Annotated in this window: 42 protein-coding genes and 2 pseudogenes; 25 read left to right on the top strand and 19 right to left on the bottom strand. The window is 69.9% G+C overall.

Annotated features, from left to right (window positions below; genetic code table 11):
* Window positions 1-215 (top strand): annotated as a pseudogene (locus tag ABD331_RS11265) (hypothetical protein); the annotation flags it as partial.
* A gap of 52 nt (window positions 216-267) precedes the next feature.
* Here the strand turns inward: ABD331_RS11265 and ABD331_RS11260 are convergent.
* The 3 genes and pseudogenes from ABD331_RS11260 to ABD331_RS11250 form a co-directional block, all read right to left on the bottom strand.
* Window positions 268-1,383, bottom strand: coding sequence for a DUF7986 domain-containing protein (locus ABD331_RS11260; protein ID WP_344473385.1), 1,116 nt, complete (start codon window positions 1,381-1,383; stop codon window positions 268-270).
* A gap of 115 nt (window positions 1,384-1,498) precedes the next feature.
* Window positions 1,499-1,624: a DUF2399 domain-containing protein gene (locus ABD331_RS11255; RefSeq protein WP_344473383.1), complete on the bottom strand. Its 126-nt coding sequence runs from the start codon at window positions 1,622-1,624 to the stop codon at window positions 1,499-1,501.
* Between the two features lie 280 nt (window positions 1,625-1,904).
* Window positions 1,905-2,335 (bottom strand): annotated as a pseudogene (locus ABD331_RS11250) (TIGR02679 domain-containing protein); the annotation flags it as partial.
* A gap of 365 nt (window positions 2,336-2,700) precedes the next feature.
* Between ABD331_RS11250 and ABD331_RS11245 the strand changes: the two are divergent.
* Window positions 2,701-3,054 carry a helix-turn-helix domain-containing protein gene (locus ABD331_RS11245; protein WP_344473381.1) on the top strand — a complete coding sequence of 118 codons (354 nt, stop codon included), beginning with the start codon at window positions 2,701-2,703 and terminating at the stop codon, window positions 3,052-3,054.
* A gap of 26 nt (window positions 3,055-3,080) precedes the next feature.
* Here the strand turns inward: ABD331_RS11245 and ABD331_RS11240 are convergent, their stop codons facing one another.
* Window positions 3,081-3,671 (bottom strand): ClpP family protease, encoded by a 591-nt coding sequence (locus tag ABD331_RS11240; RefSeq protein ID WP_344473378.1) that lies wholly within the window; start codon window positions 3,669-3,671, stop codon window positions 3,081-3,083.
* On the bottom strand, window positions 3,668-4,294 hold the full coding sequence (locus ABD331_RS11235) for a ClpP family protease (protein WP_344473376.1): 627 nt from the start codon (window positions 4,292-4,294) through the stop codon (window positions 3,668-3,670). Before ABD331_RS11235 ends, ABD331_RS11240 begins: the two co-directional genes overlap by 4 nt.
* Before the next feature lie 195 nt (window positions 4,295-4,489).
* Between ABD331_RS11235 and ABD331_RS11230 the strand changes: the two genes are divergently transcribed.
* Together ABD331_RS11230 and ABD331_RS11225 are read left to right on the top strand one after the other, a co-directional pair.
* Window positions 4,490-5,311 carry a hypothetical protein gene (locus ABD331_RS11230; protein WP_344473374.1) on the top strand — a complete coding sequence of 274 codons (822 nt, stop codon included), beginning with the start codon at window positions 4,490-4,492 and terminating at the stop codon, window positions 5,309-5,311.
* A gap of 528 nt (window positions 5,312-5,839) precedes the next feature.
* Entirely contained in the window at window positions 5,840-8,224 is a 2,385-nt protein-coding gene (locus ABD331_RS11225; RefSeq protein ID WP_344473372.1) for a right-handed parallel beta-helix repeat-containing protein, read from the top strand.
* Window positions 8,225-8,277: 53 nt separating this feature from the next.
* On the opposite strand, the gene ABD331_RS11220 is transcribed toward ABD331_RS11225, so the two are convergent.
* Both ABD331_RS11220 and ABD331_RS11215 read right to left on the bottom strand, forming a co-directional pair.
* Window positions 8,278-9,660 carry an FAD-dependent oxidoreductase gene (locus tag ABD331_RS11220; protein ID WP_344473370.1) on the bottom strand — a complete coding sequence of 461 codons (1,383 nt, stop codon included), beginning with the start codon at window positions 9,658-9,660 and terminating at the stop codon, window positions 8,278-8,280.
* A 73-nt stretch (window positions 9,661-9,733) separates the two neighbouring features.
* Window positions 9,734-11,689, bottom strand: coding sequence for an FHA domain-containing protein (locus ABD331_RS11215; protein WP_344473368.1), 1,956 nt, complete (start codon window positions 11,687-11,689; stop codon window positions 9,734-9,736).
* A gap of 197 nt (window positions 11,690-11,886) precedes the next feature.
* Between ABD331_RS11215 and ABD331_RS11210 the strand changes: the two genes are divergently transcribed.
* Entirely contained in the window at window positions 11,887-12,291 is a 405-nt protein-coding gene (locus tag ABD331_RS11210) for an ATP-binding protein (RefSeq protein WP_344473366.1), read from the top strand.
* On the opposite strand, the gene ABD331_RS11205 is transcribed toward ABD331_RS11210, so the two are convergent.
* Together ABD331_RS11205 and ABD331_RS11200 are read right to left on the bottom strand one after the other, a co-directional pair.
* Window positions 12,272-13,153 (bottom strand): TIGR03854 family LLM class F420-dependent oxidoreductase, encoded by an 882-nt coding sequence (locus ABD331_RS11205; RefSeq protein ID WP_344473364.1) that lies wholly within the window; start codon window positions 13,151-13,153, stop codon window positions 12,272-12,274. The genes ABD331_RS11210 and ABD331_RS11205 overlap by 20 nt on opposite strands.
* A 57-nt stretch (window positions 13,154-13,210) precedes the next feature.
* Window positions 13,211-13,750, bottom strand: coding sequence for a DM13 domain-containing protein (locus ABD331_RS11200; RefSeq protein WP_344473412.1), 540 nt, complete (start codon window positions 13,748-13,750; stop codon window positions 13,211-13,213).
* 180 nt (window positions 13,751-13,930) lie between these two features.
* Between ABD331_RS11200 and ABD331_RS11195 the strand changes: the two genes are divergently transcribed.
* Window positions 13,931-15,244: a hypothetical protein gene (locus ABD331_RS11195; RefSeq protein WP_344473362.1), complete on the top strand. Its 1,314-nt coding sequence runs from the start codon at window positions 13,931-13,933 to the stop codon at window positions 15,242-15,244.
* Between the two features lie 43 nt (window positions 15,245-15,287).
* On the opposite strand, the gene ABD331_RS11190 is transcribed toward ABD331_RS11195, so the two are convergent.
* Window positions 15,288-16,160 (bottom strand): class I SAM-dependent methyltransferase, encoded by an 873-nt coding sequence (locus ABD331_RS11190; RefSeq protein WP_344473360.1) that lies wholly within the window; start codon window positions 16,158-16,160, stop codon window positions 15,288-15,290.
* 100 nt (window positions 16,161-16,260) lie between these two features.
* Complete coding sequence (locus ABD331_RS11185) at window positions 16,261-16,842, bottom strand: helix-turn-helix domain-containing protein (protein WP_425565986.1); 582 nt, start codon at window positions 16,840-16,842, stop codon at window positions 16,261-16,263.
* A gap of 157 nt (window positions 16,843-16,999) precedes the next feature.
* On the opposite strand from ABD331_RS11185, the gene ABD331_RS11180 reads away from it, so the two are divergent.
* From ABD331_RS11180 to ABD331_RS11170, 3 genes are all read left to right on the top strand, one after another.
* Window positions 17,000-18,574 (top strand): MFS transporter, encoded by a 1,575-nt coding sequence (locus tag ABD331_RS11180; RefSeq protein ID WP_344473356.1) that lies wholly within the window; start codon window positions 17,000-17,002, stop codon window positions 18,572-18,574.
* Window positions 18,575-18,649: 75 nt separating this feature from the next.
* Window positions 18,650-19,528 carry a bile acid:sodium symporter family protein gene (locus tag ABD331_RS11175; RefSeq protein ID WP_344473354.1) on the top strand — a complete coding sequence of 293 codons (879 nt, stop codon included), beginning with the start codon at window positions 18,650-18,652 and terminating at the stop codon, window positions 19,526-19,528.
* A gap of 122 nt (window positions 19,529-19,650) precedes the next feature.
* Entirely contained in the window at window positions 19,651-22,842 is a 3,192-nt protein-coding gene (locus tag ABD331_RS11170) for an ATP-binding protein (protein ID WP_344473352.1), read from the top strand.
* A gap of 10 nt (window positions 22,843-22,852) precedes the next feature.
* Here ABD331_RS11170 and ABD331_RS11165 read toward each other — a convergent pair whose 3' ends face one another.
* Window positions 22,853-23,068: a 2TM domain-containing protein gene (locus tag ABD331_RS11165; RefSeq protein ID WP_344473350.1), complete on the bottom strand. Its 216-nt coding sequence runs from the start codon at window positions 23,066-23,068 to the stop codon at window positions 22,853-22,855.
* A 126-nt stretch (window positions 23,069-23,194) separates the two neighbouring features.
* Between ABD331_RS11165 and ABD331_RS11160 the strand changes: the two genes are divergently transcribed.
* From ABD331_RS11160 to ABD331_RS11150, 3 genes are read left to right on the top strand one after another with little or no spacing between them, the layout of a single operon-like run.
* Window positions 23,195-23,992 carry an alpha/beta fold hydrolase gene (locus tag ABD331_RS11160; RefSeq protein ID WP_344473348.1) on the top strand — a complete coding sequence of 266 codons (798 nt, stop codon included), beginning with the start codon at window positions 23,195-23,197 and terminating at the stop codon, window positions 23,990-23,992.
* 24 nt (window positions 23,993-24,016) lie between these two features.
* Window positions 24,017-25,255 (top strand): MFS transporter, encoded by a 1,239-nt coding sequence (locus ABD331_RS11155; protein ID WP_344473346.1) that lies wholly within the window; start codon window positions 24,017-24,019, stop codon window positions 25,253-25,255.
* A 10-nt stretch (window positions 25,256-25,265) separates the two neighbouring features.
* A complete protein-coding gene (locus ABD331_RS11150) occupies window positions 25,266-25,772 on the top strand; it encodes a monooxygenase family protein (RefSeq protein ID WP_344473344.1) in 507 nt (168 codons plus the stop codon).
* Between the two features lie 72 nt (window positions 25,773-25,844).
* Here ABD331_RS11150 and ABD331_RS11145 read toward each other — a convergent pair whose 3' ends face one another.
* The 3 genes from ABD331_RS11145 to ABD331_RS11135 all read right to left on the bottom strand — a co-directional run bounded on the left by ABD331_RS11145 (window position 25,845) and on the right by ABD331_RS11135 (window position 28,099).
* The gene (locus ABD331_RS11145) at window positions 25,845-26,336 is read right to left on the bottom strand and encodes a hypothetical protein (protein ID WP_344473342.1); all 492 of its coding nucleotides are present in this window, start codon (window positions 26,334-26,336) and stop codon (window positions 25,845-25,847) included.
* A gap of 141 nt (window positions 26,337-26,477) precedes the next feature.
* On the bottom strand, window positions 26,478-27,110 hold the full coding sequence (locus ABD331_RS11140) for a hypothetical protein (RefSeq protein WP_344473340.1): 633 nt from the start codon (window positions 27,108-27,110) through the stop codon (window positions 26,478-26,480).
* Window positions 27,111-27,223: 113 nt separating this feature from the next.
* Window positions 27,224-28,099, bottom strand: a complete 876-nt coding sequence (locus tag ABD331_RS11135; protein ID WP_344473338.1) for a tryptophan 2,3-dioxygenase — start codon at window positions 28,097-28,099, stop codon at window positions 27,224-27,226.
* Between the two features lie 154 nt (window positions 28,100-28,253).
* Here ABD331_RS11135 and ABD331_RS11130 point away from each other — a divergent pair, with 154 nt between their 5' ends.
* On the top strand, window positions 28,254-28,700 hold the full coding sequence (locus ABD331_RS11130) for an Lrp/AsnC family transcriptional regulator (RefSeq protein WP_344473410.1): 447 nt from the start codon (window positions 28,254-28,256) through the stop codon (window positions 28,698-28,700).
* Here ABD331_RS11130 and ABD331_RS11125 read toward each other — a convergent pair.
* Entirely contained in the window at window positions 28,697-29,653 is a 957-nt protein-coding gene (locus ABD331_RS11125; RefSeq protein ID WP_344473336.1) for an ornithine cyclodeaminase family protein, read from the bottom strand. The genes ABD331_RS11130 and ABD331_RS11125 overlap by 4 nt on opposite strands.
* Complete coding sequence (locus ABD331_RS11120; protein WP_344473334.1) at window positions 29,646-30,410, bottom strand: IclR family transcriptional regulator; 765 nt, start codon at window positions 30,408-30,410, stop codon at window positions 29,646-29,648. Before ABD331_RS11120 ends, ABD331_RS11125 begins: the two co-directional genes overlap by 8 nt.
* A 155-nt stretch (window positions 30,411-30,565) precedes the next feature.
* Here ABD331_RS11120 and ABD331_RS11115 point away from each other — a divergent pair, with 155 nt between their 5' ends.
* The 8 genes from ABD331_RS11115 (at window position 30,566) to ABD331_RS11080 (ending at window position 43,588) form a co-directional block, all read left to right on the top strand.
* Window positions 30,566-31,921 (top strand): amidohydrolase family protein, encoded by a 1,356-nt coding sequence (locus tag ABD331_RS11115; protein WP_344473332.1) that lies wholly within the window; start codon window positions 30,566-30,568, stop codon window positions 31,919-31,921.
* Window positions 31,918-32,982, top strand: coding sequence for a dipeptidase (locus ABD331_RS11110; RefSeq protein ID WP_344473330.1), 1,065 nt, complete (start codon window positions 31,918-31,920; stop codon window positions 32,980-32,982). Before ABD331_RS11115 ends, ABD331_RS11110 begins: the two co-directional genes overlap by 4 nt.
* A 117-nt stretch (window positions 32,983-33,099) precedes the next feature.
* Window positions 33,100-35,073, top strand: a complete 1,974-nt coding sequence (locus ABD331_RS11105) for an ABC transporter substrate-binding protein (RefSeq protein WP_344473328.1) — start codon at window positions 33,100-33,102, stop codon at window positions 35,071-35,073.
* A gap of 30 nt (window positions 35,074-35,103) precedes the next feature.
* Window positions 35,104-36,051 (top strand): ABC transporter permease, encoded by a 948-nt coding sequence (locus tag ABD331_RS11100; protein WP_344473326.1) that lies wholly within the window; start codon window positions 35,104-35,106, stop codon window positions 36,049-36,051.
* Window positions 36,048-36,932 carry an ABC transporter permease gene (locus ABD331_RS11095; protein WP_344473324.1) on the top strand — a complete coding sequence of 295 codons (885 nt, stop codon included), beginning with the start codon at window positions 36,048-36,050 and terminating at the stop codon, window positions 36,930-36,932. Before ABD331_RS11100 ends, ABD331_RS11095 begins: the two co-directional genes overlap by 4 nt.
* A 28-nt stretch (window positions 36,933-36,960) precedes the next feature.
* Window positions 36,961-38,997, top strand: coding sequence for a dipeptide ABC transporter ATP-binding protein (locus tag ABD331_RS11090; RefSeq protein ID WP_344473322.1), 2,037 nt, complete (start codon window positions 36,961-36,963; stop codon window positions 38,995-38,997).
* Between the two features lie 68 nt (window positions 38,998-39,065).
* Window positions 39,066-40,313 carry a hypothetical protein gene (locus tag ABD331_RS11085; protein ID WP_344473320.1) on the top strand — a complete coding sequence of 416 codons (1,248 nt, stop codon included), beginning with the start codon at window positions 39,066-39,068 and terminating at the stop codon, window positions 40,311-40,313.
* Window positions 40,314-40,543: 230 nt separating this feature from the next.
* Complete coding sequence (locus ABD331_RS11080; RefSeq protein WP_344473318.1) at window positions 40,544-43,588, top strand: beta-L-arabinofuranosidase domain-containing protein; 3,045 nt, start codon at window positions 40,544-40,546, stop codon at window positions 43,586-43,588.
* Window positions 43,589-43,706: 118 nt separating this feature from the next.
* Here ABD331_RS11080 and ABD331_RS11075 read toward each other — a convergent pair whose 3' ends face one another.
* Window positions 43,707-44,126 (bottom strand): hypothetical protein, encoded by a 420-nt coding sequence (locus ABD331_RS11075; protein ID WP_344473316.1) that lies wholly within the window; start codon window positions 44,124-44,126, stop codon window positions 43,707-43,709.
* A gap of 687 nt (window positions 44,127-44,813) precedes the next feature.
* Here ABD331_RS11075 and ABD331_RS11070 point away from each other — a divergent pair.
* From ABD331_RS11070 to ABD331_RS11055, 4 genes are read left to right on the top strand one after another with little or no spacing between them, the layout of a single operon-like run.
* A complete protein-coding gene (locus ABD331_RS11070; RefSeq protein WP_344473315.1) occupies window positions 44,814-45,248 on the top strand; it encodes a hypothetical protein in 435 nt (144 codons plus the stop codon).
* A complete protein-coding gene (locus ABD331_RS11065; protein WP_344473313.1) occupies window positions 45,245-46,675 on the top strand; it encodes a serine/threonine-protein kinase in 1,431 nt (476 codons plus the stop codon). Before ABD331_RS11070 ends, ABD331_RS11065 begins: the two co-directional genes overlap by 4 nt.
* Complete coding sequence (locus ABD331_RS11060; protein WP_344473311.1) at window positions 46,672-49,584, top strand: DEAD/DEAH box helicase; 2,913 nt, start codon at window positions 46,672-46,674, stop codon at window positions 49,582-49,584. The genes ABD331_RS11065 and ABD331_RS11060 overlap by 4 nt, the downstream gene beginning before the upstream one ends.
* Complete coding sequence (locus ABD331_RS11055; protein ID WP_344473310.1) at window positions 49,581-50,762, top strand: hypothetical protein; 1,182 nt, start codon at window positions 49,581-49,583, stop codon at window positions 50,760-50,762. Before ABD331_RS11060 ends, ABD331_RS11055 begins: the two co-directional genes overlap by 4 nt.
* A gap of 65 nt (window positions 50,763-50,827) precedes the next feature.
* Here the strand turns inward: ABD331_RS11055 and ABD331_RS11050 are convergent, their stop codons facing one another.
* Window positions 50,828-52,093 (bottom strand): cryptochrome/photolyase family protein, encoded by a 1,266-nt coding sequence (locus tag ABD331_RS11050; RefSeq protein ID WP_344473308.1) that lies wholly within the window; start codon window positions 52,091-52,093, stop codon window positions 50,828-50,830.
* Between the last annotated feature and the right edge of the window lie 135 nt (window positions 52,094-52,228).

Here is a 52,228-nt window from a genome sequence, read left to right as displayed (position 1 = left end):
CGGCAGGGCTGAACGTTCTGCGGCGATGCGACCGCTCCCTCGACGACATCGAAGCCGTCATGCTCGCCGAGGTCGGCGGTCCGGACCGGGTGGCACTCGCGGAGACGCTCACGCTGTGCGCCCGGGCACTCCACCCGGACGCGCACGCCCTGAGCCCGGCCCAAGCCCCGGACCTCCAAGGCCCCGGACCGTCCTGTCCGTCCCGGTTACCCTGAGCGGCTTTCAGCGGTCTTCAGCTTCTCGTTCGCCGGCGGTTGTGCGCACTGATCACGGCTCCTCGCGCAGGCGCCTGGCCATCATGTCGCTGACCGGGACGGTGGTGGGCAGTTGGGGCTCGTCGAAGTAGCGGGCCTTGTACCGGCGCAGCAGTGACTCCCCGTGCTCGGGCCAGGAGAAGTGCTTCTTCTTGAGGAGTTTGCCGAAGACGACGCCGGCGTTGTCCGGGTCGGGGTCGGTCAGGAGTTTGATGGCGGCGGGGGAGATGTCGTCGCCGCGGAGGTAGGAGGTCAGGGTTTCGCGGTAGCGGCGCCGGTTGATCAGGCTGGGGTCGGCGAAGAGTTCCTGCAGGAGACCGAACTCGAGGTAGAAGCTGATGCCGGTTTCCGGGTCGAAATGGATGGCCACCGTTTCGGCGTCCAGCATGTCACCGGGAAGGGTGTAAGCGGGCAACGGGGAGGTGTTGCCGGGCTGGGCCCGATCCGTGCAGGCCCGCATGAAGGCGTCGTATCGCGAGGCCACGTCCGCTCCCGGGACGACGATGTATTCGGCGCCGTACAGGTCGATGAAGACCTCTCGCTGTTCGGTGAGCAAGCGGCGTGCGGTGGCGAGCTTGTCCGGGTTGCGGAAGACCAGCTTGGGGTTGCGCAGGCCGAGCTCCGCCGCCTGAGTGAGAAGTCGGTCGCGGGCGTCGGCGGGGAAGAGGCTGATGTTCGCGCTGACCAGCCAGTCCTCGCCGAGCGGCACCAGCCGGCAGATGAGGAACATGCCCTCTTTGACGGGACGGAAGGCGGACTCGCCCATGTTGGACCGGACGCGGTAGGTGAGCTCGTCGATGAGGTTGAACAGGATCACGGCGTCCTGGTCCTTGCCCCGGACCTCGAAGATGCCTTCGACCACGTCCCTCCAGCCGAGGATCATCTCCCGCTCCTGCGGGCTCAGGCGGGGATGGGCGCGCAGGAAGCGGTCGATGACCGTGTCGCCGGAGGCCAGCCGCCGCTGCAGGACGAAGTGGTCGATGATCATGCTCGCGGCTGCCTCGCCGTCGGCGAGACCTTCTGGGTCGCTCTGCTCGAAGGCCTCGTTGAGCTCGCGGGCGAGCCGGGGTGACAGGGCGAAGTCGATCAGCTGACCCTTGAGGGCCGCGGCCTGCTCCATGACGTCCATGACGGCGCCGTTTCTTCTCCGGGCTTGTTCGGTTACCGGCCCACGGACATTCGATTGCTTCCCCGTCCGGTAGATCGGGGAACATGCGGGCCGAGCGTCGAGACTACCTCGATGATCACAAGGAAGTCCGCGACTTCAGGTCAGCCATCAGCTCACCGAGTACGAGCTCCTCCTCGACCCGCACACCCCGTCGCGCCATCACCACGGACAGCTCCGGATCCCAGGGGGTCGGCCCGTTCATGGACCGCGAAGGCGATGGCGATCCCGCCCCAGCCGAAGTCCCCGTGGTAGGCGAACGTCGCACCACCGGCCGCGACTACCACCGGGTTCTCGCAGATCCTGACCAGGTTCGAGCGCAGTGGTGCTTCGTGGCGGAGAAGCTGGCGCAGGGTCAGCACGCATGGCTCGCCCGCCGCCCTGGCCGCGCTGAGCATGCGTCCGGTAGGGGAGTGGTCGTCACCAGCCAGCCCCAGGCAGAGCACGAGGGAGGACAGGTCGTCGAGGTGCACGCCGACCGCGGCCCAGGCCGAGCGGCGGGCGTCCGCGCCGCCTTCGCCCGCGTACGGCAGGCCGGACAGAGCGCGCGCCGCGGACAGGGCGAGGGTCGCCAGCGGGCGTCCTTCGTCCAGCGCGTGGGCGTCCGCGCAGGTCTCGGCGGCGAGCCGGACGTGGCCGCGAGCCTTCTGACCAGGCCGGTGGACTCCAGCCACGATCGCCACCCGGACAGTTCGGGCCGCTGGGAGATGAGGGCGTCGAGCTTGGCGAAGGCCCGTCTCCAGTCCGCTGCCTGTGCGGCCTTCTCCCCCGTCAGGTCCCGGATCGGGCCACGCAGCCGGATGACGGCCTCGCGCAGCCCGTCCGCGGCGATGCCGCCCACTCACCAGATGCGATCCACCTCGTCCAAGGAGACCGACAGGGAGGACCCGGCCCCCGCGCGGCGGCCGAGCAGCACCTCGGCCGCGCGGCGCTGTGCGGGGGTCGCCGTCGCGAGCGTCACCGTTCCTGTCAGCGGTTTGCCCTGTTCCAGGCGGCGGCGTGCCCGGTCGACCAGCCAGGCGGTCGCGTGGCCGCCCAGCAGCCGCCCCAGCCGCTCGCTCGCACCGCTTTCTGCCGTGGAGCCGTTCGGGAAAGAGCGCACGGCCACATCACGCAGAAGGCGTGGAGACGGTACGAACCGCCACCAGACGTACGTCACCGAGCGGTCGCCGCCGCGACGACCGCTCGGTGAGCGCGCGAATGGCCTGAGGCTGGGCAGAGACGGTTCCGCTCTGCGCGAAGCCGACAGAACTCGAACGCGCCATCGACCTATGGTGAGGTATGGCCTCATCCCTGTCGTCGCGTCCAGCGATCAACCGGACCGCCCCCGAGCCGTCCCCGGCTCGCGAGCCGCTGTGGCGGCAGGTGCTCGGTGAGTGCTTGAGAGGGCTTCGCCATGAGCGGGGCGAGAAGCTGAGCGAGACGGCAAGCCGCGCCGGAGTCTCGCCGCAATATCTCTCCGAGATCGAACGAGGCGTCAAGGAGCCGTCGAGCGAGATGATCGCCGCGGTCGCCGGGGCGCTGGATGTGACCCTGGTCGATCTGACCCTCGCCGTCGCCGAGAGTTTGCGGCCTGCTCAGCAGGGCGCGTCGAGAGGCGCCACCTGCTCGGCGGCGTACGCTCTGGCCGCGTAGCGCGGCTTGCCGGGGTCGTCCACGGGCTATGAACGCTCCTCGATGATCTGATCGATGAGCCCGTACTCCATGGCCGCGGTAGCGGTGAACACGCGATCGTGATCGGTGTCGGCGCGCAGGGTCTCGACCGTCTGGCCGGTGTGCCGTGAAAGGATGCGCTCGATGTCCGCCCGGACACGTACGACCTCGTCGGCCTGCAGGATGAGATCGGGGATCGCTCCGCGCCCCTGGGCCGCCGGCTGGTGCAGGATGATCCGTGCGTGCGGGAGAGCGGCACGCTTGCCTTCGGCGCCCGCGGCGAGAAGCACGGCGCCCACCGCGACGGCCTGTCCCACACAGGTCGTCGAGACCCGCGGGCGGATGTGGCGCATGGTGTCGTAGATCGCGAGCATCGCGCTCGGGTCTCCGCCTTCGCAGTTGATGTAGAACTGGATCTCCGCGTCGGGGTTGTCCGATTCCAGAAAGATCAGCTGCGCGATGAGAGCGTTGGCGACGCCCGCGTCGATCGCGGTGCCCAGGTAGACGATCCGCTCGGTGAGCAGGTGCGAGTAGACATCCATGATCCGCTCGCCGCGAGGGTTCGAGGCGATGACGTTCGGGATCGTGTATGAGGTCACTGGCCGACTCCTTGGGTGACGCCGAATCCGAGCCGTGCGCGGTTCTGTGGCGCGATCTCGTCGAAGTTCTGCACGATGGCGTCGATGAAGCCGTAGTCCAGCGCTTCCTGTGCCGTGTACCAGCGGTCGTGCAGAGAATCCTCGAATATGCGCTCGACAGGCTGGCCTGTGTCCTCGGCGATCAGGCCGAGCACCGTGTCGCGCGTATGCCGAAGGTCGCCGGCCTGCAGTTCGATGTCGACCGCGGTGCCACCGATCCCCGCCGAGCCTTGGTGCATCAGGACTCGCGAGTGCGGCAGAGCGCGGCGCTTCCCACGGGCCCCCGACGACAGCAGGAACTGCCCGGCGCTGTAGGCGATGCCCAGGACGAGGGTCGACACGTCACAGGGGATGAGGCGCATGATGTCGCGGATCGCCAGCATCGACGGGACCGAGCCGCCTGGGGAGTGAATCCACAGGGCGATGTCGGACGACGCGTCCTGCGTGGCGAGTGCCATCAGCTGGGTGGCCAGCAGCGTCCCGTTGTCGTCGTCGAGAGGGCCGTCGAGGACGAGAACACGCTGCTCGTAGAGCTCGCGTCTCATGCGTGGGTTGAACAGCGGAAGGTTCGATTCTTCGCTCATGCGTCCATCTTGTGAGGCGATCCGGACCGGCGTCGACACGATCTGCCTGGGGCAGATCTGCTGTGAGCAGCGAGAGCTTCTGAGCAGGGACAGCGCGATCACCGGAAAGCGCCTACCAGCTCGAACTTGACCTCCTGCCCGGCCCAGAACCCCGCAACCCGGTTCGCTCGCCGCCAGCGGGAGGTGAGCTCATGGATGGGGGAGCTCGACTGCGAGGGCGCGTGTCTGATCGACCATGACGAACGGCGGCTGCTGCTGTTCTGTCACTGCGGCGCCGATCAGAGCTACCGGCTCGCGGCCTTGGCGACGCTCGCCCGTACCTGGCCCGGCTGGCGGGTGGAGTGGGCCTATGACGGCTTTCAGCAGATCAAGGCGGCGGCCGGCCACGCCGCCGACCTCGCCGGGACAGGCCCTCGTGATCCACAGGCGGGTAAATCATGGTGCGACGTGCTGGTCACCGTGATTCACCGGGGTCAGACGCGGGCCCACCTCGTCGACTCGGCCGAGGCGGTCATCCGCAGCGGGGCGAGGAGCCTGGACGACCACCGCTCCGCCTGGCCGGCGATCACCTCCTGCCCCGGCAAGGTCGTCGCCGGCGTCCACCTCGACCTTGATGAGCAGAGCGCCGGCGTCTGGACCACCTCCACGTTGCGCGGCGCCCTGCGGAGCATGGGCCAGGGGTGGCCTGGCTGGCACTGGTCGGACTGGCAGGACCGGTCAGCCGAGCAGGCCCGCCGGGTCGCCGGGGCCCTCACCGTGCCGGAGCCGGACCTCGCGGAGGGCCTGCGTGGCCTCGCAGCGGAGTTCGACAAGCATCAGGATGTGGACTCCGCCACCGAGGCGGCCTCCCTCCTGCTCGCCTTCACCGACCTCCTGCTCGCCGGCGCCAGGGCGTCGGGCCATGAAGCCCACGTCCACAAGGACAACGCCTTCACGCACCGCCCCATGGATCTGACCGGCGAGGAGAAGGCGTTGGTCCACACCGCGATCGCCGGCCTCATGACGTCGCCCCGCTGAACGAAGCCCGCCAAGGTGCAGGAAACCGGCGATGCGGCCAGGCCGAGTTCATGGACGTCATCGAGCCGCGCCGCGTCTGCAGGCGGGCCGGGTGTGCGATGAGGGATCCGCTGGCGGGGCGAACTGTCCTGATCGACACGAGTAAATCGCCGAGTGTATAGTTCGCGCCCGATTGCAAGATCCGTTCTGCTTCCAGGCCGTCTCCGCAAGGAGCGCGTCGAGCTGCGCTCGTCTCGCCGGTCGCTGCTCGCCGATCGGTTCTCGCAGCCACAGTCGCGTACGGCGACGAAGAGACCGACGGCCTGGTCCCTTCCGCCGCAGCGTAGCGATGTCTGCGGTGGAGACTCCAAGCTTGAAAGGCAAGAAGTGAGAGCACGCCCCATCTCTGCTCGGACCGTGCTGGCGGTGCTGACGGCACTGCCGGTCGCGGGTGCGATCCTGTTATCCCCCGGCCATGCCGCCGCCGCTGCGGCGGATCCGCCATGGCCGACCTCGCCGCCCGCCATGATCTGCGGTAATGAGGACGTCTTGACCGGGCCGTCCACCCCGCCCGCGGGGGCCATCACGGTTCCGGCCGGGGACAACGAGAAATTCAGCTTCGGCCAGTCCGGTGCGACGTACTGGTTCGAGCCCGGAGTGCACACGTTCGGCAACGACAGATACGGCCACGTCAACGTGGTGGAGAACACCACTTTCATCGGCGGGCCTGGCGCGATCCTGGACGGTCGCAGGCTCAACAAGTACGCGTTCGTCGGCGACGTCCCGAACGTGACCATCAAGTACCTGACCATCAAGAACTTCGGCTCGGACGACCCTCTCGAGAACCGCAACTTCGATCAGGGAGTCGTCAACCACGACACCGCCCCGAACTGGACGATCTCGTACAACACCATCTCCAACAACGACGGCGCCGGCATCTACATCGGCAGCAACAACGTCGTGTCGTACAACTGCCTGAAGGACAACGGGCAGACCGGTTTCGGCGGTTACCGCCCGCAGGTGGAGAGCGACTCGTCCCAGAAGAACCTCGTCCTCGACCACAACGAGATCGTCGGCAACAACACCGACGACTGGGAGAGCCGGGTCCCGGGGTGCGGTTGCACCGGCGGCGGCAAGTTCTGGGACGTCAACGGCGCACGGGTCACCAACAACTACGTGCACGACAACAAGGGTCCCGGCCTGTGGGCGGACACCAACAACATCGACTTCCTCTTCGAGGGCAACTTCATCGACCACAACGACGGTGAAGGCCTCTGGTACGAGATCAGCTACAACGCCACGATGCGCAACAACACCATCACCCGCAACGCGTGGGTGAGCGGCCGGCGCAACCAGGGCTCGCCCGGCCCGGCCATCTACCTGTCGGAGTCCGGGGGCGACTCTCGCCTGGCCAGCACGGTGAGCGGCGCCGCCGCCATCCGGGTCTACGACAACCTGATCAAGGACAACTTCTCCGGCGTGTCGATATTCGAGAACGCCGACCGCTTCTGCAACTCCAACGGCAACACCAGCTCGGGTTACTGCACGCCGCTGGTCAAGCCGACGCGCATTCCGCAGCCGTACGACAAGACCCACGCCAACCCGATCAACAGCAGCCACCCCTGCTACACCGACATCAAGAACGAGCCGTACCTGACCGACTGCCGCTGGCACGCGAAGAACATCGACGTTCGGAACAACGAGTTCCGCTTCGACAAGACCGTCGTACCGTGCGCCGGCCCGTTCTGCGGCGCGCAGGCGCTGATCGCCGCCGGCGTCGACGACATTCCGTGGTCGCCCTACACCGCCGCGGGCGTGCTGAACGACGTCATGTATAGAAACAACAACAAGTTCCACGACAACGAGTACCACGGCGACTGGCGGTTCGCGAAGGGGTACGGCGACGCGGTCTCCTTCAACTCGTGGCGGGGCGCGCCGTTCAACCAGGACGCCGGCAGCACCTTCGACGGTGACGCGGGCGGAGCGCCGATCGGGTACAGCGACCTGGACGAGGACACCTCCCGGCTGTGGACGTCGCTGGGCAAGTGGCAGGACTGGTACTCGGAGAAGGCCACGCTGTCCACCGACGCGGCCCATGGCGGGAAGTACGGTCTCCGGGTCGAGGTGACCAGTGGGTCCGGGTGGGGAGTGGGGACCAGCAACCACCCGGGCTTCCGGACGACCCCGGGCCCCAAGAAGATCGGCCTGTGGGGCAAGCTCGGATCGGGCACGAATCTCCAGCCGTTCATGAGGGTCAAGTGGCTGAATCGCGCCGAGGAGATCCTGCAGACCGATGACGTCAGGCTTCCCGTGCTCACTGACACCTGGCAGGAGGCGTCCGAGCTCGTCGACGCGCCGGCCGGGACCGCCACGGCCTTGATCACGCTGCACGGCACCGGAAGCACGGGCGACTCGCTGTACCTGGACGACTTCACGGTCGGCCCGCCGTCCGACACTCCGCCCCCGGACGGACCCAACCTCGTGGACGCCGACACCGCCGGGGAGGGGCCGACGGTGGGGAACTGGAAGTCCTGGTACTCCGCCGACGTGGCCGTGTCCACCCAGGAGGCCCATTCCGGCGCCGGCAGCCTGTGCGTCACGATTTCCAGTGGTTCGGGCTGGGGGATCTCCCTGTCCAACTGGCCGGGCTTCACCGCCGAGGCCGGTGGCAAGCGCATCAGCTACTGGGGGCGGCAGGGAGCCGGCGCCGTCACGGGGGTGACCCTCCGGTTGAAGTGGTTCGACGCCGGGCAAGCGCTGTTGAGGACCGATCTGGTGCCTCTGAACGGGTTGACCGCCAGTTGGCAGCAGGCGACCGGCAACGTCACGGCTCCCGACGGGACAGCGACTGTGCAGCTTGAGTTCTACGGAAGCTCGGGCACGGCGAACGACAGCGTGTTCCTCGACGACTTGCGGATCACCAACACCGCGTGATCAGTGGTTGGCGCTGAGAGCGATCTCAGCGCCAACCGACGTGCCGAGCCGAGTCACAGCCTGTCGGCCAGCCGCCGGGCCGCGACCTGGACGATCTCCCACGCGGTGGCGAACGGCGGCGCGTAGGACAGGTCGGACCAGGCCAGGTCGTCAACGGTCGCGCCGTGCCACAAGGCGGTGGCGGCGGCGTCGATGCGTTTGCCCGCGCCGCGCCCGCCGACGATCTGCGCGCCCATCAGCCGCCGATCCGACCGCGCTGCCAGCAACTTCACCGTGATCGGATCGGCCTCGCTCATGTAGCCGCTGGCCGTGCTGCCTTCTGTGATCAGGGATTGCACCTCGATGCCGGCGGCGGCCGCCTCGTGCTCGCTCAGGCCGGTGCGGGCGATCTCCAGGTACGTCGTGCCCACGGCGAAGCGGGTGATCGCGGTGCCGAGGACGCCGCCGAAGCGCAGCACGCCTGGTGTGACGAGGTTGGTGCCGACGATCCGCCCCTGTTTGTTGGCATGGGTGCCGAGCGGCAGGTAGGTCCACGTGCCGGTGAGCCGATGCCGGGTCTCGCAGCAGTCGCCGGCGGCCCAGATGCCGTCGGCCAGGCTTCCGTCCGGCTCGGGCCGCAGGCCGCCGCCTGGGCCGCTCGGCAACTCGGCGAGATCGAGGAAAGCGGTGTTCGGGGTGACCCCCAGCGCGAGCACGACCAGGTCCGCCGGGTGGCGCTCGCCGTCCACCGTGTACGCGCCCCGCACCCGTCCGTCCGCCACGTCCAGCCGCACGACCGGTGAGCCGGTCAGGACCCGCACCCCCGCCTCGTGCAGGCCCTTCTCGATCCGAGCGGACATGTCCGGGTCCAGGGAGCTCATCACCCGCGTGCGGGTGATCACGGTGACCGTGTGGCCACGCCTCCTGGCGGCCTCGGCCATCTCGACGCCGATGTAGCCGCCGCCGGCGACGACCACCCGACCACCGCCTCCGGGCAGTCCGGCGAGCAGGTCCAGCCAGACGGCGCCGTCGGTGAGCGTCTTGACCGGCGCGACCCCGGCATACCGCTGCCCGGTGTCGGGGTCGACGGCCCAGTCAGGCACCATGGCCGACGCGCCGGTCGCGATCACCAGCTCGTCGTAGCCCAGCACCTGCTCGCCGCCGGCATCCCGGTAGGTGACGGTGCGGGCCCGCCGGTCGATCCCCGTCGCGGTGGCGCCGAGCCGCAGGTCGATCCCGGCCTTCCGGTGCTGCTCGGCGGTGCGGGCCACCAGGGAGTCGCTGCTGGACACGTCTCCGGCGACCCAGTACGGGATGCCGCAGGCGGAGTACGACGTATCGCCGGTCGCCTCCAGCGCGGTCACAGCCAGGTTGGTGCCGGCCGCCCGGATCGCCTGGTGCGCCGCGCTCATCCCTGCCGCATCGGCTCCGAGGACCAGCAGGCGGGTGGTGCTCACCGGGTCATGTCAATCGAGGCCATGGCTCGGAGCCTAGCCAGCTCTGGACGAAGGCGTAGCGCCCGGGCCACGCCTATCGGGGAGCCGGCGCCGTGGGTTGCGGCGATCGGGCCGCCGACCTGGAGATCAGTCTGGTGTGCTGTTCGCGCTCGCTGGCCAGTCGTGGAGCCCACACAGGCTCTCCAGCCGGAGCGGACGCGGGCTCCTCCCGGTAGAAGATGTCGATGTCGACCTCTTCGCCGCCCATGACCACGGTGTCCCATGCGTCGCTGATGACCAGGACGCGCAGGGTCTCGGCCGACAGCCGGGCGAGGTGGGCACGCAGGGCGGCGTCGTCGGGGAGGCCGGAGACGCGCTGCGACAGCCGGCCCCGGATGCTCGCGAGCCGGTCCATCAGGGTGTCGAGGTCCGCCGTGACCTGCGCGTCGGAACTCGGAGCGGCGGGCGTGGAAGCGCAGCCCCTGGCGATGTTGTCCTTGATGGCGTGGGTCACGCCGTCCGCGTCGGTCGTGACCATCGCCTGCCAGGCACGGCTCTTGTGCCGGTACTGGAGCATCGCCATCGCCGCCTCGTGGCGGATGAAGTCCGCGTCACGGAAGGCCCGCCCGCGCCAGGCCTGGTTGAGCGACCGGGCCAGGGAGATCGCCGAGGCCAGCCCGCTGTTGAGCCCGCGGCCCGGCCAGAAGTGGATGGCGTTGGCGGCGTCGCCGAGCAGGAAGCCGTAGGTGCCCGGAGCGCTGGACGTCGGGGCGTACAGACGAGCGGTGAACCGCGGCCGCTGCACCATGTCGAGCCGGAAGGCGGTGACGGCGCTGAGGTTGTGCTCGGCCACGCCGAACATCGCCAGCCCTTCCCGCACCCGCCGCCACAGAGCGGACCCCTTGATCAGGGCGGGCAGGAACAAGGTGCCGTGAGTGGAGCAGTGGAAGTCGCCGTCGCCGGTGCGGCCCATCATGCACGGGCTGGCGGCGACGCACTCCTCGAACACGCGACGGACGGGGTCGATGCCGACGACCTCCTCGGCCTCCTCGTCGGTGAGCCGCATGTTGAGGAAGCCCTCACCGCCCAGGGCGTTGAGCAGGTAGCGGTTCTGGGCCACGGTCAGCAGGACCGACATGGCGTCGGGCAGGTCGGACTTGACGCGTAAACCCAGCACGACATCCTGCAGGTGCTTGCCGTCCAGGGAGTAGATCGAGCTGTCGGCGGTGCCGAACTTGCCGGTGAAACGCTCCCGCGTGCGCGAACGGCCGCCCTCGCAGATGGCGAGCACATGGTCCTGTTTCGCGCTGTCGGGATCGAAGCGGGCGGGGACGAGCCTGATGCGGTCGGGCTTCTCGCCTGCCATCTCCAGGAGCGTGTCCTCGATGTAGGAGATGCGGAGGTTGCGCGGGGCGTGTCCCTTGATGGAGTCGGGGCCGGGCGGCCACATCTCCGAGTACGCCCCGGGTTCGAACAGCCGGGCCTGCACCGGGCCGGGGAGGTTCAGGTACTGGCGGCTCTGCACGGTGACGACCTGCTGGCGCCGTACATTGCCCTGATCTTGTCCCTTCCACACCACCCGGGCGCCCTCCTGGGCCCAGCGGCCGTCATAGACGGTGACGACCACCCGTGAGCCCATGAGGTGCTCCAGCAAAAGCGCGAAGCTCAGCCCGACGGGTCCGCCGCCGGAGACGGCCACCCGGAGCACCGGTTCCGGTGTCTGGGGCAGCGGGGACGCGCTGTGGATCGTCGCGGCGTCGTCGGAGGGGAGGAAGCGGAACTGCTCGTCGCCGATCGTGATCAGGTCGCCCTGCTGGAGGACGTGCGAGGTGACGCGCCTGCCGTTGACCAGCGTTCCGTTGCGGCTCCCCAGGTCGTGCAGGACGTGACGCCCTGACTCGTGACGTATCTCGGCGTGGCGGCGCGACGCTCGTTCGCTGGTGAGCACCACGGTGGAGTCCTGCCTGCGGCCGAAGGTGGTCGGCGTGTCGCCGAGCAGGAACTGCCGGTCGGTGAGGGGGCCGTCGTGCCCGACGATGGCAGGGGGCATGATGCCCTCCTTATCGTGACAAGAGACCTGGGTGCACGTCCATCATGCGCGATCAAGGGCGGCCGCGTAAGTGAGAAGTACGCGCATCAGCTCCCGACAGTGAGTAGCAAGCGAGCGGTAGGGAATCGGCAAGCGGAATCGACATCCTTGGAGGTATCAGGGCGAAACGAGCCGATGCACCTGCGGAGGCGATGGACATGACCGGCACCAAGAGGCGAGAGTTCCCGTCCCTGCTCGAAGAGCTCGGGCACGTGCGCCGGTTCGTCGGTGGCGTCGTGGCCGGTCACCCCGCTGAGGATGATGTGATCCTGGCCGTCTCCGAGCTGGCCGCCAACGCCGTCGAGCACTCCGCCGCCACGCGTGACGACAGCTTCGAGGTGCGCATCACCCACCTGGCCGACGCCGTGCGGGTCGAGGTGCACGATCACGGTGGCGCGGGCAGGCCGCGGGCTGGTGTGGCAGGGGCGGAGGCCACTCGGGGGCGCGGGCTGTTCCTCGTGGATCACCTGTCCCGAGGCTGGGGCATCACTCACAAGCCCGACCACACGGGCGTCTGGTGCGAGATCGGTTGCACCTGCACGCTCAGTTCTGCAGCGGCATGAGGTGGTCGGCGAACTCGTCGAGCCAGCGCTCGGCCGACGACACGGGCGCGGCGGGCCGTACGACGAACTTGGTGATCCCGGCCTCGACGAAGCGCTCGATCAGGTCGCGGGCGGCGGCCCAGCCGACCGGGACGATCTCGGCGGGGTCGGCGCCGGGGTTGCGCCGGGCGATGGCGTCGATCGCGGTGGCGGGGATCTCGGTCGCGGCCACCGCGAGGCTGGTGCCGTAGTGGTCGGCCTCGATCTCGCGCCCGGCCTCGGCCGCGTGCGCCGCGATCGCCGTACGGCCGGCGGCGGCCTGGCCGGGGGTGAGGAAACTGGCCAGCCAGCCGTCGGCGAGCCGCCCCGCGCGGTGCAGGGCGCGCTCCCCGCTGCCGCCGACCCAGATGTCGAGCGGCCTGGACGGCAGGGGGCCGACCCCGGCGTTCTCCACCGTGTAGAACTCGCCGTGGAAGGTCACCTTCTCCTGCCGCAGGAGCAGCCTGAGCAGTTCGAGCGACTCGTCGAACACCGCGCCGCGCGGCCCCGGAACGGGGAACACCTCCCGTTCGGCGGGCCTGGCCGGGGTCAGCCCGAAAACGGGCAGCACGCGTCTGGGGGCGAGCGCGGCCAGGGAGGCGAGTTGCTTGGCCACCCGCACCGGGTGGCGGCCCGGCAGGATCGCCACTCCCGTGCCGACCTTCAGCCTGTGGGTGGTGGCCAGCGTGTAGGCCATGCCGACGACGGGCTCGACGGACGGCCCGTGGACGATCTCCGACAGCCACAGGGAGTCGATCCCGAGGGACTCGGCCCGCTCCGCGAGCCCGGCGAGATGGGCGGGGGTGTCTCCAGGTGGCGGCGCTATCCCGATGCGTACCTTCATCGGCCCATTATCAGCCCGCCCCCCGGCTGTACTGCTTGTGCACCCGGACGGGACTGATCACAGCAGTGGCGCCGCACCGAACGAGACGCTGAACCGCTTGCACCAGATGGTCACGCTCCGCAGGACGCTCAGATCGGCCTCGGAGGGGATGGCGTAGTTGGCGTTGCCCTGGTTGCCTTTGAGGTGGCCCAGCTCAAGGTGACGTCCGTCGTCGAAGGCGAACCAGTCCCGGGTGACCGGCTGGTCGCTCAACCAGACCCGCAGGTCAGGGCCGTCCGAGGTGTTCAGGTTCACCAGACGCAGGACCCGCGATCCGTCCGGAAGCCTCAGCACTTCCGCCGTGCCCGTGGTGCTGTGCTCGTGGGAGACGAACGTGCCACGGGCGAGCTTCTCGATCCGTTCGGCGGGCGTACTCGCCGGCTGCGCGGATGGGGTGGCGGGCAGCGGGGCATCTGCCTGGTCTCGCGGGGCTGACGACACCGTGGGCGGGGGCTCGTTCACCACGACGGTCGTGAACAGTCGCCATGGCTGGAACAGGTACATGGCGACGGCCAATACCACGACGCCCACGCCGGCGACGGCCAACAGCCGCGGCATGGTCACCAGCTGTCTCATCATGCTTCCAGGGCACCACACGGGCAGCCGGTTCGCTCTTACGTGACGATTACGGCGTCTGCTTGGGGTCGCCGTGCGGTTCTCGGCTTTTCGTCGGGCACGTATCTGGGGGAGGCCGGGCACTCTCGGGAGGGGCGGTCGTACACACCCCAGGAGGCGTCCATGCCCAGGATCGGGTTCGAATGGCAGTTTCAGCGCGATGAGCTGAGGTTTCTGGCGGATTCCAAGGACGGCTGGCAGGCCGAGGACTCCCTGCCGTCCAAGGGCCGGGTTCGCTACTGGCAGGACCCCGGGGTGGCGATCGAGTCCGACAGCGGCGACGTCGAGATCATCACCGACTCGGTGACGACGTGGGCGGCTCTGCGCCGCCAACTCGTCTTCATCGGCGAACTGCTGACCCTGCTGACGGGCCGTTCGCACGACGCCGCCGCGCTTCCGCCCGCGTTCCTGCGGACCGGCGAGCAGGAGGGCGACGCGACGACCGGCCCCAGGCGGTCGAGCAGGGCCAGGACGAGCGGCAAAGTGCAGGCCGTGCGGGCGGCCGAGGGACACCTGAGGGCCCACGACGACGTCCAGGCGGCCGATGAGCTGCGCTTCGTGCCGGACACCAACGTGGGCAACATCATCACCGTCGCACTGGCGGCGCCCATCAAGAGGTGCGAGTTCGACTCCGCCGGCGATCCGGTGATGAGGACCGTCTACGCGGCGGGCGACGTACTGGCCTTGACCGCTGCCAGGGGCAACGTCCATGGCACGGTCCAGGCCACGGTGGACGTGCCGCTGTCGGAGCTGCCCGTCCGGCTGGAGGTGTTCGGCTTCGATCCGAGTGGCCGGGTGATGGCCTGGCTGGAGGGGCGCCAGAAGACGGGCAACCTCATCGGGCTCGTCACACTGATCCAGTACATGCTGTGGGTCTTCGCCCATCAGAACCTCACCTCCGGCGACGGGCCGAAGGCGGGCTTCGCGCTGCTGCCGCGGACCAACCTGCGCTCCGTCTACATGAACGTGCTGACGGAGATGGAACGGTCCGAGTTCGACGCCATGGTCAACGCCCTGCCCAGCGGCGACAAGGATGCCCGGGTGTGTCCCCGGCCGTACGGACTCGGGGGGCGGCAGACGTACGACAATCCGCTCACCCTCTTCTGGTGGCTGCGGTCGATCCAGGCCGGCGACCCCGGCCACGGCGATGAGACGCTGGCCGTTCACATGAGCGGCGACGGTCCGCGCGGCATCGCCTACGACGCGCTGTCCCCGCCTCGCGGCTACCCCGCGCACGAGCCCATCGCCGGGCGGCCGGCGGAGTGGTTCACGTACTCCATGGGGCAGAAGACGACGCCGCACGGGGCGTCGCACGTGGTCGTGGAGTACCGGGAGACCGACCTCTTCGGGCTGAAGAACGGCATGGGGACGTACGAGCAGTTCGTCACCGCGGCGATGAACGCGGCTCACAGCGCGGGTCTGGACATGCCGCACTGACGGTGAAGGGGCCTCGGCACCCGTGCGGTCCGGGCCGCCGACGTCACCCGCTGCCTCGGGCGTCGGCGGGGATGAAGTTGCGCCGGGCGGCCCAGACGGTGCGCTCGGTGCGTACGGCGAGGTCCTCGCGGCGCAGAAGGCCGTTCGGGCTGCCGGTGTCCAGGAGCTCGTCGAGTGCGGCGAGGTCCTCGGGGCTGAGGACGGGTGCGGCGACGGTGCGAATGCGCCGCAGGCTGCCGTAGGCGTAGCGGCCGATCGCTTCGCTTCGCGCGCCTTCGATGTTGACGGTGACGGTGCGCTGGTCCTCCACGGTGAAGCCGGCGGCCGTCAGCATCGGGCCCCAGTCGGCGCCGCGGTGCGGAACGTGCTCGGCGTGGAAGGCGTCGGTCGCGGCGTGCACGCGATCTTCGAGGCCGGGCCGGCTCTCGGGGGCGTGGGCGGGCAGGAAGCGGGGGAATCCCGAGAGCTCGACGACGGCGAACAGGCCATCGGGGGCGAGCAGCTCGCGGACGCTCCGCAGGGCGCGGCCGGGGTCGGCGAGGTGGTGCATCGAGGCGGAGGCCCACACCAGATCCGGCGTGCCGAGGTCGGGCCAGTGGTCGGTGTCGAGGTCGGCCTGCACGGTCCGTACGCGCCCGTCGACCCGGCGGGCGCAGGCCTTCTGGCGCAGGAGCTGGAGGTGCCCGGCCGAGGTGTCGACGGCGGTGACGTGCGCGTCGGGGAAGCGGTCGAGGAGCGCGAAGGTACCCGCGCCGGTGCCGCAGCCGAGGTCCACGATGTGGCGCGGCTCGCCTTTCAGGGGCAGCCAGGCGGTGATGGACGCCAGGTGCTCGGCGAGCACTTCGGCGTCCAGCTCAAGGATCTCCGCCTGACCGTCATGGTCGTGGTCAGAAGTGTGCTGATGCGTTGGAGGCATGGCGTCAAGGTAAGCCCGTCATGCGCATGCCGCACAATCCCTTGCCGAATGCGCAAGGAGGTGGCTCGATGTGCTGCCCGTCGCGCAATACGGTGATCCGCTATTCGGCGGCGGCGTCCTTCTGGTGGCCGCGGCGGGCATCGCGGTCGAAGATGCCCATGATCTCGCACGGCCCGCCCTCGGCGCCGATGGCGTGCGGCATCATGGTGGGGAACTCCGCGGCCTGGTTGGTCTCGATGCGGAAGCGCCGGTGGCCGAGCATGAGGACGGCGGTGCCGGACAGCACCACCAGCCATTCGCGGCCGGGGTGGGCGCGCATGCGGGCGGGGTTGTCGGGCGGCGGGTCGGTCATCCGCTGACGCACCACGCTCATGCCGGGGTCGCCCTTCACGGACCACCGCATCAGGCCGTGCGCGCCGTCGATCATCGGGCTGGTGACGACGTCGTCGGCGGCGTTCTCGACGAGCTGGTCCAAGGTGGTGTCCAGCGCGCGGGCGAGGGTGACCAGCTGGTCCAGGGCGAGGCGGCGCCGGCCGTTCTCGATGCGGCTCAGTGACGACTGGCTGAGGTTGGCGCGCGTGGCCAGTTCCTCCAGCGACAAGCCTTGTGCGACGCGCAGTGCGCGGATTCGTTTGCGTACGAGGCTGTCCAGCCGCTCATCTTCTTGCGTCATAGGCAACATGGTATGCCACAGATGCAACCACGGCCTAACGTCGCATCCAGACGGTCCCCCATCAACGCCCTGCCCGCTGCTGAAGAGCCGCGCGGTGAGCAGACCCCAACCTCACTGACCTGGGCGACAGGCCCTCATTTCGCATGCCCTTTTCGGAAGGAAATCAATGAGTACCAACCAGCCTCCTCAGCCCGCGGCCGAGCCGGACGCGCGTCAGCTGCGCACCATCCTGATCGCCGTCTCGATCGCCCTGATGGCGGTCATCGCCTCGGTGTCCGGCCTGAACGTCGCCCAGACCCACATGGCCGTCGAGTTCAACGCCTCCCAGACCACCGTCCTGTGGATCATCAACGTCTACACCCTCGCCCTGGCCGCACTGCTGCTGCCGCTCGGCGCGATCGGCGACCGTCTGGGCCGCAAGCCCATGCTGATCACCGGTCTGATCGTCTTCGGCGCCGCCAGCGCCGTCGCGGGGTTCGCCCCGTCGGCCGCGGTGATGATCGGCGCCCGCCTGGCCGCCGGGGTCAGCGCTGCGATGATCATGCCGATCACCCTGGCCGTCATCACCTCCACCTTCCCCGAGCGGGAACGCGGCAAGGCGATCGGCGTGTGGACCGGCGTCGCGGGAGGCGGCGGCATCCTGGGCATGTTCCTGTCCGCCCTGCTGGTCGACGTCGCCGACTGGCGCCGGCTGTTCGTGCTGCCCGTGGTGCTGGTCGTCATCGCGCTGGCGATGACGCTGAGATCAGTGCCTGACTCCCGCGAACGCTCCGCCCACTCCTTCGACACCGTCGGCGCGCTGGTCTCCACGATCGCCGTGACCGGTCTCATCTTCGTCCTGCAGGAAGGCCCCGAACACGGCTGGACCGCCCCCATCACGCTGATCAGCCTGGCCGCCGGGGTCGTCGCCGCGATCGCCTTCGTGGCCTGGGAGCTGCACCGCCGCGACGCTGCTCTCCTGGACGTACGCCTCTTCCGCGAGCGGGGCCTGGCCTCCGGCTCCGTCACCCTGCTGGTCGTCTTCGGCGTCCAGGCCGGCATCGCCGTCGTTCTCTTCCCGTTCTTCCAGGCCGTGCTCGGCTGGTCCGGGCTGCTGTCCACGGTGGCGATGATGCCGATGGCCGTCATGATGATGATGACCTCGGCCCTGGCCCCGAAGCTGGCCGCCAGGATCGGCGCCCGCTCCACCATGTCCGCCGGCGTCGCGCTGGCCACCCTCGGCCTGACCCTGATGGCCCTGTTCGTGTCCGTGGACGGCGGTTACCTGTCCATCCTGGCCGGCATGCTCGCCATGGGCCTCGGCATGGGGCTGTCGATGACGCCCTCCACCGAGGCGATCACCGGCTCGCTGCCCCGCGCCAAGCAGGGCGTCGCCTCCGCGCTCAACGATGTCACCCGCGAGTTCGGCACCGCACTCGGTGTCGCCATGCTCGGCGCGCTCCTGGCCGGCGGCTACCGCGGCGCCATCGACGGCAGGCTCGACGGCATCCCCGCGGAGGCCGCGCAGACCGCTCGCGAAGGCGTCGCCAACGCCATCGAGGTCGCGCCCGGAACCGGCGGTCACGCCCAGGACCTGATCCGCGCGGCACAGCAGTCCTTCGTCGAAGGCTGGCAGCAGGCCATGTGGGCCGGCGCCGCCGTCATGGCCGCTCTGCTCCTCTACGTCGCTCTGCGCGGCCCGAAGAACACCGCACCACTTCAGCCGGAGACCGGAGTCGCGGAGAACGCCGCCGTCCGCTGATCCGGCAGGAACTCCGACGCCGGGTAAAGCTCTGAACCCTATCGGTACGTGGGGAAATGCCCCAGAATGTCCGCCATGGGTTCTTCCTCGATCTTAGCCAGCCTCCCTTTCGCCATCGGCATCGTCATGCTCGGCCTGGGCCTCAGCCTGACCCTGGACGACTTCCGGCGGGTAGGCCAGTATCCGAAGGCGGCCGTGGTAGCGCTGCTGTGCCAGATCGTGCTGCTGCCGGCCATCTGCTTCGGCCTGGTGCTCGCCTTCGGCCTCCCGCCGGAGCTGGCCGTCGGGATGTTGCTGGTCGCGGCGTCGCCCGGCGGCCCCACGGCCAACCTGTTCAGCCACCTGTTCGGCGGGAACGTCGCGCTGAACGTCACGCTCACCGCGGTCAACTCCGTGCTGGCCGTGGTCGCGCTGCCGATCGTGGTGAACCTCTCGGCCGGGTACTTCTTGCCCGATGGGGCCGCCCTCGGGCTGCAGTTCGACAAGATCACGCAGGTCTTCCTGATGGTGATCGGGCCGGTCGCGATCGGGATGCTCGTGCGCGGGCGGGCGCCGGAGGTGGGGCGGCGGCTCAACCTCCCCGTCCGGGTGCTGTCGGTCGTGGTGCTGCTCGGGGTCATCTACGCCGTGCTGTACTCGGAGCGGGAGAACCTCGTCGGCTATTTCGTCTCGGTCGGGCTGGCCGCGCTGGCCTTCAACGTCGTGAGCCTGCTGATCGGCTACGGCGTGCCGCGCCTGGCCGGTGTCGACCATCGCGCGGCGACCGCGGCCGGGTTCGAGATCGGCATCCACAACACCGCTCTCGCCATCACGGTCGCGTTGAGCCCGACGCTGCTGAACAGCGCCGAGATCGCCATCCCCGGCGCGGTGTACGGCATCGTCATGTTCTTCACGGCGACCGCGTTCGGCTGGTTGATCAGCCGTGGCGCCCGGAGGCCGGTTCCCGCCGGATGACCGCTTGAACCGCAGCGCAACACCCTCCAATGACCAGGTCTTGGGCCCGTATACTCGGTGCACGCCGCGGCCCGCCGCGGGTCGCAAGCGGACCAATGTGTCCTGTCCATCCAGGAGTCGGCGTGACTGGGCCCGCTCACCCCGTTCGGCCCGGCGGCGAAGACCCGCCGACCGGCGCCGGTTCGCTGCGTCTCCAGATCCTCGGTCCGCTGCGGCTGTGGCGTGACGGCGCCGAGCTGGACGCCGGCCCACGGCAGCAGGCGCAGTTGCTGGCCCTGCTCCTGGCGCGGGTGGGCCATCCGATCAGTACGCGCGAACTGATCGACCTGATCTGGGCGGACGACGCCCCCGCCAGTGCGCTCAACCTCATCCAGAAGTACGTCGGAGCCTTGCGGCGGGTGCTCGAACCCGAGGTCGCCGCCCGGGCGGCCGGGACGTACCTGCACCGCCGCGGCAACGCGTACGTGTTCGACGCGGGCCCCGGCACGCTGGATCTTGTCACGTTCCGTGAACTTCTCCAAGCCGCGCGGGCCGCACTCGCCCAGGACGCTCACGACGTGGCGCTCGGCCACTACGTCCAGGCGATCGGCCTCTGGCGTGGCCCCGCGGGCGACGGGCTGTCCCATGGACTGACCGCGATGCCGATCCTGGCCGCCCTCGACGACGAGTTCTACGCCGCCTGCGCGGCGGCGGCCGACCTGGCCGTGTCGTCACGCCGGCCGGAGCTGGTGATCCCGCCGTTGCAACTGGCCGCGTCGATGGCGCCGTTCCACGAGCCCGTACACGCCGGTCTCATCACCGCGCTCGGCGCCGCTGGACGGCAGGCGGAGGCGCTGTCGGCGTTCCACGCGGTCCGCGACCGCCTCGCCGAGGAACTCGGCATCGACCCCGGCCCGGCGCTGCAGGCCGCGCACCTGCGGGTGCTGACACAGACCCCGGCGCCGCCCGCGGTGACGAGCGCGAGCGACCGCGCACCGGCGAGGCAGGCGCCCGGTCTGGTCGGCCGGGGCGAGGAGCTCGGCGTGCTGCGTCAGGCCGTCGAGGCGGCGCTCACCGGCCGCACCGGGCTCGCCATCGTCGAAGGCGAGCCGGGCTCGGGCAAGACCCGCCTCCTGGAAGAGGCCGTCGCCGCGGACCGGCGTGGCGCGCTCGTCGTCTGGGCCTCCTGCCTGGAAGGCGATGGAATGCCGTCGATGTGGCCATGGGAGCAGGCGCTCACCGTCGTCCTCGACAGCCTGCCCGCGCCGGCGCGCGAGAAGTGGCTGGCCGGCGAGCTCGGCCGCCTCCTCGAATCGCGGGACGACGACGCCGCGCCGCCGCTTTCCGGCGGACGCGCCCAGTTCCGCCTGTTCGAGCAGGTCGTCACGTTCATCGGCCAAGCGTCGGCGGAACGGCCGACGCTGCTCGTCATGGACGACCTGCAATGGATCGACGCCACCTCGCTCCAGCTCTTCAACCACCTGGCGCACCGGTTACCCGCCGGCACCGCGATCATCGGCGCCCTCCGCGACCGCGCACCCACCCCAGGCCCTGACCTTTCGCGGGCCCTGGCCGCCGCCAGCCGGCTGCCCAGCCACCGCAGGATCCACCTCGGCCCGCTCAGCCTGACCGACGTGGCCGAGCTCATCCGCCGCGAGACCGGCCGCGAGCCCGGCGCGGACATCGCCCGCAACATCCACGTTCGCACCGCCGGCAATCCCTTCTTCGTCCGCGAGCTGTCGCGGCTCCTCAGCGACCGCGGCGCGCTCGGCGACGGCGACGCGTCGGCCCGCGCCGGGGTGCCGTCCACCGTGCGGGACGTCGTTCGCGATCGGCTGGCGGGACTCGACGACAGCACTCGCGACCTGCTGCGGGTCGCCGCGCTGATCGGCCGTGACGTCGAGCTGGGCCTGCTCGCCCGCGCCGCCGGCATCGACGTCGCGGACTGCCTCGAACGCCTCGAACCGCTGCACGCGCTCGGCCTGCTCGAAACAGGGCCGGAGGACCCGTTCACGTGGCGATTCGCGCACGACCTGGTGCGCGAATCCGTCACCGAGACCACGGAACAGCTCCGGGCCGTCCGGCTGCACCTGCGCGTCGCGGACGCGCTCGAAGAAGGCCACGCGGACGACGAGTCCGTCACCGAACGTCTCGCCTTCCACCTGTGTGCGGCCGGTCCGCTCGCCGAGCCGGTCCGTACCGTGGAGGCGCTGAAGCGCGCCGGTCGTCGCGCGACGACCAAGCTCGCGTTCGCCGCCGCCGACCGGCACTTGGAGACGGCCGCCCAGATCGCGCGGCACGCCGGGCTCCCGGAGCTCGAACTCTCCGCCCTCTCGCTGCTGGCCATCGCCCCGCGCCGGCAGGCCGGATTCGGCGGCACCACGTTCGACCTGCTGGAACGTGCGGAACAGCTGGCCCGCCAGCTCGGCCGTGAGGTCGAGGCCGCGGGCCTGCTCTTCGCTCGCCTCTTCGGCGCCTACACCTTCCTGGAGTGGGACCGCGTCCGGCTGGTCCGCCGGCTGTACGAGCAGGGGGAGGCGTCCAGCGATCCGGTCGTCCAGGTGTACGGGCGGCAGGCCTGGGGCCTGCACCAGTGGGACACCGGCCACATCGGCGAGGCCCTGCGGTGCTTCAGCGAGAACAACCCCGGCCTGCTCGACGGCGTCGTCTCCCCGCACAGCGAGACCCCGATCCGGCGTGACGTCTCAGGCGAGTGGCCCGGCTGGCATGCCGTCGTCACGGCACTGCACGGTGACGTCGGGACGGCGCAGACCATCATCGACAAGTGGAACGGCCCCGACGACTCCTACGCGGTCGCGACCTGGGCGTACTACACGGCCATCATCGCGTCGATGGCCGGTGACGCGGACTGGGTGCTGCGCACGATCGACCGGTGGATGACCGTGGGCACCGGCCGCGCCGCCGTCCAGCAGGAGCACTACATCCGGTTGATCTGGCACTGGGCCCGCGCCCTCGTCGGCGACGACCCGGCCCGCATCGCGGCGGAGACCGACGAGATCCTGGCCGGGACGCTGGTCGACCCGCCGCGGTGGGGCGTCGCCTACCACCACGCGCTGAGCGCCGAGATGTGGCTGGCCGCCGGGAAGCCGGACGAGGCGGGCATCTCGCTCGACCGGGCGGACCAGGCCCTGGAGGCCTACGGCCAGCGTTACGCCGAAGGGCTGGTCCTGCTGCTGCGGGCGCGCCTGCTGCACGCCCGCGGCGAGCCCGCCGAGATGGTACGCGCGGCTGCCGAAGAGGCGCGCGACCGGTCCAGCGAACGCGGTTCTCATTTGTTCGCCCGCCGCGCCGCGAATTTCCTCGCCGAGCTTTAGCCGCGGCCGGTCAGTGCGCGATGTGCGACCGGGGCGGCGAGTAGACGCTCCAGACGTGGAAAACCAGCCCGATGCCCCAGAAGACGATTGACCACAGCGGCCAGAAATGGCTTCCCGGGTCGTAGAGAACCCACACCACCACCTGGGCCAGATTGGACAGGACATAAAGCAGCACGTGAATCCGTAGGCCCCACTTCCTGGCGGCCTCGCTCTTCTTCGTTTTCATGCCTGCACGCTAGATCGACGCACTTCCCGAACACTGACCTGCGCGATTCAGTGGCCGTCAAGTATCCCGGATCTACGCTGACCTGCAATCGAGGTGCCAATCGCATTTTTCTGGAAGGACCACACCATGACAACGACTCGCCGAGCGGTGCTGGCCGGATCCGCCGCGGTCGCCACCGGCGCCCTGCTGGGAACGTCCGAGGCGCAGGCGCAGCCCCAGCAGGAGGCCAAGGCCAAGCCCACCGTGGTGCTCGTGCACGGCGCGTTCGCCGACTCCTCCGGCTGGAACGACGTGAGCGCCAGGCTCATCCGCGAGAACCATCCGGTGATCGCCCCGGCGAACCCGCTGCGCGGCGTGGCCGCCGACTCCGCCTACCTGGCCTCCGTCCTCGCCACCATCAGTGGCCCGATCGTCCTTGCCGCGCATTCCTACGGCGGGCTCGTCATCACCAACGCGGCGACCGGAAACCCGAATGTCAAGGCGCTGGTCTATGTGGCCGCGTTCGCTCCCGACGAGGGTGAGTCGCTGCTGGACCTGCAGACGAAATACCCGGGCAGCAAGCTCGACGAGGCGGCGCTGGACTTCCGTCCCTACGGCGGCGGACTCGTCGACGGATACATCAAGAAAGAGGCGTTCCACGACGTCTTCGCCAAGGACGTGCCCAAGGCGACCACCGACCTGATGCAGGCGGGCCAGCGGCCCGCCGACACGCGTGCGCTCGGTGAGCCGTCCGGCGCGCCGGCGTGGAAGACCATTCCCTCCTACTACCTCATCGCCAGGAACGATCAGGTGCTGCCCGTCGCGGCACAGCGGTTCATGGCGCGGCGGGCCGGCTCACGGGTCCACGAGGTCGGCGCCTCGCACGTCGCGATGATCTCGCAGCCGTCCGTGACCGCCGACCTCATCAGACGCGCCGCGCGCTGACGTGACCGTCTGGAGGACGCAACGATGCATCAACGTGCCTACGAAGGCCAGTGCACCGCAGAAGAGGACCGGCACACCCTCGCCGAATCGACCGCCCGCAACCCGAGGCCGACGGTGTTCGCGCTCGCGCTGGGCACCTTCGCGATCGGCACCGGCGAGTTCGGCAGCAACGGCATCATCCAGTTGTTCGCGTCCGATCTGGGCGTGTCGATCCCCGTCGCGACGCACGCGATCACCGCGTACGCACTGGGGGTGGTGATCGGATCCCCGGCGATCACTCTGCTCGCCGCGAGGGTCAACAGACGCACCCTGCTGCTCGGCCTGATCGCGTTGTTCCTGCTCGGCAACGCGCTCTCCGCGCTGGCGCCGGACATCTCGCTGCTCGTCGTCTTCCGGTTCGTCGCCGGAAGCGTGCAGGGCGCGTTCTTCGGCGCGGGCGCCGTCGTCGCCGCGTACATGTACGGGCCGGGCAAGGGCGGCAAGGCGTTCGCCACCGTGATGGGCGGCCTGACCGTCGCCACCATCGTCGGGTCGCCGCTCGGCACGTTCGTCGGCCAGAGCGCCGGCTGGCGTGCCATGTACTGGGTGGTGGTCGTCATCGGCCTGCTCGCCGGCGCCGCCCTGGTGGCGTGGCTGCCACGTACCGATGACCTGCGCGGCGGCTCCGTCGCGGCCGAGCTGGGCGCCCTGCGCCGGATCAACGTCTGGCTGATGAGCGCCGTCGCCGCGCTCGGCATCTCCAGCATCTTCGCCGTCTACACGTTCATCGGCCCGTTCGTCACCGACGCGGCGCTGCAGGACCCCTCGCTCATCCCGGTCGCGCTCGCCGTCTTCGGCCTCGGCATGGCCGTCGGCAACCACCTCGGCGGCCGCGTCGCCGACCAGCACGTGCATCGCGGCCTGACCTGGGGGTACGGCGGCGTGCTCGTGCTCCTGGCGCTGATCGGCGTGGCCGGCGGCAACCTGGCGATCCTGCTGCCGTGCCTGTTCGGCGTCGGCGCGACCATGATGTTCGCGATCCCCACCATCCAGGTCAGGCTGACCGGCTTCGCGCCGGGCGCCCCGACCCTGATGGGCGCGCTCAACCTGGCCGCACTCAACCTGGCCAACTCGCTGGGCGCGGTCGGCGGCGCGATCACCCTCCAGGCCGGGTGGGGAACGCTGTCCACCGTCTGGGCCGGGTTCGTCCTCACCACCGCCGGGCTCCTCCTCTACCTCGTGACCGTGGCCCGGCCCCCTGTCCCGGCGTCACACCTGACTTAAGGAACTCCACATGCCCACTCGAGTGACCCGGCAGACCGTCGATCTGTCCGCCTATCCGGACCTCATCGTCCTCTACCTCGGCATGCGCGTGAATCAGCTTTACGGGATCCGCACCTTCTTCAGCTTCGGCCGGAAGATCAGTGAGTCGGTCGCCGGCAAGCCGGACGGGCTGCTGCTGCATGAGCCCGTGTACTACTCGTTCCTGCCGATGAACATGGGGATGCGCCAGTACTGGCGGGACCTGCCGTCACTGCTGGCCTTCGCCCGGTCCGAGCCGCATCGGGAGTGGTGGCTCGACTTCCTGCGGGACTCGGGCGGCACCGGTTTCTGGCATGAGACGTACTCGGCCAGGGGTGGCATGGAGGCCGTCTACGACGACGTTCCCCAGCCGCTCGGGTTCGGCCGGTTCGCCGGGATCCGGCGGGCTCGCGGGCCCATGTTCGGGTCCGCGGCCCGCTTGGGACGCTCCGACGACGGCATCCCCGTCCTGAGTGAGAAGGAGCTCTACGAGTCCTAGCCGCTCGGTCGTCCCGGGTCATGACAGGGACATCGCTGTCCCCGTCATGACGTTCGCTCATGGGCGCCGCGCTCAACCGAGGTTCACGCGGGTCAAGGAGTTGACGCGCGTCGCCATGATGCTGACGTTGAATATCGAGATGTTCGAGGTCGTGGTCGCGTTGCACGACAACCGCACGATCCCGGACGTGCTCACGGTACGCGCCGTGACCGCCGCCAGGCTGGCGAGCTGACCGTTGGGGCCCAGCGAGGCGACCGTGCGGGTGTTGTTGGTGCTGCTCTCACTGATGATCAGCAGCGTGCAGGCCAGGCCGGACGCGGTGGCCGTGTTGTTGCGGCCCGTGATCGTGGCCTCGGCCGTCCAGTTCCCGGCCGGGACGTTGAAGTCGAAGAACACGTTCGCGGCGCCCGTCGCGGTGCGGGTGGCGAACGTGTCGACGATGATCACTTCGGGGGGTACCGCGGCGGACGCCGGGACCGTTAAGCCGATGCCGGTGAGCGCCGCCACCGCCGCCACCCACATCGCGCGCCGGCCGCGTACCTTCTTGAGAATCGCAGCGGACATGCCGCACCACTCCTCACATCCGGGGGCGGTGATTCGCCGCCCACTACGCTCCGATCGTGGCGTGCGGCGTTGCGCAACCGTCGCATCGGCATCGGTGCCCACACGCGGTAACGTCAGTTTCTTGGACGGCCGTCGCCCGCCCTAGAGGACGTCGGTGATGCGGCCCGTGGCGGCCTCGTCCTGGCCGGCGACGTGCTCATCCATGAATCGGCGGATCTGGATGGGGGTGCGGATCTCGACCGCGTGCGGAGGAACGCTGGTCTCCTGGAACGTGTACGCCGAAGAGGGCCAGCTGGGGCGGCGATGACGCCGATGCGCCTCGGCGATGCCCACATGCCACACGCTCGCCCGCAAGGACAGCGAATCCACCAGCCACAACTGGTAGTCGTCACGATGCTCGGCCAGGTGGGCGATGTAGCTGGTGAGCACCGTCTGCGCGACCGTTTCGGCCCTTTCGGCCATGATGATGCCATCCGTGCACTCGCCGGGAGCCCCACACCAGCCCCTGGCATGCTGGTCGGTGTATTCGACGAGGTAAGCGAAGCGGCAGGTGGTCCCGGACGCGTCGTCCGGCTCGCCGAACTGCTCGGCCGCCTGTGCGGAGAGCCACGACCAGTCGGCGATGCTGGCATAGAGGGCCGCCTGCTGCTTGATCGGCGGGTCGTCGTGGGTGGCGGTCTCGTCCAGGGGTGGCATGTTGAGTAGGGTCGCCACCTGGTGCAGCCGGGGGAGGGGGACCAGGCGGTCCCGCACATTGGCGAGATCGGGTGTCACGAGCCTCAGTGTGGTGGGTCGTTCGCCGGTTGGTCAGGTGAAGACTTAAAGATCTTCCTTGGCGTATCCACATGTTGTGGGCGTGTGCGGGCCGGCCTGCGGCGCTGGGCGCTTCACATGTGCGTACGGGCGGACCAGAGTTCGGGAAAGACCGCCCTGGCCATGCTGCGTTCGAGCCACCCCAAGCCGTTGGACCCGCCGCTGCCCGGCTTGGCGCCCATCGATCTGCGCACCGCCGCCACGTGCGCGTAGCGCCACTCCGCGAACCGTTCGGAGACCTCGGTCAGCGCGTCCCCGAGCTCCCGGAGGCGGGCGCGTTCCGGGTCGTCGCGGTAGACGCGCACCCAGGCCTGCTCGACCGCCTCGCTGGGCTCGTACTCGCAGCCGTGGTTCCGGTCGAGTACGGCGGGCGGGAGGTCGTGGCCGTGTCTGGCGAGCAGGGCGGTGGCGGCGTCCCAGACGCTGGGCTCGTGGAAGGCGCGGCGCAGATCGTCGCTCACCGCCGCGTCCTTGAACGGCCGCAGCAGCGCCTCGTTCTTGAGTCCCAGCCGGAACTCCACCAGCCGGTACATGCCCGACTGCAGCCCTGACGCCTCCCCGAGCAGGTCGCGGAACTTGTTGAAGTCCGCGGGCGTCATCCAGCGCAGGCCGTTCCAGCTCGCGTTCAGGGCCTGCAGGTGCAGGGCCGTGCGGCGCAGCGCGTCGAGGGCGGCGGGCAGCCGGTCGGTCCGCAGCGCCTCCTGGACGGAGAGCAGTTCGTACGCGATGAGCTTGAAGTACAGCTCCATCACCTGGGTGATCACCAGGAAGGACATCTCGCCCGGAGCATCGCTCAACGGGCGCTGCAGGCCGTGCAGGATGTCGGTGCGGACGTAGGCGTCGTAGGGGAGCTCCCGCTCGAACTCGAGGGTCGGCAGGCCGCCGCCGGCCTCGGCCCGTTCGGCCCGTTCTCTGGCCGAGGCCGGGCGTACCCGTGCTGTCGTCTCCATGTGCGGCGCTCCTTTCGTTCAGCGGCACCTCATGATGGTGCGGCGACAGCGGGGAAGGAATGCCGGATCAACGGCCTTTTCGCGAAATGCCTTATGTCTGGTAACCATTTCCTGCACGTCGGTTTTTGAGCGAAAGGATCCGCTGGTGGACGCCATGGACTGGGAGCTGCTGCGCGAGCTCCAGGAGAACGCCCGGCTCTCGTTCAACGAGCTGTCGCGCCGCGTCCACCTGTCACCGCCCGCGGTGGCCGAGCGGGTGCGGCGGCTGGAGGAGACCGGGGTGATCAGCGGCTATCACGCCGCCGTGGACCTGACGCGGGCCGGTTGGGGGGTGTCCGCGTTCGTGCAGCTCACCTGCTACGGGCCCACCTGCGTGCTGCGCGATCCGGGGGTGGCGGACTGGCCGGAGATCCGGGAGATCCACCGGGTCACCGGTGACGTGTGCAGCATCCTCAAGATCGCGGTGCCGTCGATGGCGGCGTTCGAGGCCCTGATCGATCGGCTGGCCGCCTACGGGACGCCGTCGAGCACCATGATCTTCTCCAGCCCGCTCGCCCACCGGCCGGTCAGCGCGGCGCCGTCCGAAGGGCCGATGGCTTAGAGATCCACGGTGAACCCCAGCCCGCGCTCGCGCGCCACCCGGTAGGCCACCGAGGCCGCCGCGACGTCGAGTGCGGCGTGGCCGGTGGACTTGAACAGCGTCAGCTCCTCCGCTGAGCCGCGACCCTGATCGGAGCCGTCGAGCACGGCGCCGATCAGGCGGGCCGCGCCCGGGTCGATGCCCTGCAGCTCCCAGGCGCCGGCCGGTGGCGGCTCGGTGACGGCGCCCCGCCACTCCACGAACAGTGCGGACGCCCGCAGGGTGTCGTCGCCGAACTCCGGCCCGTCGGAGCCGCCCACCGAGCTGAGGTGTGCGCCGCCGCCGAGCCAGGACCGGCGCAGTACGGGCTCCCGGCTGGAGGTGCAGCAGAACACGACGTCCGCCTGCCTGACCGCCTCCTCGATGCCGCACGCCCTGGCGGCGGGCACCCGCGCGGCGAGGCGTTCGGCGGCGGCGCGGTCACGCGCTCCGACCAGGAGCCGCGCGGAGTCCATCGCCGCGACGAGGTCGATCTGGGCGCGAGCCTGCGTGCCGGTGCCGATGACGGCGATATGACGGGCGTCGGCCCGCGCGAGCGCCGTCATGGCGGCGGTCGCGGTGGCCGCCGTGCGGAGCGCGGTGATCGTCTCGGCGTCCATGACCGCCAGCGGCCGGCCGTTCTCCTCGTCGAAGTAGGCGACGATGCCGCGGTGGGCGCCGTGCCCGCCCGTCGTGACGGCGGAGAAGACCGTCACGAGCTTGGCGGCCAGCCCGAGCCGGGGAACGTAACCGGGCATCGCGCCCAGCAGCCCGTGGGAGGAGCGGGCCGCGACGCGGGGCGGGGCGGAGGTCTCGCCGCGGCTGACGGCGATCAGCGCGGTGCGCACCGCCGCGAGGAGCGCGTCAGGTGGTAGTGCCGCCCTGGTCTGGTCCCGGTCGAGGACGAGAACTCCGCTCACTGCGGTGTCAATCAAGGTCGGCTCCGGGGGTCGTGCCGCTCAGGGTGGCGCGCAGCTCGTTCGTCGCGGCGATGAGGCTGTCCTTCAGCTTCGCCAGGGTGGCGTCGTCGAACTCGCTGTCGAGGCCGACGATCGTCAGAGCGCAGATCGGGCGCCCGTTGCCGGTGAGCACCGCGCGGCTGAGCGAGGCGATCACTTCTTCGTTGCGCCCGCGTTCCAAGGCGAAGCCGGTGTGGCGGGCCTGGTCGAGGTCCTTCAGCAGCTCGGCCCTGAACGCGGCGGGGTCGCGCTGCTGCTCGGCGACGCGCAGGTAGGGGACCCGCGCGGCGTCGTCGAGCGCGGAGACCAGAGCCGTGGGGCCCGCGAACTTGTGGATGGGCAGCAGCTCGCCCAGCAAGTCGGTGATCATGGCCAGCCGCGGTGGGCGTACGACGTCGATCACTCGCGCGCCCTCGGGCTCCAGGACCTGCAGGTTCACCATCATCGCCGTCTGGTCGGACAGCGACTGGAGCACCGGCCTGCTCAGCACCACGAGCGAGTTGGCGGCGGCGGCCTGGGAGAACTGCAGCACGATCGTGCCGGGCAGGTAGTGGTCCTGGCTGCGCATGATCCAGCCGCGGCGGACCAGGTCGACCAGGATGCGGTAGGCGGTGGCACGGTGCATCCCCGCCAGGTTCGCCAACTCGCTGAGTCGCAACGGGCGGTTCGCCTGGACGACGGCCTCGATGAGGTCGAGGGCTTTGTCCACGGCAGAGCTGGCCGGCTTGGGCAAAGGTCCCCCTTCACGGTCGTCGGAGCCATCATTCCACGCTTGACGCATGTTAACAGACGTTGCTAGTGTTGCAACACTTGTTACGCTGTACGTAACAGATCGCGCCGAGAATGTCCCTCTCGACGAAGCTCTGAAACGGAGACCGAGCGACCCCCATGACCGACAGAGACGAACGACCGGTCGCGGGCGACGATCCGGCGCCCACCCCCTTCGCGCCCGCCGCGCCGGGCGAGGTGACGGTCTACCGCGACGCGTCGCTGATCGACGGGACGGGCGCGCCCGTCCGCCGCGCGATGGCGGTGGTGACCGACGGGGCGACGATCACGAAGGTCGTGCCGGACGCCGGGCTCGGCGCGTCCGACCTCGACGGCGCCGAGGTCGTCGACCTGGCGGGGGCCTTCCTCCTGCCGGGCCTCATCGACACTCACCAGCACCTGTCCACCCCGCCCAACCGCCGGCGGGCCGAGGACACGATGCGCCGCCAGCTCTACGGCGGCGTCACCGCGATCCGCGAGATGGCCGGCGACCTGCGGCAGATGGCCGACCTGGAGCGGGCCGCGCTGATCGGCGAGATCCCCGGCCCCGACGTGCACAACGCCGCCCTGATGGCCGGCCAGAGCTTCTTCGACGACCCGCGCACGTGGCAGGTCACCCAGGGCACGATCCCCGGCACGGCGCCGTGGATGCAGGCGGTCGGGGAGGACACCGACCTGGTCACCGCCGTCGCGCGGGCCCGCGGCACCGGCGCCGTGGCCATCAAGGTCTACGCCGACCTCGGGGCCTCGCTGATCGCCCGGATCACCGCCGAGGCGCACCGGCAGGGGATGCGGGTGTGGGCGCACGGGGCGGTGTTCCCCGCCCTGCCGGGTGACGTCGTGGCGGCCGGCGTGGACGTGGTGTCCCACGTCCACATGCTCGCCTACGAGCTCTCGGGCGTCCGGCCCGACACGTACCGGGGGCAGCGCGCCCACCTTCCGCAGGTCTACCGGCGGTTCCTGGACGCGCCGGTGGACGCGATCGACGGGCTGCTCGGCGAGATGCGGCGGCGCGGCACCGTCCTCGACGCCACGGCGAGCGTCGTCGGCAGAATCCCGCTCAGCCCGCCCGGCGCGGCCGAGATGGCGCACGACGTGGTCCGGCGGCTCATCGACCGCGCCCGCCACGTGGGCGTGGAGATCTGCGCCGGCACCGACTACGAGACCCCGCCGGACGACCCCTACCCCTCGCTGCACGACGAGCTCGACCACCTCGTCCACGCCATGGGAATGCCGCCCAGGGAGGTGGTCCGCGCGGCGACCCTGGGCGGAGCCGCCGCCCTGGGGCAGCGCGCCACGACGGGCAGCGTCGAGGCCGGGAAGCTGGCCAACCTGGTCGTCGTCGCCGCCGACCCGTACGAGGACATCGGCCATCTGCGCCGCGTCATCACCACGGTCAAGCGCGGGCGGCGCCATGACCGCGCCGATTACGACCTGCCTCGCGCAGGCGCCGTCGAGGAAGGGACGCGAGCATGAGCGTCGACATCACCGATCACATCGTCGTCAACGCGCTCGGCGTGCTGGACAACCCCAACGTCGCCGACACCGGCACGCTCGTCCAGACCAGCGACTCGCTGACCATCGACGCGCGTACGCTGGCCGACGCGCACGCCTCGGGCGTGACCGCGATCAACGTCACCCTCGGCTACACCATGGGCGACTTCGACCCCTACCCGCACACCCTGCGGGAGATCGAGACGTGGGACGCGATCATCGCCACCCACCACGAGCACCTGATGCGGATCGACACGGCCGCGGACATCGCCGAGGCCAAGCGCACCGGCAGGATCGGCATCATCTACGGATTCCAGAACGCCGCCGCGGTCGAGGACCGGCCAGAACGCGTCGCCACCTTCGCCCGCCAGGGTGTCCGGATCATCCAGCTCACCTACAACCAGGCGAACCAGATCGGCGACGGTTCGATGGCGCCGGGCAACAGGGGCCTGACGCCGCTCGGGCGGGAGGTCGTGGAGGCGCTCAACGAGCAGCGCGTCATGGTCGACCTGTCGCACAGCGGCGAGCGGACCTGCCTGGAGGCCGCGCGGCTCTCCCGGCAGCCCGTCTCGATCAACCACACCGGCTGCCGGGCGCTGGTCGACCTGCCGCGCAACAAGACCGACGAGGAGCTGCGGCTGGTCGCCTCGCAGGGCGGGTTCGTGGGCATCTACTTCATGCCGTTCCTCAACGCCTCCGGGCACGCCCGCGCCCGCGACGTGGTGGACCACATCGTGCACGCCGTGAACGTGTGCGGCGAGGACCACGTGGGCATCGGCACCGACGGGACGATCACCCCCATCGACGACCTGGACGCCTACCGGGCACGGCTCGCGGAGCATGTGGCGCTGCGCCGGCAGGCCGGGGCCTCCGCCGTCGGAGAGCGCAGCGACACCTTCCCGTTCGTCGTCGACCTGCGCGGGGTCGACCAGTTCCGGGAGCTGGCACGGCTGCTGGAGGAGCGCGGCTACTCCTCGACCAGGATCGAGAAGATCCTCGGCCGCAACTTCCGCGCCTACGCGGAGACGGTCTGGGGCGGCTGACCCTCGCCCTACCCCCTGGGCAGCGCCTCCTCTCCTCCCAACCCCCCCGACGGCAACAGGAACGGACGACGTGGACACTTACCGATTGACCGGATATCGAGCCGCGATGAGGCGGCCATGAGCGGCTCCCGGAACCGGCACGCGCCCGTCGCGGCGAGGCTGGTGTCCCGGAACCGGCGCGCGCTCGTCGCGGCGAGGCTGGTGTCCCGGAACCGGCGCGCGCTCGTCGCGGCGACGCTGGCCGTCCTCCTGCCGCTCGCGGCTTGCAGCGGCGGCGGACGCGACGACGGCAAGGCCACGGCCGGCGGCCAGGCCGCCGGGAAGCCGGGCTCGCAGACGTTCGGCGAGCTGCCGGCGGAGTCGGGCACGCCCAAGGACGGCGGATCCGTCGACATCGCGCAGCAGCCCGGGGCCGGGCCCTACTACATGCTGCCGATCGTGCCCGGCGCGTTCAACTCGACCTACGTGACCTACCAGTTCCAGCGGCTCATGTACCGGCCGCTCTACTGGTTCCCCGAAGGCGCCAGCCCCAAGGTCAACCCGGCTCTCAGCCTGGCCGAGCCGCCGGAGTTCACCGACGGCGACAGGACGGTGACCATCAAGCTGAAGCCGGGCTACACCTGGTCCGACGGCTCTCCTGTCGAGGCCGGCGACGTGGTCTTCTTCATCGACCTGCTGAAGGCGGCGCTGAGGAAGAACGCCGCCAACTGGGGCGGCTACACGCCCGGCCAGTTCCCCGACAACGTCACGAGCGTCAAGGCGACCTCGGCCGACACCGTCACGCTGAAGCTGTCGCAGGCCTACAACCCCGAGTGGTTCACCGCTGACGAGCTGACCTCGGTCGTGCCACTGCCCGCCAAGCAGTGGGCCCGCGCCTCGGCGGACGGGCCGCTGCTCGACCCGGGCGAGCCGAAGAACGCCGAGGCCATCTACACCTACCTCGACAAGGCCTCGCGCGATCCGGCCGGCTTCGCCACCGACCCGCTCTGGCAGACGGTGAACGGCCCGTACCGGCTCAGCGGCTTCGACGTGACCACGAACTTCTACTCGATGACCGCCAACGAGGCGTACACCGGCCCGCAGAAGCCTCGCATCAAGACGCTCAACTTCCGGCCGTTCACCTCCGAGACGGCGAAGTTCAACCAGCTTCTGAGCGGCAACCTGACGATGGCCACGGTGGACCAGAGCCACGTGGGCCAGGTGCAGGCGCTCAAGGCGGCCGGGTACAACGTCTACGGAGCGCCCCGGCTGGGCTTCAACTTCATCATGCTCAACTTCAAGGACACCACCGACAACGTCGACAAGATCCTCGGCCAGCTCTACGTCAGGCAGGCGCTGCAGCACCTGATCGACCAGCCCGGCTACATCGCCAGCAAGGGGATGTACAACGGCGCCGCGGCGGAGAGCTACGGCACGGCGCCCGCGAGCTCGCCGTACGCGTCGAAGGACGTCGCCACCGCGCCCTACCCCTACGACCCCCAGGCGGCGCGCAAGCTGCTGGAGGACCACGGGTGGAAGGTCGTGCCGAACGGCACCACGACGTGCGAACGCCCCGGCAGCGGGCCGTCGGAGTGCGGGGAGGGGATCCCGCAGGGCCAGGCGATCAAGTTCAACCTCTTCTACCGCAGCGAGCCGCAACTGCACAGCGCGGTCAGCACGGCGTTCGCCTCGGAGGCCCGCAAGCTGGGCATCGCGATCACGGTCGCGCCGAAGACGTTCAGCTTCCTGATCCAGAACTACAACGTGCCGGCGGCCCCGTCGAAGGCCGGCGAGTGGGCCATGTCCACCTGGGGCGGCTTCAGCACGACCCCGTACCCGACGATGACCGGGACGTTCGACTCCAAGGGGTCGGGCAACGTGGGCGCCTACAGCGACCCGGAGACCGACGAGCTGATCCGCGCCTCGGTGCACGGCGACGACCGTCAGGCCGTCCAGGCCGAGATCGAGCGGCTGCGGACCGAGCTGCCCGTGCTGTGGCTGCCGACCGCGCACACCATCTGGGCCTGGAAGAACACGCTGTCCGGCCCGCGGGACACGTTCGCCGCCCTGCCCACCACGGTGCTGACGCCGGAGTACTGGTACCTGCGCTAGCACCACGCAACGACAGGAAGGAGGGGCAGCGTGCTCCAGTTCGTGCTGCGACGGCTGGCGACGTCGGTCATCGTGGTCCTGGGCGTATCGGTGATCACCTTCATCATGCTGCACGGCATGTCCGGCTCGCCCGGCCGCGCGATCCTCGGCGTGCAGGCCAGTGCGGAGGCGGTGGCCGCCTTCGACCGGGAGCACGGCTACGACCGGTCGGTGATCGTGCAGTACTTCACCTACCTGGGCCAACTGCTGCACGGTGACCTCGGGTACTCGTACAAGCTGAACCAGAGCGTGAACGCGCTGCTGGCCGGGAACGCCGGGCGGACGGCGATGCTGGCCGGCACGGCCCTGGTCCTCGCGATCGCCGTCGCGGTGCCGCTGGGCGTCTACCAGGCGGTCAAGCGCAACAGCATCGGCGACAACGTGCTGACCACGCTCACCTTCATCGCCTACTCGATGCCCGTCTTCCTGCTGGCGATGCTGCTGATCCAGGTGTTCGCGCTGGGCCTGGGCATCCTGCCCGCGCAGGCTTCGCAGTCGAGCTCGACCTGGGTGATCTTCACCGAACCGCGCGCCATGCTGCTGCCGGTGCTGACGCTGACCGGCGTCACGGTCGCGCTGTACTCCCGCTATCAGCGCTCAGCGGCGCTGGACCAGCTCGCCCAGGACTACATCAGGGTGGCGCGGGCGAAAGGACTGTCGATGCGCCTGGTGCTGACCCGTCACCTGCTGCGCAACGCCTGTCTGCCGCTGGTGACGCTGATCGGCATGACCATCCCCCTGCTGCTCGCGGGCAACCTCGTGGTCGAGTCGGTCTTCAACTATCCGGGCCTCGGGCTGCTGTTCTTCAACGCCCTGAACAACCAGGACTATCCGGTGCTGCTCGGCTACACACTGGTCGCCGCGACCCTGACCGTCCTGGGCAACCTCCTGGCCGACCTGCTGGTCGCGGTCAGCGACCCGAGGACGCAGCGCGCATGACCGGGACGGCTGCCAAACCCGCCGCGCCGCGGGCCACCAGCGGATGGCGCCTGGCCCTCGGCTCCTTCGCGCAGAACCGGCTCGCCGTCGCCGGCGTGGGCATCATCGTCCTGCTCGCGCTGTTCTGCTTCGTCGGCCCGCACCTGTACGTCACCGAGCAGATCGCCGTCGACCCGGTGCACAGCCTGCTGCCGCCGGACGCCGAGCACCCGCTGGGCACCGACGCGCAGGGCTTCGACGTGCTCGGGCGGATCATGCGGGGCGGCCAGGCGTCGCTGCAGATCGGGCTGTTCGCGGCGCTCATCGCCACCGCGTTCGGCACGCTGTACGGCACCGTCGCGGGCCTGGCCGGCGGCGTCGTGGACGGGATCATGATGCGGGTGGTGGACACGCTGCTGTCGATCCCCTTCCTGTTCGTCGTGCTGATCGCCGCCACCCGGTTCAGCTCCTCGGTCCTGTCGCTCAGCCTGATCCTGGGGGCGTTCTCCTGGCTGGCGCCCGCCCGGCTGGTCAGGGCCGAGGTGCTCTCCCTGCGCTCGCGGGGGTTCGTCTCCGCCGCGACCGTGATGGGCGCGACCAGGCCGCGCATCATCGTCAGGCACCTGATCCCGAACGCGCTGGGCGTCGTGATCGTGAACATCACCTTCCAGGTGGCCGACGCGATCATCGCCGTCTCGCTGCTTGGCTTCCTCGGGTTCGGGCTCAACTATCCCGACGTCGAGTGGGGCACGCAGCTCTCCGACGGGGTGAGCCACCTGTTCGAGGGCGCCTGGTGGCTGATCTATCCGGTCGGGGGCTGCCTGGTGCTGATCGTCATGGCGTTCAACTTCGTCGGGGACGCGCTGCGCGACTCGATCGACGTACGGCTGAGGCGGCGCTGATGTCCGCCCGCACGGAAAGGGGCGAGTGATGCCCGACGACGGTGACGTTCTGGCCATCGAGCGCCTGTCCGCCGGCATCCGGCTGAGGAGGTCGACGGTCGAGGCCGTCAAGGCCGTCGACCTGAGCCTGCGCCGGGGCGAGACGCTCGGCCTGGTGGGCGAGTCGGGCAGCGGGAAGTCGATGACCGGCCTGTCGATCATGGGCCTGCTCCCGCCCGGCGGGCAGGTCACAGAAGGGTCGATCAAACTCGGCGGACGGGAGCTGACCGGCCTGCCCGAACGCGACTATCAGCGCGTCCGCGGCAACGAGATCGCCATGGTCTTCCAGGATCCGATGACCTCGCTCAACCCCACCAAGACCATCGGCGAGCAGGTCGCCGAGCCGGTCAGGCTGCACCGCGGCGCGAGCCCGAGGCATGCGCGCGAGCGGGCGCTGGAGATGCTGGCGCTGGTCGGGATCGCCCGTCCGGCCGAAAGGTACGGCGACTACCCGCACCAGCTCTCGGGCGGGCTCCGGCAGCGGGTGATGATCGCCATGGCCCTGTCCTGCGAGCCCAAGGTGCTGATCGCCGACGAGCCGACGACGGCGCTCGACGTGACCGTCCAGGCCCAGGTCCTGCGCCTGCTGCACGATCTGAAGGACCGCCTCGGGATGGCCATGCTGCTGATCACCCACGACATGGGGGTGATCGCGCGCTGGGCCGACCGGGTCAGCGTCATGTACGCCGGCGGCATCGTCGAGAGTGCCCCGACCGGCGACCTCTTCGAGGGGATGCGGCACCCGTACACGCAGGCGTTGCTGGCCTGCACGCCCCGGCTGACCCAGCAGCGCGAGCACACCCTGTACTCCATCCCCGGCCTCCCGCCCGACCTGGCCGACCCGCCGGCGGGCTGCCGGTTCGCCGCCCGCTGCGCGCACGCCACCGGCCGGTGCGGGAGCGAGGCGCCGCCGCTCGCCGACGCGAGCCCTGGGCATCTGCTCGCCTGCTGGCATCCGGTCGAAGGGCCGCTGGCGCCCGTGACCAGCCCTGCGGTGGCTGAGCAGCCGCGCGATGGGCAGCCCGGGGAGCCGGTGCTGGCCGTCGGCGACCTCGTGAAGGAGTACGGCGTGCCGCGCCGCCTTCCGCTGCTCGGTCCCGCGCGCAGCGTCAAGGCCGTGTCCGGGGTGTCGTTCGAGGTCCGGCCAGGCCAGACCTTCGGGCTGGTCGGCGAGAGCGGCTGCGGCAAGAGCACCCTGGCCAAGATGATCGTCGCGCTGGAGCGGCCCTCCTCGGGCAGCGTCACCGCCCTGGGCGGCAAGCTGAACGAGCTGCGCGGGCGGAGCCTGCGCCGGCATCGGCGCAACCTGCAGATGATGTTCCAGGACCCGCTCGACGCGCTCGACCCGCGCATGCGCGTCGGCGCCATCCTGCGCGAGCCGTTCGAGGCGCAGGGCATCGGGACCGCCGATGAGCAACTGGAGGCCATCAGGGAGCTGCTCGACGAGGTGGGGCTGCCGCACAGCGTGCTGGAACGCCATCCGCACGAGTTCTCCGGCGGTCAGCGGCAGCGCATCGCGCTGGCCCGGGCGCTGGCGGTCAACCCGCGGGTGATCGTGGCGGACGAGCCGGTGAGCGCGCTGGACGTGTCGATCCGTTCGCAGGTGCTCAACCTGATGAAGAGGCTGCAGGCCAAACACGATCTCACCTACGTCGTGATATCTCACGATCTGACCGTGGTGCGGTATCTGGCGGACACCGTCGGAGTGATGTACCTGGGCAAGCTCGTCGAAGTCGGGTCGGCGGACGACATCTACCTCCGTCCCGCGCACCCTTACACCGCGAGCCTGATCGCCGCCATCCCGGTGCCGGACCCCGCCGCGGCCGAGGCCGCCGACCCGATGGACATCGGCTCGGAGCTGCCCAGCCCGCTCGACCCGCCGTCGGGGTGCCGCTTCCGTACCCGCTGCCCGCGGGCGCGGGCGCGGTGTGCCGAGGAGGAGCCGGTGCTGCTCGGGTTCGATCCGGGGCACTCGGCGGCGTGCCACTTCCCGCTCAGGGAACCGCAGGCGTCGGCGCGGCCCTGATCTCGTGCGCGATGCCGAGCCGGCCGGGCAGATCGCCTGCGGCGCAGGCGCGCCGGTATCGTGCCGCCATGCGGTTGTTGATCACGTCCCTCATGATCGTCTTATCCGCGTGCGGCGCAGGCGCCCCCGCCTCGCCCCAGCCCGACCCCGCAGCCGCGAGCGCGTCCGACTGCCCCGCCGAGACCTCACCGCAACGCGACAAGCTCCACGTGCCCGCTCGCGACGGCTGGCGGCTGGTCGGCACCTTCCCCGAAGGGGAGATCAACGACATCGCGGCCACACGCGACGGCACGCTCTGGGCGATCGGCTCCCGCGAGGCCAGGCGTGCCGAGGCTCCGGAGGCGGGCCGGTCCGAGTGCAGCCGCCAGGGCGTGGTCCTGAAGTACAGCGCCAAGGACGCGGACCGGCCCGAAGCGGAGATCGCCGGGCCCGGCTGCGCGGAAGACCTTGCCCACGGGGCGGTCGCGGCGTCCGGGGAGCTCTGGGTGGCCGGGTCCGCGCCTTCCGAGTCGAAGACCGCGGCCTGCGTCGCCCGCTGGACAGGCCGCGACTGGCGGGAGTACCCGCTGGAGTTTCAGCCGGAGGACCTGGCCGTCACCGGCGACGAGGCCTGGGTCGTCCGACCGGCCGATTCGCCGCCGATCGTCACCCAGGTGACGCCCGCGGGGAGCCGCGCGCATCGGCTCAAGATGACGCCGATGGCGGTGGCGGCCCTCAGCCCCACCTCGGTGTGGGTGGCCGGGGTGCATCCGCGCGCCGACAAGATCATGATCAGCCACTGGGACGGCCGGGCCTGGCAGGCCGTCCCCTCTCCCGCGCCGGACATCAGGGCGGGCGTGCGGCCCGACGAGTTCGAGTCCCTTGGGGTGTCCGACCTGCTGGTTCTCGGCCCGCGCGACATCTGGCTGGACGTCACGGCCGGGGTCCATCCGCTTGACTCCGACGGCGACAACGACCTCACGTTCACGAAGGAGCTGCTGGCGCACTGGGACGGTTCCTCGTGGTCCTGGTCATGGCAGCCGGGCAGGCGCCGGCTGAGCACCATGCCGGAGCTCGGCTCCGACGGCCGGGGCGGGGTCTGGCTGTCCGGGCTCGGCATCTATGACGGTCCTGACGAGATCGCGCACGTCTCGGGCGGCCGTTGGACGCCGATCACGCTGCCCGGAGACCTGGCCGGCGGCGACGTGGTCACCATGCGTCCGGGCACGAGCAGGGCATGGGTGGCCGGGTACCTGGCCGTCGATCGGGACGTCGACAACATGGAGGGGAACCAGATTTCCGCCCTCTGGACGACAGACGGAACTGTCTCGCCGTGAATGGCGGAACTCCGCAGCTTGGTTCGCAACACATCAGTAACAGTTCGTCGAGCTGCCCTGGTCGACCACCGAAGTCGGCGACACGCTATTCGTCATTCCTGAGAACGAGCGTCCGCCATTGAATGTTAGCGCTAACACTCGGCGGCCGGCATGAAGTCACCTGGCCGGCGAAGAGCCAACGCTCACAAGCGAAAGGAAAACGGGCAATGACACCGTCCGAGAAGCCGGGAGTGAGCCGCCGCACATTCGTACGAGCATCAGCCCTCGGTTTGGCGGTGGCCGCGACGGCCGAGCCTCTTCCGGCGGATGCCGGGGTCAAGGAGCCGGCCGCGATCCCGTACGTCGGCGCGGGAAGCAACACCGCGGTCAGGCCGTTCGCGCTGCGGGAGGTACGCCTGAACGCCGGCCTGTTGCAGGAGAAGCGGGACCGGATGAAGGCGTTCCTGCAGGCGTACGACGAACGCCGTTTCCTCATGCTCTTCAACGACCAGGCCGGCCGCCCGAACCCGCCTGGCCTGCAACTGCCCGGCGGCTGGGAGAACGGCGGGCTGCTGAGCGGGCACTGGGCCGGCCACTACCTGAGCGCCCTCGCCCAGGCCTACGCCGACCAGGGCGAGCAGGTCTTCAAGGACAAGCTGGACTGGATGGTCGACGAGCTGGCCGCGTGCCAGGCCGCCATCACCGCGCGGATGGACGCCCCCGGCGGGGGCGACGAGCCGGAGGAGCCCGTCATCGGCCGGGTCGAGGGACGCTTCGGCAACGGGTTGCGCCTCAACGGCGGCAGCACCGCGGAGCATCTGCGGCTTCCGCAGGAAGCGGTGTCCCAGCTCACCGACTTCACGATCGCCGCCTGGGTCAACCTCGCCGCGGCACAGAGCTGGAGCAGGGTCTTCGACTTCGGTCAGAACACCACGGTGAACATGTTCCTGACGGCCCGTTCCGGTGCGTCCGGCAATCCGCCGCGGTTCGCCATCACCGTCGGAGGCAGCGGCCAGGAGCAGCAGATCACGGGCACGTCCGCCCTGCCGACCGGGCAGTGGACGCACCTCGCCGTCACACTCGCGGGCTCGGTCGGAACGCTGTACGTCAACGGCGCGGCGGTGGCGGCGAACACCGGCATGACGCTCAACCCGACCAGCCTCGGCGTCCCCGGCAACATCTGGATCGGCCGGTCCCAGTACGGAGACCCGCTCCTCGACGCGACCATCGACGAGTTCCACATCTTCGACCGGGCACTCAGCGCGGCAGAGATCCAGTCGCTGACGGATTCCGCCGCGGGGTCCACGGGCGGCGGGAACATCGCCTGGTACCGCTTCGACGAGGAAGGCGGGGCGACCGCGCTCGACTCGTCGCCCAACGGGCGTGACGCCGGAATCGTCCCGGTCACGCAGGGAGGCGGCGCGTTATGGGTGCCCACCCATCCCGGCTATCTCGGGGCAATCCCGGAGGACGCCGTGATCCGGCTGGGGCCGCCGCGGTTCGCCGTCTACGGCAGCAACCTCGACACGAACGTCTGGGCGCCCTGGTACACCCAGCACAAGATCATGCGGGGTCTGCTGGACGCCTACTACCTGACCGGCAACGAGCAGGCGCGCGAAGTCGTCATCAAGATGGCGGAGTGGGCGCACCTCGCCCTGACCGTCGGCGACAAGAATCACCCGCAGTACCAGGGACCCATCACGCGCAGCGACCTCAACCTCATGTGGGACACCTACATCGCCGGCGAGTACGGCGGCGCCAACGAGGTGTTCCCGGAGATCCACGCCCTGACCGGCGACGCCAGGCACCTCGACACGGCGAAGCTCTTCGACAACCGGGAGTCCCTCTTCGGCGCCTGCGTCGAGAACCGGGACATCCTCGTGGTGACCGACCCCGCCGACCTCGGACGGCGTCGCCCGGCCCGCCTGCACGTCAACCAGCACGTCCCCAACTTCGTCGGCTACCTGCGGATCTTCGAGCAGGGCGGCGGCCAGGACTACTTCCGGGCGGCTGAGAACTTCTACGGCATGATCGTCCCGCACCGCATGTTCTCGCACGGGGGAACCGGCGGAAACTACCCGGGCTCCAACAACAACATCGAGATGTTCCAGAACCGGGACAACATCGCCAACGCGATCGCCCAGGGCGGCGCGGAGACCTGCTCCATCTACAACGTGTCCAAGCTGGCCCGCAACCTCTTCTTCCACACGCAGGACCCGGCCTACCTGGACTACTACGAGCGGGCCGTCCTCAACCAGATCGCCGGTTCCCGAGCCGACACGGCCACCACGGCCAACCCGCAGGTGACCTACTTCCAGCCCCTGACGCCGGGCGCGAACAGGTCGTACGGCAACACCGGCACCTGCTGCGGCGGGACAGGGCTGGAGAACCACACCAAGTACCAGGAAAGCGTCTACTTCAAGTCCGCCGACGGCTCGGCCCTCTGGGTCAACCTCTTCGTGCCGTCGGCCGTGACCTGGGCGGAGAAGGGCTTCGTCGTGACGCAGGAGACGAGCTTCCCGCGCGAGGCCAGGACGAAGCTCACCGTCAACGGCCGCGGCGCCCTCGCCATCAAGCTGCGGGTCCCCGAATGGGCCCGCAACGGTTACACCGTGCGGATCAACGGAACCAGGGCGCCGCTGCGCGCCGCGCGGCCCGGCACGTACGTGACGCTGCGTCGCGTCTGGCGCCCCGGGGACGTCATCGACGTCTCGATGCCGTTCAGCATCCGGATCGAGCGCGCCATCGACCGGCCCGACACGCAGTCCGTCATGTGGGGCCCGCTGCTCATGCCGATCGTCGGCGACCCCGGCGGCGGCAGCTACCGCGAGCTGTCGCTCTACCGGCATCTCAAGCGGGACGGCGACTACTCGCGGGCGGCCATCACACCGGCGGGCACGAGCGCGGCAGGAGACCCGATCTTCACGACGCACGGCTTCACCCTGCGCCCCTGGTACGTCGGGGACGCCCAGGCCCACTCCGCCTACTTCCGCCGGGTGGAGCCGCGGATCGTGTTCGGGAGCATCGACTCCGGGGTTGCGAACGTGAAACGCGACGACGGGCTGCCCAGGTACGACGTTCCGGTCAGTGGGATTCCGTCGCCCGGCACCGATGGTCTGACGTTCCTCGACGTCGTCTGGGATCAGGCGCCGTTCGTGACCCACGGGGCGTTCGTGGCCACGGTCGCCAGGACGGCGGGGGAGTTCGTGGCGGCGGGGCGGCTGACCGATGAGCAGAGGGACGCGGTGGTGGCCGCCGCCGCGGGCGCGCGCAGGGAGCTGACGCCGGAGCCGTAGAGCGTGGATCGCCGACGTCGCAGATCGGTTCCTGAGCACGACCCGCTTGCCGCGTTCGTCGCCTCGACGTCGCAAGGTGACGCTCGAGCGCGTGTAGGCGATGACGGTTCCGCGTCGTTCAGCGTGTGCGCTTTTCGGCTCGTCGGGTCAGCAGCAGGCCGATCGCCATGCCGGTGCCGCAGAGGACGAACGGCCAGCCGTAAGGGCGGCGGGGTGTCCACTGGTCGAGTGTGATCGCGATGCCCGACAGGAGGGTGGCCGCGGTGAGTGCCCAGCTCGCGAGGTGAACGACTCGGCGAGGCCGGCGTGAGGTCAGGCTCCAGGCCAGTACGAGGGCCATGAGCAGGCCGGGCCAGGCGAAGACGGCATGGCTCCAGACGGAGGCATCACCGATGAGGGCGTGCCTGAGTGGACCGTCGAGGAGCAGATTGAGCAGCGAGGCCGGGAAGGTCAGCACCGTCATCAGGATCCAGCCGTACGTGTAGTCGCCCAGATGGCCGTTGATCGTTGCCCAGGTGAGGACGGCGATGGCGGTCACGTACGAGATGATCGTGAGCGACACCGGGCCGCGAGTGGACGTCGCGGTGTGATGCAGCAGGTGGGTCATGTGCCCTCTTCGTGATGTGGTGTCGTCCTGCGGTGCGCCATCGCGGGTGTCGGCGTAGCTGATCTCCGCGTGGACAGGCGGTGCGTCAGCATCGATGCACTCCCCGTTATCACCCCGATGACTCTATGTGCCCGTGCGTGTATGAGGGGGATTACGCCCTCGTTCAATGCCGGTATGGCATGGCCGGGGCCGCGGCGGTGAGGCCCTCATTCCCCTCGTGCGGTTCGAGCCGTCGAATGCATGTATTCGTGAAGAATGCCGCCGATCGACTCCATGGCGTACAATCCAGCATCTGTTACACCCATACCCTCAAGTCGTAACATTGCGGGCATATCGGGCAAAGCTGAAACAGAATCTCATACTGTTCTCTGATTCACATCCAAGAGACGGAATATCCGCTAGTCTCCCGCTTCATTCGGTCGACTAGTGACACGGTGAGCGCGAATGCCCCCACACCCCGACGAAGCGTTTGCCCAAGGCTGGCAGGATGCCTCTCGCCTACGCGGCGATGTTCTCGCAGGTCGCGCGCTACCCGAGTTCTCCGCCGGCAATGTGCGACTGTATCCCGATGAGGTGTTGCACGGTAACGCTCCACTCGCCCACGAGGTCTGGTGCGCGATGGACGTCACATATCAGCGCACCGGCGTGTCGCTCGGACCGCCGGTCGCGATGGCGGTCGGGCTCGCCGCCAGCCTGATCGGCAACTCCGTCCGCCGGTCGAGGGCCGAGCGGCAGGCCATGCATCAATGGCGGTGGCTCGGCTGGGCTCCCACCTTGGTGACCAACTACCGCGTGCTGGCTCACCTGGACAGCCGCTGGTACAGCTGGTCACTCGACTCCATCATGGAGCTGTGGCCGTCCCCGGGTAGCTACTCGTTCGCGATCCTGCTCGACGGTGAGAACCCCCTTCGCGTTTCCGGCCCGTGGGCGCCATGGCACTGTGTGGTCCTCGCCTACCTGCTCTACGGGCCGGACTATCTCGCCGGGCATGCGGAGTTCCAGGCGATGGGCCCCTCGGCTCAGGTGCGGCAGGAGAGGGAGCGCTCGACGTGACCGGCGTGCCGCCCATCAACTTCCGCGCGCACGCCCTGCGCCAGAACGACGCAGGCGGCCGTGACGAGTTCGAGCAGATGCTCGGACTGCTGGTGCACGCCATCACCGGCCTCCAAACACGCATCCCCGAGGCCAGAGGCGGCGACTGGGGCATCGACGCCCTCGTCGGCGACCTCAACGGACGCGTGTCGATCTGGCAGGCCAAGTACTACATGGACGGCTTCACCACTCAGCATCGAAGTGAGGTGAACAAATCCTTCCAGTCCGCGCTGAATGCGGCCGGCGACCACGGGCACACCATCGACAGATGGACGCTCTGCATCCCGCGCAACATGCCACCGGCCTCGGTCAAGTGGTGGCATGACTGGAGCGCCAGGCAGCAGGCCGCCACCGGTATCGTCATCGACCTCTGGGACGACAACGAACTGCGCTCACTCCTGGCGCGGCCAGAGGCCGATCACATCCGCCACCTGTACTACGACCCCTACCGCCCGGCGACGGAAGCCCCCGAGCTGCCGGTCGCCTCTGCCCTGCTGAATGAGGACGAGGCGTGGCGTGCTGGTGCGGTCGCCGCCGGCTACCTGTTGCACGAGGACGCCAGAGAAATCCTGGCCGCCGACCGCTCATGGGCGTGGCGTGAGGCCACCGCTGACCGCATTCAGCCGCCGGGACTTCACGTGATGCTCCGGCAGGTCCGGATATTTCGTGACTCGGTAGCCGGGAGTGCGCGACGGGACGGGCTGATCGCCCAAGCAGCACTGCTCGACGAGCTGCGTAACGCGCGCGGGCTGCCGCGCAAAGCCGAGATGCGGCGCGACGGCGACGGCTCGATGACTCTGGCCACCACCCGCCCGGACGGTCCGCTCTGGCGCGATGTGTTCGGCCCTGTGCCGTCCACGCCTCCCTCTTCCCCGGCGATCTCCCCGCTGGGGAGCAGCGCGCCGCTCGACCGGCTGAGCACCGCGGCCGTGGTGGCCACTGCTGCCGTACTCTGCGACACGCTGCATGAGCTGCACCGTCGCGGCCACGCGCACCGCGCGCTCAGCCCCGACACCGTCGTCCTGCGCGGCGGCAGACACCAGGGCGTCCCGCGAGACCTCGGCCTGACCGCGCTCCCGCCAGTACCCGGAGAAGGGCACGCCCCCTACCAGGCTCCTGAACAGCACCGCCCCGCACTCGCCGCGCTCCCGCCCGGCCCACGCACCGACGTGTACCAGGTCGCCTCCCTGATCCATCACACCGTCTCAGGCTTGCCCGGCGCGGCGCTGCCCCTCCGCGCCGTGCTGCCGGAGATTCCGCCTCGACTGGAGGAAGCCCTGGCCCGCGCCCTTGACCCGGATCCCAGGCGGCGTCCCGGCGATATCCGGGCCTTGGGCGCCGAGCTCAGGAATGTACGCGGCGAGCTCTCGGGTGGAGGCAGGCGATGACCACCGTCCCTGTGTTTCTCACCCGGGCGGTGGCCGTGGTCCCTTCGCAGAAGGTGTACGCCAAGCTCGCACCTGACCTGCATCCGTTCGGGCTGGTACAGGAGATGAGCGAGCTGGCGCACGCGGGCGCGTTGCCGGCCCGGGTGGACGAAGGGCGGCTGGCCGTCTACACGAGCAGGCACGTCGCCTGGCTCTATCCGAGCGCCCACGGCGACGCCTACAGCCTGGGTGGCGCTGCCCCGCGCCGGTTCAGGGACGAGGAACGCCTGGTCGAGGCGGCTCTGCTGCTGCGCTGCCAGTATGGCTGGCACGCATTCCACCATGTGCGTGACGTACGGCCTGGCATGTCCGCCCACTGGGACCTGTTGCGCCGTTCCTGGGCCCAGGCCGAGGCGCCCTCGGCCTCGCCCGCGCCGCTCCCGCCCCAGCATGCCTTCTACCTGGACCTGATGAGCCAGGTGATCGAGGCCGGCCGGGACATCGAGGTCAACCGGCAGCACGACGCCGAACCACTCCTCTACCGGAACAAGGCCAGCGCCAGAGAGCAACGTCACTCGGTCAGAGACGTCTACACCTTCCACCTCCTGCGGCCGGTGGACGTGGCCGATGGGGCGGTGCTCTACCTGCGGGACCGCCCGGAGCTGCGCGGCAGGGTGATCAGGATCAAGGGCACCGAGATCACCATCCGATTCGAGCAGGCCGTTGACTACTCCCGCATCCCAGCAAGCGGCGCACTGATGGCGATGCCCAGCGACAGGATCTATCGTGCCCAGGCCGACGCCGTGGCACGGCTGCGCGAGGGCCGATCCGTGAACCGCGGGCTGCTCCACCAGCTCGTCGAGCGCCGGGTGGCGTCATACCGACCGGACCCGCAGACGCGGCCACGCGAACAGCTGGACGAGGGCAGCGGCCAGCTCGCCGCCTTTCAGCGGGCCCTGACCGTTCCCGACCTGCTGCTGGTGCTCGGTCCGCCGGGCACCGGCAAGACGAGGACGATCGCGCAGATCGTCGCGGCGTGCGCGGGCCGCCAGCGAGTGCTCGTGACCTCGCACACCAACCGCGCTGTGGACAACGTCCTGGAGAAGCTGCCCGAGGACGTCTTCACCGTCAGGATCGGCAACGAGGACAAGATGAGCGCCCATGCCAGGGGTCTGATGGTGGAGAACCGCGTCCAGCAGGAGCAGCGCCGGGTGTTGGCCGCGACCGAGGGGACTGCTGCCGCGCTCGCCTCCTTCACCGGAGCGGGCTCTCCTGCGGCGCGCTGGTTGTCGTATCTGGCGCAGTGCCTGGACGGAGCCTCGGCCACCGACAGGGAGTTCACGCGTCTCCTCGGTGCGCGAAAGGAGGCTGTGGCCCGCGTGACCGCCGCACTCGCCGGACCCTTGCGCGAAGCAGAGCACGAAACGGCCAGAACCCGTACGGTGGCCGCCGAACTCGACGGTCTCTGCCGCCGGGCACGTACCCGGCACGAAGCCGCTGCGGCCAGGGCGCAGTCCGGTGCGCTCGCCTTCCTGTTCCGCTGGCTGACCAACCGGCGGGCGGGCAGACTCAGGACCGCGGAGCAGGCGCTCGGCGAGGCCGAGGCGAGGTCGGCCGTCGCCGCCGCGACGCTCGCCGCGCTCAACAAGCAGGCGGAGCAGCTGATCGCGGGCGATCGTCAGATCGGCGAGCTGGCCGACGCCGCCGACAAGGCGCGCGAAGAGCTGCATCGCGAGCTGACCGCGGCCGAACGTGCCTCCGCCATGCTCCGCGCCATGATCAGTCCGTGGCTGCCGCTGGACCCGCTCGGGCCCGGTCATGACGTGGCCTGCTGGCAGGCCGAGCGGACCCGGCTGGAGAAGGCGGTGGTCACCCTGGCCACCAGGGCGTCCCTGCTGTCCGATTGGCGTGCGGGGATCAGCGAGACAAGCGAGGAACTGCAGCGCGAGATGGTCCGCTACGCCACCGTCGTGGGCGCCACCTGCATCGGCACCGCGACCGCGCCACTCTTGGCCGATCTGGAGTTCGACCTGGTCATCGTGGACGAGGCAGGCCAGATCTCCACCCCGAACCTCCTCGTCCCCCTGGTACGCGGCAGACGGGCGCTACTCGTCGGCGACCACCATCAGCTGCCGCCCTATCTCGACGAGGAAGTCCGCGACTGGGCCGAGAGCCTGCGCGCCGACGCCGAGCTCGGGCAGGAGGCGATCAACAGCATCGGTGACATCTTGCGGCGCAGCGCCTTCGAGCAGTTGTACGGCACGCTGCCGGCCGACAACCAGATCATGCTGCGACTGCAGCGGCGCATGCCACGCGAGATCGCCGACTTCATCTCCGCGGCCTTCTACGGCGGCATCCTGCAGACCAACCATCCCGGCGGCGGGCAGGACCCCATTTTCTCCAGCCCCTTCGCCATGATCGATACGTCTGATCTGCCCTCCGCGCAGCGGCGCGAAGGGTCGCCTCCCGGAGACAAGAAGAGCTACCGGAACGAGGCTGAGGCGGGCCTGATCGCTCGGCTGGTCACGGCGTACGCGCCCCGCTACAAAGACTGGGCGGTCATCGTGCCCTACAAAGCACAGGCCGAACTCATCCGCGCCAAGCTCGGCGCCCGGGCGGACGTGGCCGAGCACATCGACACAGTGGACTCCTTCCAGGGCGGTGAGCGAGACCTCATCGTGTACGGGTTCACCCGCAGCAACGACCAGCGAAGGATCGGCTTCCTCAAAGAGCTGCGCCGCCTGAACGTGGCCATCTCCAGGGCGCGCGCTCAGCTCATCGTCGTCGGCGACGCGACAACGCTGAGCCAAGCGCGGGAGAAAGAGTTCGCCCAGGTGATGAAGGCCATGCTCGCTCATCTGGCACGAGTGGGCGACATACGGCCTTCGCGCGAGGCGGGCCGGTTGATCGACTCCCTCGAGGAGGCATGAGGATCGTGGCCAGGCATGTCATCTACCCGGCCAGGCGAGCGGTCGAGGACGCTGTGAGCCGCCCCGGGACGCACCCGCTACGGCTGTTCGCCGTGTTGTGGCCGATGTGGCAGGTGGAGGTCACCGCCGACCTGTACGAGGAGCAGGCGTACGAGGTCATCGACCGCTACCTCATCCGGGCGATCGCCGACGGCGGGATCACCACGCCCTCCGAGCTGAGCGGCTTCTTCGGCCTCGATCCATCGCTCGTCGAACGTTGCCTGCACTTCCTCACCGTCATCGGCCACCTGTGGGCGGACGGCGAACGTGTCGGGCTCACCGACCTGGGTGTGCGCTCGCATCGTGACGGTGTCCGTTATGCACTGCGCAAGGAGAGCCGGAGAAAGCTGCTGTTCGAGCGGTTCACGGGCAGGCCGCTACCGAGGTCTCACTACGACGGATCGATCAGGGTGCTCGACACGCCCACGGTCAGCAAAGAGGAGGTGGCCGACGGCACACTGTTCCGCCCGCTGTTCGCACCGGCCGCGTTCGACGAACGGCTCGTCCTGGAGCTGGCGGCGCGACGCGACCGTGCCGCGTACAACCTGCCCGCCCAACTCCGCGAGATCAGGGATCTGCGACCGCAGGACGCGTACCTGCCCTCCTACGTCATCGAGACGGCCGGCGGCGGGCTGATGGGATACACGGCCGTGGCCGGCGAGCGCGACACCTTCCTTGAGGAGGTGCTCGCCCTGGTGCCCGAGGCGCGCGCCCGCGTCGAGGCCGAGACACGCCTGGACGAACGGCGGCTCTGGCAGGAGTGGCTGGCCGACAGCGGGCTGGGGCACGGTTCCCTTCAGCGGGCGCCGTACGGAGGGTGGCGGGTCGTGCTGCCCGCGAAGGCGTACGGCAGGAGCGGCAAGCTGCCGCTGAGCCGGGTGGGCTCGTTCCAGCTGCGGAGGAACCATTTCCTCCAGTTGTGGTGCCAGGACGGGCGGCTACGCCGCAGCGCGGCATGCGAGCGTGCGCTGGGCATGGCGAGGCAGCGCGAGGTCCGGACCCAGGCCGATCTGGTACGGCGATTGGACGCTCTGGCCGCGCAACTGGAGACAGACGGGCTCACACTGGCCTCCTTACGCGGCTACGCGGAGCAGAACGATCTACGCGAGCGCCTCGCGCACCTCGACGCCCTTGAATGACCACCGCCTCGCGGGGTGGCTGGTGTCGTCCGTCCACCGCCACGACCTTGCGAAGCTCCGGACGATCAGCCCGGCGGTGGTTCGACGATCGGCAGCGGGTATCCGCTGGGCGGCGCGGTCAGCCGCCAAGGCCGGTGAACATGCGCGGCGGGCACGTCAGCGAGCTCCGGCACGTACCGCCGCACGTACTCACCCTTGGCATCGAACCGCTGCGCCTGACGCAGCGGATTGAACCCCCGGTTGGGACGCGTGTCGTTGCCCGTCCCCGCGACCCACTGCCAGTTCCCGCAGTTGTTGGCCACGTCGCCGTCGAGCAGGTGCTCGAAGAAGTGCCGGGCGCCGGCTCGCCAGTCGATGCCGAGCACCCTGACCAGGTAGGACGCGACGATGAGGCGGGCCCGGTTGTGCATCCAGCCCTCGGCGAGGAGCTGGCGCATGCCGGCGTCCACGATGGGCAGCCCCGTCATGCCCGCGCGCCAGGCCTGCAGGGCGTCCTCCTCCACGCGCCAGTGGCGGCCGCGGGGCCGGTAGTCGGCGCGGTTGATGCGCGGGAAGGCGTAGGTGACCTGATGGTAGAAGTCGCGCCAGCAGAGCTGGCGGACGAAGTCCTGGTTGCCGGCGGTCAGGCGGGTCAGTTCCAGCGGTGACAGGCAGCCGAAGCGCAGGTACGGGCTGAGCCGCGAGGTGCGGTCGCCGGCCAGGTCGTCGTGGCTGTCGGCGTAGCCGGTAAGGGAGCGGCCGATCCACTGGTGGGCGCGGTCGCGGGCGGCCTGCTCGCCGCCGGGCATGGGGCCAGGCGGCGGAGGGGTCGGCAGGCGTCCGGCGTCGAGGTCCGGGGGAGTGGGGACCTGGCGGGGCGGTGCGAGGAGCCGGCGGTGCTCGTGCCGGCTCCAGGCGCGCCAGTACGGGGTGAAGACCCGGTAGTGGTCGCCGCCGCCGGACGGTTTCAGCGTCCCGGGCGGCACCACCGTGACGCCCGGGAAGAACTCGCAGGCGATCGCCTCACCGGCCAGCCGGTCCTGTCTGCGCCTGGCCAGAGCGGTGACGTCGGCGCTGGCGAAGATCGCCTCGGCGCCGGTCCGGCGGGCCAGTTTCATGGTCTCGGCCACCACGTCGCCGTGCCGGACGATCAGGTCCCCGCCGCGCGCCCGCAGGGCGGCCCGCAGGTCGGTCAGGCATTGCAGGAGGAAGCCGTGGCGGTGGCCGGCCGGGATGGTCTCGTCCAGCACGAACAGCGGGATCACGGCGCGGGCGCGGCGGCAGGCGGCCACCAGCGCCGGGTGGTCGTGCACGCGCAGGTCCCTGTTGAACAAGACGATCACCGTGTCCATGCGACCTCCATCCGCGACTCCGTTCCCCGGCTTCTTCGCGACGCCGGGGACCGCGGTTGCATCTGCTGCCGGACGAGGTGGTTGCGAACGCCCCCAAGGCTACGAAGGCCGGCGGGTCGCGTTGGTCGGTGGACC

The sequence above is a fragment of the Nonomuraea monospora genome (assembly GCF_039531895.1).
In the GTDB taxonomy this organism is placed as follows: Bacteria; Actinomycetota; Actinomycetes; order Streptosporangiales; family Streptosporangiaceae; genus Nonomuraea; species Nonomuraea monospora.
The sequence above is the reverse complement of the archived record's forward strand: the minus strand, read 5'-3'. Positions and strand labels throughout refer to the sequence as shown.

Coding starts and splice junctions, on each gene's coding strand:
- ABD331_RS11260 (WP_344473385.1), bottom strand. CDS start 1,383: ATGGACGTCATGGAGCAGGCCGCGGCCCTCAAGGGTCAGCTGATCGAC.
- ABD331_RS11255 (WP_344473383.1), bottom strand. CDS start 1,624: ATGAACGGGCCGACCCCCTGGGATCCGGAGCTGTCCGTGGTGATGGCG.
- ABD331_RS11245 (WP_344473381.1), top strand. CDS start 2,701: ATGGCCTCATCCCTGTCGTCGCGTCCAGCGATCAACCGGACCGCCCCC.
- ABD331_RS11235 (WP_344473376.1), bottom strand. CDS start 4,294: ATGAGCGAAGAATCGAACCTTCCGCTGTTCAACCCACGCATGAGACGC.
- ABD331_RS11230 (WP_344473374.1), top strand. CDS start 4,490: ATGGGGGAGCTCGACTGCGAGGGCGCGTGTCTGATCGACCATGACGAA.
- ABD331_RS11215 (WP_344473368.1), bottom strand. CDS start 11,689: ATGCCCCCTGCCATCGTCGGGCACGACGGCCCCCTCACCGACCGGCAG.
- ABD331_RS11210 (WP_344473366.1), top strand. CDS start 11,887: ATGACCGGCACCAAGAGGCGAGAGTTCCCGTCCCTGCTCGAAGAGCTC.
- ABD331_RS11205 (WP_344473364.1), bottom strand. CDS start 13,153: ATGAAGGTACGCATCGGGATAGCGCCGCCACCTGGAGACACCCCCGCC.
- ABD331_RS11200 (WP_344473412.1), bottom strand. CDS start 13,750: ATGCCGCGGCTGTTGGCCGTCGCCGGCGTGGGCGTCGTGGTATTGGCC.
- ABD331_RS11195 (WP_344473362.1), top strand. CDS start 13,931: ATGCCCAGGATCGGGTTCGAATGGCAGTTTCAGCGCGATGAGCTGAGG.
- ABD331_RS11190 (WP_344473360.1), bottom strand. CDS start 16,160: ATGCCTCCAACGCATCAGCACACTTCTGACCACGACCATGACGGTCAG.
- ABD331_RS11185 (WP_425565986.1), bottom strand. CDS start 16,842: ATGTTGCCTATGACGCAAGAAGATGAGCGGCTGGACAGCCTCGTACGC.
- ABD331_RS11180 (WP_344473356.1), top strand. CDS start 17,000: ATGAGTACCAACCAGCCTCCTCAGCCCGCGGCCGAGCCGGACGCGCGT.
- ABD331_RS11175 (WP_344473354.1), top strand. CDS start 18,650: ATGGGTTCTTCCTCGATCTTAGCCAGCCTCCCTTTCGCCATCGGCATC.
- ABD331_RS11165 (WP_344473350.1), bottom strand. CDS start 23,068: ATGAAAACGAAGAAGAGCGAGGCCGCCAGGAAGTGGGGCCTACGGATT.
- ABD331_RS11160 (WP_344473348.1), top strand. CDS start 23,195: ATGACAACGACTCGCCGAGCGGTGCTGGCCGGATCCGCCGCGGTCGCC.
- ABD331_RS11155 (WP_344473346.1), top strand. CDS start 24,017: ATGCATCAACGTGCCTACGAAGGCCAGTGCACCGCAGAAGAGGACCGG.
- ABD331_RS11150 (WP_344473344.1), top strand. CDS start 25,266: ATGCCCACTCGAGTGACCCGGCAGACCGTCGATCTGTCCGCCTATCCG.
- ABD331_RS11145 (WP_344473342.1), bottom strand. CDS start 26,336: ATGTCCGCTGCGATTCTCAAGAAGGTACGCGGCCGGCGCGCGATGTGG.
- ABD331_RS11135 (WP_344473338.1), bottom strand. CDS start 28,099: ATGGAGACGACAGCACGGGTACGCCCGGCCTCGGCCAGAGAACGGGCC.
- ABD331_RS11130 (WP_344473410.1), top strand. CDS start 28,254: ATGGACTGGGAGCTGCTGCGCGAGCTCCAGGAGAACGCCCGGCTCTCG.
- ABD331_RS11115 (WP_344473332.1), top strand. CDS start 30,566: ATGACCGACAGAGACGAACGACCGGTCGCGGGCGACGATCCGGCGCCC.
- ABD331_RS11110 (WP_344473330.1), top strand. CDS start 31,918: ATGAGCGTCGACATCACCGATCACATCGTCGTCAACGCGCTCGGCGTG.
- ABD331_RS11105 (WP_344473328.1), top strand. CDS start 33,100: ATGAGCGGCTCCCGGAACCGGCACGCGCCCGTCGCGGCGAGGCTGGTG.
- ABD331_RS11095 (WP_344473324.1), top strand. CDS start 36,048: ATGACCGGGACGGCTGCCAAACCCGCCGCGCCGCGGGCCACCAGCGGA.
- ABD331_RS11090 (WP_344473322.1), top strand. CDS start 36,961: ATGCCCGACGACGGTGACGTTCTGGCCATCGAGCGCCTGTCCGCCGGC.
- ABD331_RS11085 (WP_344473320.1), top strand. CDS start 39,066: ATGCGGTTGTTGATCACGTCCCTCATGATCGTCTTATCCGCGTGCGGC.
- ABD331_RS11070 (WP_344473315.1), top strand. CDS start 44,814: ATGGACGTCACATATCAGCGCACCGGCGTGTCGCTCGGACCGCCGGTC.
- ABD331_RS11060 (WP_344473311.1), top strand. CDS start 46,672: ATGACCACCGTCCCTGTGTTTCTCACCCGGGCGGTGGCCGTGGTCCCT.
- ABD331_RS11055 (WP_344473310.1), top strand. CDS start 49,581: ATGAGGATCGTGGCCAGGCATGTCATCTACCCGGCCAGGCGAGCGGTC.
- ABD331_RS11050 (WP_344473308.1), bottom strand. CDS start 52,093: ATGGACACGGTGATCGTCTTGTTCAACAGGGACCTGCGCGTGCACGAC.